General features: G+C 57.6%; 58 protein-coding genes and 1 pseudogene (2 of these 59 running past the window's edge). 31 read left to right on the forward strand and 28 right to left on the reverse strand.

Annotation, left to right across the window (positions count from 1 at the left end; all coding sequences use genetic code 11):
* On the reverse strand, positions 1-264 hold the beginning of the coding sequence (locus tag H4N61_RS14665) for an ABC transporter transmembrane domain-containing protein (protein ID WP_182394357.1). 1551 nt of this gene lie to the left of the window's left edge; the window shows 264 of its 1815 coding nt (coding positions 1-264); it begins with the start codon at positions 262-264; the stop codon falls past the left edge of the window.
* Positions 265-481: 217 nt separating this feature from the next.
* Between H4N61_RS14665 and rpmE the strand changes: the two genes are divergently transcribed.
* Complete coding sequence (gene rpmE / locus H4N61_RS14670; RefSeq protein ID WP_169195332.1) at positions 482-703, forward strand: 50S ribosomal protein L31; 222 nt, start codon at positions 482-484, stop codon at positions 701-703.
* 66 nt (positions 704-769) lie between these two features.
* Complete coding sequence (locus tag H4N61_RS14675) at positions 770-1093, forward strand: hypothetical protein (protein WP_199368595.1); 324 nt, start codon at positions 770-772, stop codon at positions 1091-1093.
* Positions 1094-1096: 3 nt separating this feature from the next.
* Here H4N61_RS14675 and H4N61_RS14680 read toward each other — a convergent pair whose 3' ends face one another.
* Positions 1097-1612: a DUF1465 family protein gene (locus H4N61_RS14680; RefSeq protein WP_248306526.1), complete on the reverse strand. Its 516-nt coding sequence runs from the start codon at positions 1610-1612 to the stop codon at positions 1097-1099.
* Positions 1613-1940: 328 nt separating this feature from the next.
* On the reverse strand, positions 1941-2126 hold the full coding sequence (locus H4N61_RS14685; protein WP_169195330.1) for a DUF1192 domain-containing protein: 186 nt from the start codon (positions 2124-2126) through the stop codon (positions 1941-1943).
* A gap of 295 nt (positions 2127-2421) precedes the next feature.
* Between H4N61_RS14685 and H4N61_RS14690 the strand changes: the two genes are divergently transcribed.
* From H4N61_RS14690 to H4N61_RS14720, 7 genes and pseudogenes are all read left to right on the forward strand, one after another.
* Positions 2422-3171, forward strand: a complete 750-nt coding sequence (locus H4N61_RS14690) for a cell cycle transcriptional regulator TrcR (RefSeq protein WP_169195329.1) — start codon at positions 2422-2424, stop codon at positions 3169-3171.
* 74 nt (positions 3172-3245) lie between these two features.
* Positions 3246-4007, forward strand: a complete 762-nt coding sequence (locus H4N61_RS14695; RefSeq protein WP_182394359.1) for a sulfite exporter TauE/SafE family protein — start codon at positions 3246-3248, stop codon at positions 4005-4007.
* Between the two features lie 102 nt (positions 4008-4109).
* Positions 4110-5912 carry a M3 family oligoendopeptidase gene (locus H4N61_RS14700; protein WP_182394360.1) on the forward strand — a complete coding sequence of 601 codons (1803 nt, stop codon included), beginning with the start codon at positions 4110-4112 and terminating at the stop codon, positions 5910-5912.
* A 46-nt stretch (positions 5913-5958) separates the two neighbouring features.
* Complete coding sequence (locus tag H4N61_RS14705; RefSeq protein WP_169195326.1) at positions 5959-6117, forward strand: aa3-type cytochrome c oxidase subunit IV; 159 nt, start codon at positions 5959-5961, stop codon at positions 6115-6117.
* A 66-nt stretch (positions 6118-6183) separates the two neighbouring features.
* Positions 6184-7386: pseudogene (locus tag H4N61_RS14710) on the forward strand (Re/Si-specific NAD(P)(+) transhydrogenase subunit alpha); the annotation flags it as partial.
* A 278-nt stretch (positions 7387-7664) separates the two neighbouring features.
* Positions 7665-7973, forward strand: a complete 309-nt coding sequence (locus H4N61_RS14715; RefSeq protein ID WP_182394362.1) for a proton-translocating transhydrogenase family protein — start codon at positions 7665-7667, stop codon at positions 7971-7973.
* Between the two features lie 8 nt (positions 7974-7981).
* Positions 7982-9385 (forward strand): NAD(P)(+) transhydrogenase (Re/Si-specific) subunit beta, encoded by a 1404-nt coding sequence (locus H4N61_RS14720; RefSeq protein WP_182396041.1) that lies wholly within the window; start codon positions 7982-7984, stop codon positions 9383-9385.
* 39 nt (positions 9386-9424) lie between these two features.
* Here the strand turns inward: H4N61_RS14720 and H4N61_RS14725 are convergent, their stop codons facing one another.
* A complete protein-coding gene (locus tag H4N61_RS14725) occupies positions 9425-9643 on the reverse strand; it encodes a SlyX family protein (protein WP_248305978.1) in 219 nt (72 codons plus the stop codon).
* Positions 9644-9777: 134 nt separating this feature from the next.
* Between H4N61_RS14725 and H4N61_RS14730 the strand changes: the two genes are divergently transcribed.
* The 4 genes from H4N61_RS14730 (at position 9778) to H4N61_RS14745 (ending at position 13092) form a co-directional block, all read left to right on the forward strand.
* Entirely contained in the window at positions 9778-10320 is a 543-nt protein-coding gene (locus H4N61_RS14730; RefSeq protein WP_169195323.1) for a hypothetical protein, read from the forward strand.
* A 77-nt stretch (positions 10321-10397) separates the two neighbouring features.
* Positions 10398-11036 (forward strand): DsbA family oxidoreductase, encoded by a 639-nt coding sequence (locus tag H4N61_RS14735; RefSeq protein WP_169195322.1) that lies wholly within the window; start codon positions 10398-10400, stop codon positions 11034-11036.
* Between the two features lie 41 nt (positions 11037-11077).
* Positions 11078-11887 carry an alpha/beta hydrolase gene (locus tag H4N61_RS14740; RefSeq protein WP_169195321.1) on the forward strand — a complete coding sequence of 270 codons (810 nt, stop codon included), beginning with the start codon at positions 11078-11080 and terminating at the stop codon, positions 11885-11887.
* Entirely contained in the window at positions 11884-13092 is a 1209-nt protein-coding gene (locus H4N61_RS14745) for a multidrug effflux MFS transporter (protein ID WP_169195320.1), read from the forward strand. Before H4N61_RS14740 ends, H4N61_RS14745 begins: the two co-directional genes overlap by 4 nt.
* 65 nt (positions 13093-13157) lie before the next feature.
* Here the strand turns inward: H4N61_RS14745 and rpsU are convergent, their stop codons facing one another.
* On the reverse strand, positions 13158-13388 hold the full coding sequence (gene rpsU, locus H4N61_RS14750; RefSeq protein WP_169195319.1) for a 30S ribosomal protein S21: 231 nt from the start codon (positions 13386-13388) through the stop codon (positions 13158-13160).
* 204 nt (positions 13389-13592) lie between these two features.
* Between rpsU and H4N61_RS14755 the strand changes: the two genes are divergently transcribed.
* Entirely contained in the window at positions 13593-14285 is a 693-nt protein-coding gene (locus H4N61_RS14755; protein WP_169195318.1) for an alpha/beta fold hydrolase, read from the forward strand.
* Here H4N61_RS14755 and H4N61_RS14760 read toward each other — a convergent pair.
* From H4N61_RS14760 to H4N61_RS14770, 3 genes are all read right to left on the reverse strand, one after another.
* Positions 14282-15373 carry a 5-(carboxyamino)imidazole ribonucleotide synthase gene (locus H4N61_RS14760; RefSeq protein ID WP_182394363.1) on the reverse strand — a complete coding sequence of 364 codons (1092 nt, stop codon included), beginning with the start codon at positions 15371-15373 and terminating at the stop codon, positions 14282-14284. The two genes, H4N61_RS14755 and H4N61_RS14760, sit on opposite strands and share 4 nt — an antisense overlap.
* Positions 15374-15379: 6 nt before the next feature.
* Positions 15380-15871: a 5-(carboxyamino)imidazole ribonucleotide mutase gene (gene purE, locus H4N61_RS14765; protein WP_182394364.1), complete on the reverse strand. Its 492-nt coding sequence runs from the start codon at positions 15869-15871 to the stop codon at positions 15380-15382.
* A 73-nt stretch (positions 15872-15944) separates the two neighbouring features.
* Positions 15945-16160, reverse strand: a complete 216-nt coding sequence (locus tag H4N61_RS14770; RefSeq protein ID WP_182394365.1) for a DUF465 domain-containing protein — start codon at positions 16158-16160, stop codon at positions 15945-15947.
* A gap of 154 nt (positions 16161-16314) precedes the next feature.
* Between H4N61_RS14770 and H4N61_RS14775 the strand changes: the two genes are divergently transcribed.
* From H4N61_RS14775 to dxs, 6 genes are all read left to right on the forward strand, one after another.
* Positions 16315-16491 (forward strand): YdcH family protein, encoded by a 177-nt coding sequence (locus tag H4N61_RS14775; RefSeq protein ID WP_182394366.1) that lies wholly within the window; start codon positions 16315-16317, stop codon positions 16489-16491.
* A 178-nt stretch (positions 16492-16669) separates the two neighbouring features.
* On the forward strand, positions 16670-18154 hold the full coding sequence (locus H4N61_RS14780; protein WP_169195314.1) for a sigma-54 dependent transcriptional regulator: 1485 nt from the start codon (positions 16670-16672) through the stop codon (positions 18152-18154).
* 109 nt (positions 18155-18263) lie between these two features.
* Positions 18264-18956: an outer membrane protein gene (locus H4N61_RS14785; protein ID WP_169195313.1), complete on the forward strand. Its 693-nt coding sequence runs from the start codon at positions 18264-18266 to the stop codon at positions 18954-18956.
* 153 nt (positions 18957-19109) lie between these two features.
* Positions 19110-20807, forward strand: coding sequence for a L,D-transpeptidase family protein (locus tag H4N61_RS14790; protein WP_169195312.1), 1698 nt, complete (start codon positions 19110-19112; stop codon positions 20805-20807).
* 182 nt (positions 20808-20989) lie between these two features.
* Positions 20990-22675: a DUF882 domain-containing protein gene (locus tag H4N61_RS14795; RefSeq protein ID WP_248306527.1), complete on the forward strand. Its 1686-nt coding sequence runs from the start codon at positions 20990-20992 to the stop codon at positions 22673-22675.
* A 162-nt stretch (positions 22676-22837) separates the two neighbouring features.
* Entirely contained in the window at positions 22838-24766 is a 1929-nt protein-coding gene (gene dxs, locus H4N61_RS14800) for a 1-deoxy-D-xylulose-5-phosphate synthase (RefSeq protein ID WP_182394367.1), read from the forward strand.
* 2 nt (positions 24767-24768) lie between these two features.
* On the opposite strand, the gene H4N61_RS14805 is transcribed toward dxs, so the two are convergent.
* Entirely contained in the window at positions 24769-25233 is a 465-nt protein-coding gene (locus H4N61_RS14805; RefSeq protein ID WP_169195310.1) for an Lrp/AsnC family transcriptional regulator, read from the reverse strand.
* 150 nt (positions 25234-25383) lie between these two features.
* Between H4N61_RS14805 and H4N61_RS14810 the strand changes: the two genes are divergently transcribed.
* The gene (locus H4N61_RS14810; protein ID WP_182394368.1) at positions 25384-26094 is read left to right on the forward strand and encodes an aspartate/glutamate racemase family protein; all 711 of its coding nucleotides are present in this window, start codon (positions 25384-25386) and stop codon (positions 26092-26094) included.
* Between the two features lie 3 nt (positions 26095-26097).
* Positions 26098-26868 carry a class II glutamine amidotransferase gene (locus H4N61_RS14815; protein WP_182394369.1) on the forward strand — a complete coding sequence of 257 codons (771 nt, stop codon included), beginning with the start codon at positions 26098-26100 and terminating at the stop codon, positions 26866-26868.
* A gap of 14 nt (positions 26869-26882) precedes the next feature.
* On the opposite strand, the gene H4N61_RS14820 is transcribed toward H4N61_RS14815, so the two are convergent.
* Entirely contained in the window at positions 26883-28478 is a 1596-nt protein-coding gene (locus H4N61_RS14820) for a globin-coupled sensor protein (protein ID WP_182394370.1), read from the reverse strand.
* Positions 28479-28748: 270 nt separating this feature from the next.
* Here H4N61_RS14820 and H4N61_RS14825 point away from each other — a divergent pair, with 270 nt between their 5' ends.
* On the forward strand, positions 28749-28976 hold the full coding sequence (locus H4N61_RS14825) for a flagellar basal body rod C-terminal domain-containing protein (protein ID WP_182394371.1): 228 nt from the start codon (positions 28749-28751) through the stop codon (positions 28974-28976).
* Positions 28977-29033: 57 nt separating this feature from the next.
* Here H4N61_RS14825 and H4N61_RS14830 read toward each other — a convergent pair whose 3' ends face one another.
* The gene (locus H4N61_RS14830) at positions 29034-29297 is read right to left on the reverse strand and encodes a DUF2312 domain-containing protein (protein WP_169195306.1); all 264 of its coding nucleotides are present in this window, start codon (positions 29295-29297) and stop codon (positions 29034-29036) included.
* A 239-nt stretch (positions 29298-29536) separates the two neighbouring features.
* On the opposite strand from H4N61_RS14830, the gene H4N61_RS14835 reads away from it, so the two are divergent.
* Positions 29537-30082: a DUF1036 domain-containing protein gene (locus tag H4N61_RS14835; RefSeq protein WP_182394372.1), complete on the forward strand. Its 546-nt coding sequence runs from the start codon at positions 29537-29539 to the stop codon at positions 30080-30082.
* Positions 30079-31518, forward strand: coding sequence for a pyruvate kinase (pyk, locus tag H4N61_RS14840; RefSeq protein WP_182394373.1), 1440 nt, complete (start codon positions 30079-30081; stop codon positions 31516-31518). Before H4N61_RS14835 ends, pyk begins: the two co-directional genes overlap by 4 nt.
* Positions 31519-31595: 77 nt before the next feature.
* On the opposite strand, the gene H4N61_RS14845 is transcribed toward pyk, so the two are convergent.
* The 11 genes from H4N61_RS14845 to H4N61_RS14895 form a co-directional block, all read right to left on the reverse strand.
* Positions 31596-32288: an outer membrane beta-barrel protein gene (locus H4N61_RS14845; RefSeq protein ID WP_182394374.1), complete on the reverse strand. Its 693-nt coding sequence runs from the start codon at positions 32286-32288 to the stop codon at positions 31596-31598.
* A gap of 106 nt (positions 32289-32394) precedes the next feature.
* A complete protein-coding gene (locus H4N61_RS14850; protein ID WP_182394375.1) occupies positions 32395-32778 on the reverse strand; it encodes a hypothetical protein in 384 nt (127 codons plus the stop codon).
* A 151-nt stretch (positions 32779-32929) separates the two neighbouring features.
* A complete protein-coding gene (gene ykgO / locus H4N61_RS14855; RefSeq protein WP_046105532.1) occupies positions 32930-33055 on the reverse strand; it encodes a type B 50S ribosomal protein L36 in 126 nt (41 codons plus the stop codon).
* A gap of 296 nt (positions 33056-33351) precedes the next feature.
* Positions 33352-34218 carry an ATP-binding cassette domain-containing protein gene (locus H4N61_RS14860; RefSeq protein ID WP_182394376.1) on the reverse strand — a complete coding sequence of 289 codons (867 nt, stop codon included), beginning with the start codon at positions 34216-34218 and terminating at the stop codon, positions 33352-33354.
* The gene (locus H4N61_RS14865; protein WP_182394377.1) at positions 34215-35057 is read right to left on the reverse strand and encodes an ATP-binding cassette domain-containing protein; all 843 of its coding nucleotides are present in this window, start codon (positions 35055-35057) and stop codon (positions 34215-34217) included. Before H4N61_RS14865 ends, H4N61_RS14860 begins: the two co-directional genes overlap by 4 nt.
* A gap of 10 nt (positions 35058-35067) precedes the next feature.
* Positions 35068-35985 (reverse strand): ABC transporter permease subunit, encoded by a 918-nt coding sequence (locus H4N61_RS14870; RefSeq protein WP_182394378.1) that lies wholly within the window; start codon positions 35983-35985, stop codon positions 35068-35070.
* On the reverse strand, positions 35985-36908 hold the full coding sequence (locus tag H4N61_RS14875) for an ABC transporter permease subunit (protein ID WP_182394379.1): 924 nt from the start codon (positions 36906-36908) through the stop codon (positions 35985-35987). Before H4N61_RS14875 ends, H4N61_RS14870 begins: the two co-directional genes overlap by 1 nt.
* Before the next feature lie 100 nt (positions 36909-37008).
* On the reverse strand, positions 37009-38625 hold the full coding sequence (locus tag H4N61_RS14880) for a peptide ABC transporter substrate-binding protein (RefSeq protein WP_248306528.1): 1617 nt from the start codon (positions 38623-38625) through the stop codon (positions 37009-37011).
* Positions 38626-39066: 441 nt separating this feature from the next.
* A complete protein-coding gene (locus tag H4N61_RS14885; protein WP_182394380.1) occupies positions 39067-40350 on the reverse strand; it encodes an acetyl-CoA C-acetyltransferase in 1284 nt (427 codons plus the stop codon).
* Positions 40351-40361: 11 nt separating this feature from the next.
* On the reverse strand, positions 40362-42320 hold the full coding sequence (locus H4N61_RS14890; RefSeq protein WP_182394381.1) for a 3-hydroxyacyl-CoA dehydrogenase NAD-binding domain-containing protein: 1959 nt from the start codon (positions 42318-42320) through the stop codon (positions 40362-40364).
* 15 nt (positions 42321-42335) lie between these two features.
* Positions 42336-44801 carry an acyl-CoA dehydrogenase gene (locus H4N61_RS14895; protein ID WP_182394382.1) on the reverse strand — a complete coding sequence of 822 codons (2466 nt, stop codon included), beginning with the start codon at positions 44799-44801 and terminating at the stop codon, positions 42336-42338.
* Positions 44802-45176: 375 nt separating this feature from the next.
* Between H4N61_RS14895 and H4N61_RS14900 the strand changes: the two genes are divergently transcribed.
* Both H4N61_RS14900 and H4N61_RS14905 read left to right on the forward strand, forming a co-directional pair.
* Positions 45177-46886 (forward strand): long-chain fatty acid--CoA ligase, encoded by a 1710-nt coding sequence (locus H4N61_RS14900; protein WP_182394383.1) that lies wholly within the window; start codon positions 45177-45179, stop codon positions 46884-46886.
* A complete protein-coding gene (locus tag H4N61_RS14905) occupies positions 46883-47272 on the forward strand; it encodes a MerR family transcriptional regulator (RefSeq protein WP_182394384.1) in 390 nt (129 codons plus the stop codon). The genes H4N61_RS14900 and H4N61_RS14905 overlap by 4 nt, the downstream gene beginning before the upstream one ends.
* Here H4N61_RS14905 and H4N61_RS14910 read toward each other — a convergent pair.
* From H4N61_RS14910 to H4N61_RS14920, 3 genes are read right to left on the reverse strand one after another with little or no spacing between them, the layout of a single operon-like run.
* On the reverse strand, positions 47269-47532 hold the full coding sequence (locus H4N61_RS14910; protein WP_169195291.1) for a UvrB/UvrC motif-containing protein: 264 nt from the start codon (positions 47530-47532) through the stop codon (positions 47269-47271). The genes H4N61_RS14905 and H4N61_RS14910 overlap by 4 nt on opposite strands.
* 31 nt (positions 47533-47563) lie before the next feature.
* Positions 47564-49126 carry a cisplatin damage response ATP-dependent DNA ligase gene (locus tag H4N61_RS14915; protein ID WP_182394385.1) on the reverse strand — a complete coding sequence of 521 codons (1563 nt, stop codon included), beginning with the start codon at positions 49124-49126 and terminating at the stop codon, positions 47564-47566.
* On the reverse strand, positions 49123-50124 hold the full coding sequence (locus tag H4N61_RS14920) for a ligase-associated DNA damage response exonuclease (protein WP_182394386.1): 1002 nt from the start codon (positions 50122-50124) through the stop codon (positions 49123-49125). Before H4N61_RS14920 ends, H4N61_RS14915 begins: the two co-directional genes overlap by 4 nt.
* Before the next feature lie 91 nt (positions 50125-50215).
* Here H4N61_RS14920 and H4N61_RS14925 point away from each other — a divergent pair, with 91 nt between their 5' ends.
* Positions 50216-51229 carry an alpha/beta hydrolase-fold protein gene (locus H4N61_RS14925; protein WP_182394387.1) on the forward strand — a complete coding sequence of 338 codons (1014 nt, stop codon included), beginning with the start codon at positions 50216-50218 and terminating at the stop codon, positions 51227-51229.
* Positions 51230-51580: 351 nt separating this feature from the next.
* Here the strand turns inward: H4N61_RS14925 and H4N61_RS14935 are convergent, their stop codons facing one another.
* Positions 51581-51997 carry an IS1 family transposase gene (locus H4N61_RS14935; protein WP_182394339.1) on the reverse strand — a complete coding sequence of 139 codons (417 nt, stop codon included), beginning with the start codon at positions 51995-51997 and terminating at the stop codon, positions 51581-51583.
* A gap of 109 nt (positions 51998-52106) precedes the next feature.
* Complete coding sequence (locus tag H4N61_RS14940) at positions 52107-55013, reverse strand: insulinase family protein (protein ID WP_182394388.1); 2907 nt, start codon at positions 55011-55013, stop codon at positions 52107-52109.
* 175 nt (positions 55014-55188) lie between these two features.
* Here H4N61_RS14940 and H4N61_RS14945 point away from each other — a divergent pair, with 175 nt between their 5' ends.
* The 3 genes from H4N61_RS14945 to H4N61_RS14955 are packed head-to-tail and all read left to right on the forward strand — an operon-like array spanning position 55189 to position 56227.
* Positions 55189-55461: a BrnT family toxin gene (locus H4N61_RS14945; protein WP_182394389.1), complete on the forward strand. Its 273-nt coding sequence runs from the start codon at positions 55189-55191 to the stop codon at positions 55459-55461.
* A complete protein-coding gene (locus tag H4N61_RS14950; protein WP_182394390.1) occupies positions 55427-55702 on the forward strand; it encodes a BrnA antitoxin family protein in 276 nt (91 codons plus the stop codon). Before H4N61_RS14945 ends, H4N61_RS14950 begins: the two co-directional genes overlap by 35 nt.
* Before the next feature lie 12 nt (positions 55703-55714).
* Positions 55715-56227 (forward strand): hypothetical protein, encoded by a 513-nt coding sequence (locus H4N61_RS14955; protein ID WP_182394391.1) that lies wholly within the window; start codon positions 55715-55717, stop codon positions 56225-56227.
* An 11-nt stretch (positions 56228-56238) separates the two neighbouring features.
* On the opposite strand, the gene H4N61_RS14960 is transcribed toward H4N61_RS14955, so the two are convergent.
* A protein-coding gene (locus tag H4N61_RS14960; RefSeq protein WP_182394392.1) for an aldo/keto reductase crosses the window boundary here: on the reverse strand, positions 56239-56888 show its 3' portion. The gene runs 325 nt beyond the window's last position; 650 of the gene's 975 nt are visible here — the last part of the coding sequence; its start codon lies off the right edge, out of view; the stop codon is at positions 56239-56241.

Below are 56888 nucleotides of genomic sequence, written 5' to 3' on the forward strand. Positions count from 1 at the left end.
TAGGATCAGCCAGCCATAGCGCCCCACCATATCGAGGTTTTGAGCGATAAAGCCTTCATCAATGGCGCCACCCAACAGAGCGGGAATCGCCAGAGACGTCACTGCAGACGTAAGCAGAAACAGAACCGTCAGCAGAAGACGCAGCGGATAGCGCAGCAAAAAGGGCAAAAGCCGCTTGAGTGGCTGCAGACGCTTAGGTGCCGAGGTAACCTGGTCAGTAAGCTTCTGCGGATCGGTCTCAGCCGAGACGGCCTGATCTGTCATGGAAAGAATACGCCGTCTATATTGCGGAAGTATATCGTCCATATAGGCGCTGGCCGTTTCGCTCGCAACAACCACTTCTCAGCCCAATTGCCGCGCTTTTGACGCTGAGAACCGCCCTCCATGCCCTTGCAGAAGCTAAGTTCATGTTGTAGGAAGCGGCCCAAGAACCAATTCCTGCTCTCCGGGCGCTTCTGCGCCCGTTTGATTTGAGGCCAACATGAAGACCGATATCCACCCGGATTACCACACCATCAACGTCGTCATGACCGACGGCACGACCTACCAGACCCGCTCGACTTGGGGCAAGGATGGCGACACGATGCAGCTCGACATCGACCCGCTGTCCCATCCAGCTTGGACTGGTACTCAGGGCCAGCTGATGGACCGTGGTGGTCGCGTTTCCCGCTTTAAGGAACGCTTCAAGGGCCTGGGCATCTAAGCTCATTCCTACAGGAATTTTGAAAGCCCGGCCTCGTGTCGGGCTTTTGTTTATCTGGAGCTTGAAATTATGGGCTTTGCCATATTTTTCGGCGCGGCCGTTTTTGAGATTGCTGGCTGTTATCTCGTTTGGCAGGCGCTACGCACAGGCCAGCTCTGGCTCTGGGCCCCAGCTCTTGTCGCACTCGCGCTCTTTGCTTGGATATTGACGCTCACCGGCACAGCCAGCGCCGGTCGGGCCTTTGCGATCTATGGCGGAATCTACATCCTCGCCTCCCTCATCTTCATGGGAAGCGTCGAAGGCGTTCGCCTTGATCATTGGGACCTGCTGGGAGCCGGTCTCGCCCTTGCAGGCGCCGCCGTCATCTACTTTGCCCCAAGAGGCGCGTGACGGTTAGCGCTTAAAGGCGGACTGCAGGCGCGTCATCTGGTCGACAATCCCATTGCTGTGGATTTCGAGAGCGTCCGGCACTGCGCCCCGCTCCAGCAGGTCCAGCTGCATAACGCGATCAAACAGCCGATCACCCTTATCGATAAAGTCACGCAAGGCGCCTGGAAGGTCGTCATAGCCGGGGCCACCGCGCTCTGAAGGGGTCGCCGAAAACTTCACCTTCTCTTTTTCAGAGCGTGCGTTTTCTCGGCTAATTTCACCTTCGTTGACTGCGCGCTGGAGCAAGAGCCACGAGGCCAACTGCATCAAGCGCGTGGTCAGGCGCATCGATTCTGTGGCGTACATAAAGCTCGCTTCCCGTGACAGGATACGGCTTTCAATGCGCCCATCTGTGTCGAGATAGGCAGCAACCTGTTCGATCAGTGTCATCCCTTCACGATAGAGCACGTCAAATCCAGCGGACGCGACGATACGCGGGCCAATGGAAACGGCAGATCGATCATTAAGGGATTCGGACACGAGGACTCCTAAGCGCTGAGCACTTATTTAATGTCTCACGCGCGCATGTGTCATCACAAGCTGAACGATATGCTTAAAATCCGGTCGATAGCGTTAGGATTTTGGACGCCCGGCAGAAAAAAAGAGCCGTATGAAAACGGCTCTCGAAGTTAACAGGGAGGCGTCAAACAGAGAGAAAATTCGCTCTGCAGAATCCAGAAGAACTCTGAATAACCAGACCTTAACGAGCAAAGATTAATTGCCACTTAACAGGTTGAAATTGCTTAACCTTGCTCGTTGGTAAAGGGTTAAACTTGGCGTCATTGGCCGCCTAAACACCTGCTAAAAATCAAAATTTGAAGGCCGCTTCGGCAGCCGCGCGACTGTCCCCTTTGGCCAGGATTGCCGCTTTTAGCCGCCCGATCTCACCTTCGAGCAAACGAATGCGCTCCTCCAGTTCGCTCACAGAGAGGCTATCGAGCACCATTCCAAGCTCGTGTGTCTTGGCCTTCTTGGCAAATTCCTCATCCATCATGTCGACACCCTTTCGCCTTGCCTACCGAGCCTAACTCAGCCCATCGCGAGAGAAAACCGTTAACCCGCTTGCTCCCGCACGCACTGCGGTCGCTAACTCTATGCACAAGCGCCACTTTCACTCCCAAACGCCCGCACAACAGCTTCGACCAGAACCAGATCATTCCCGACAGAGTAGTTAAGGATTGCGGATTAGCGTCCTGCGCATTATATTGCGCTCCAGTTCCCCCTCAGATTTGTCCGTGAGGCGGAGCGGCCCGGAGGAATACCGGCCGCGCCAACAGGAGAAGTTTATCATGTCCCAGCCCCTTTTGATGCCGAAGGCAACTGCCGTCTGGCTCGTGGACAATACTGCTCTGTCGTTCGAACAGATCGCCGCTTTCTGCACGCTGCACCCGCTTGAAGTGCAAGGCATTGCCGATGGCGACGTCGCCGGCGGCATTATGGGCGTCAACCCAGTTCAGAATGGCCAGCTCGAGCGTTCGGAAATTGAAAAGGCTGAGGCCGATTCGAACTACCGTATGAAGGTAAGCGATCCAAAGGTTCGCGTTGCTGCACCAAAGCGTAAGGGTCCACGTTACACCCCGATCTCGCGTCGTAACGAACGCCCGAACGCCATCAAGTGGCTCGTGCGTAACCACCCTGAGCTCAAGGACGCGCAGATCATGCGTCTGGTTGGCACCACCAAGACCACAATTGAATCCGTTCGTGACAACAATCACTGGAACGCAGCGAACCTCACAGCGATGGACCCGGTTACTCTGGGTCTCTGCAGCCAGATCGATCTCGATATGGAAGTGAAGCGCGCCTCCAAGGATGCTCCAACCGAGCGTGAATACAGTGAAGGCACCACCCTTCTCACCGCTGAAGAAGCTCTTGCCCGTGCGCAGAGCCGCGCTCAAATCGGTACTATCGATCTGGGTCTGAGCTTTGGCGCTGAAGACATGGGCGGCGCACCCGCTCCAGTGGTCGAAGACGAAATCGACGCTGATTCTGTTTTCGCTAAGCTCAAGAGCCTCAAGTCGACAGCAGACGACGAAGAATAAGCTTTCAATCCCCGCTCCGGCGGGGATTTTTTTATCCTGCCTTTTCTCCTTCCCGCGCCCTATCGGTTCCCGAGATGATTGACCCCGTGTTCTTCGCTGTGGCGTCGCTCGCCATGCTCATCGTTGGCCTGTCAAAGGCTGGGCTTCTCGGTGGATTGGGCGTCATTGGGGTTCCCCTGCTTACCCTCTACATGCCTGCGCGAGACGCGGCGGGCATGATGTTGCCCATCCTCTTGTGCATGGATGCCGTTGCTGTCTGGATGTACCGAAAGGAGTTCAGCCGCGACCTCCTCAAAATCATGATACCAGGCGCCATGATCGGGACCCTGCTTGGCTGGGTGCTCTGGGCCTTCGTCAGTGATGCTGTGGTCATCCTCATCGTTGGTGTCGTAACGCTGCTCTTCGTCCTCGACGCTCTTTTGCCTCTGCGTAAAAAGCTTGAGGGCCTTCCGCCCTCGACCGGCTGGGGGCGTTTTTGGGGCGTGATCGCTGGCTTTACCAGCTTCATCTCCCACACGGGTGGCCCCCCTTTCCAAATCTACGCGTTGCCACAAAAGCTCACACCGGCGATTTACGCGGGCACCAGCGCGGTGTTCTTTGCCATCGTCAACACCTCCAAGCTGATCCCTTATTTCTTCCTCGGTCAGCTCAATGTGAGCAATCTGCAATTGGCGGCGCTCTTTGCCCCCATTGGCATGCTCGGCGTTCTCATCGGCGTCATTCTGGTGCGCAAGATTTCCGCAAAACTCTTCTACACCATCGCCTATTGGCTGGTGTTCCTGCTGTCCTTCAAACTCATCTGGGATGGTGTGACCGGCATTCTCGCAGGCAGTTAATCTGCATCAAAGCGGCTCTTGCTTGGCCTAATCGACTTCACACTTTGCGAGCCGCTGGCTAAGGTCCGCCGCAAAGAAAACGATCAGGAGTCGAATTCGACCATGAGCGCCGCCCCACAATCGAGCCACAACCAGTTTGGTACCCTTCCCGTCTGGGATCTCAATGATCTGTACCCCGGCAAGGACAGCCCAGAGTTCAAGACAGCGCTCGATCAATTGCGCACGCTTTCCGACGCATTCGAAGCCAAATACAAAGGTAAGCTGGTTGAGCTGACCAAGGCCGGCAAGCTCATTGAGGCCATCAAAGACAGCGAGACCCTGTCGGACATCGGCGGTCGCGTTGGCTCCTTCGCGTTTCTGCAATATGCGCAGAATACCGTTGATCAGGATCGCGCCAAGTTCATGGGCGACATCAACGAAGTTCTCACTCAGCTCTCCATCAAAACCCTCTTCTTCGAGCTCGAGCTGAACCGCATCGAAGACGCTGATCTCGACGCCGCCCTCGCGCAAAGCGAAGAGCTGGCACGCTACAAGGTCTGGTTCGCTGAACTGCGCAAAGCCAAGCCACACCAGCTCGATGACAAGCTCGAAGAGCTGTTCAACGAAAAGTCCGTCACCGGCTTTTCCGCATGGAATCGTCTCTATGACGAAACCCTCTCCAGCCTCGAATTCACCGTCGCTGGCGAAACGCTCGGCCTTGAAGCAACGCTAAACCTGCTGTCCGACAAAGACCCAGCCAAGCGCGAAGCAGGCTTTAAGGCACTGGCCGAGACCTTCAAAAAGAACACCCGTCTTTTCACCCACATCACCAATGTGCTGGCGAAAGATAAAGAAATCTCCGATCGCTGGCGCGGCTATGGCGACATTGCTGACAGCCGTCACATGTCCAATTCGGTCGAGCGCGAAGTCGTCGACGCGTTGCAAACCGCTGTTCAGGCCGCCTATCCGCGCCTGTCCCACCGCTACTACAAGCTCAAGGCCAAGTGGTTCGGTCAGGAAAAGCTCAACGCCTGGGATCGTAACGCGCCTCTACCAACCAGCGATGAACGCCTTTGGGACTGGGATAGCGCTGTCGACACCGTTCTAGACGCCTATGGCCGCTTCTCGCCAGAACTAGCCGAGTGGGCCAAGCCGTTCTTTAATTCGGGCTGGATTGATGCCCCTGCGGGCAATGGCAAGCGTTCGGGCGCCTTTGCGCACCCAACCGTGCCAAGCGCACATCCCTATTTGATGCTCAACTACCTCGGTCGCACCCGCGATATCATGACCTTGGCGCATGAGCTCGGTCATGGCGTTCACCAGCGCATGGCCGCCGCTCAGGGTCCGATCCTCGCAAACACCCCGCTCACGCTGGCGGAAACCGCCTCGGTCTTTGGCGAAATGCTCACCTTCCGTGCGCTTCTGGCCAAAACCACCGATCCGAAACAGCGTTTTGCGCTTTTGTCTTCCAAGGTCGAAGACATGCTCAACACCGTCGTGCGGCAAATCGCCTTCTACACCTTCGAGCGCAAGGTTCACACCGCCCGCCGTCAGGGCGAGCTGCGCACCGAAGAAATCAACGCTATGTGGCTTGAAGTCCAAGCGGAATCCCTAGGCGACGCCATCATTTCCAACGATGGCTACGAGGTGTTCTGGACCTATATCCCACATTTCATCCACTCCCCCTTCTATGTCTATGCCTATGCCTTCGGCGACTGTCTTGTGAACTCGCTTTACGCGCAGTATGAGAAGTCCAACGAAGGCTTTGCGGAGCGCTACTTTGAGCTCCTTAAGGCCGGGGGAAGTAAGCACCACTCCGAGCTGCTCGCGCCGTTTGGTCTGGATGCCAAAGATCCCCAGTTCTGGTCGCTCGGTCTCTCCATGATCGAAGGCCTGATCGACGAATTGGAGGCGACCTCGCCTTGAGGTCCTTTCATCTATAAGTTTGACGCTCCTAGTTTCAGAGGACACCATGGCCAGCAAGACCGCCGACCATCACCCAGCTCCTGCAAATGGAATGGACTACCCAGAACACAACCGCACCTACAGCGGTTTCATCACCGGCGTTAAGTGGAGCTGCTATGGCGGCGCTGCGCTGATGATCATTCTCTACTTCCTGATTATCCACTAATCAGACCAAAACTACGCAGGCGCATGAAAACGGCCTGCTTCGCGCAGGCGGGGCAGGAGGACCTTCATGAAGATTGCCGTATTGCGTGAACGTATCGGGGGGGAAAGCCGCGTTGCGGCAACCCCCGAGACCGTCAGCAAATTTATTGCCCTCGGGGCAGAAGTTGTTGTCGAACAAGGCGCGGGGGCCTTATCCCGCATCAGCGATGAACACTACGCCCAAGCGGGCGCGACCATCGCCAAAAGCACAAAGGACACCGTTAAGTCCGCCGATATTGTGCTCTGCGTCCGTCGCCCAGCGGCCGACGCCTTAGCTGGTACCAATCCCGGCGCACTGCTTATTGGTGCACTCGACCCCTACGGAAATGAAAAAGACGTTTCAGCGCTCGCCCGGTCCGGTGTGAGCGCTTTTGTTATGGAGTTCATGCCGCGCATTACCCGCGCTCAGGTCATGGATATCCTGTCCTCTCAGGCTAACCTTGCAGGCTATCAATCCGTTATCGAAGCGGCAGCCGTGTTTGAGCGTGCCTTCCCGATGATGATGACCGCCGCAGGCACCGTCCGCCCCGCCAAGGTCTTCGTCATGGGCGCAGGTGTTGCCGGTCTTCAAGCCATCGCCACCGCGCGTCGCTTAGGCGCTGTTGTGTCGGGCACTGACGTGCGCCCCGCCGCCAAAGAACAAGTCGAATCGCTCGGCGCAAAATTCATCGCTGTTGAGGATGACGAGTTCAAACAGGCTGAAACCGCTGGCGGTTATGCCAAGCAAATGAGCGCGGACTATCAAGCCAAACAGGCCGAGCTCACCGCCCAGCACATCGCCAAGCAAGACATTGTCATCACCACAGCGCTCATCCCAGGACGTCCGGCCCCACTGCTTATCACCAAAGCCATGGTCGAGAGCATGGCCCCCGGCTCTGTGATCGTTGACCTCGCCGCAGAACGCGGCGGCAATGTTGAGCTGACGCAGGCCGACAAGATTATCGAGCACAAGGGCGTCACCCTCGTTGGCTACACCAATATGCAGGGCCGTATCCCCACCACATCGAGCCAACTCTATGCGCGCAATCTGCTCGCCTTTATTGAGACGCTCGTCGACAAAAAGGAACAGCGGATCGCCATCAATTGGGATGACGAGCTGGTCAAGGCGACGTTGCTGGCCCGCGACGGCGCGATTGTTCATCCCAATTTCGCCGCCCCCGCCGAGCAGCCCCAGGGGTCCAAACCCAAAGCTGCAAAGGCAGCCCCGGCACCAGCCAAGCCTGCTGCTAAGCCCAAGGCAGCGAAAGTAGCAGCGCCCGCCACAACTCCTGAGCCGGTCAAGCCCAAGCGCGCCGCCAAAGCGGATGTGCCAGCCATGGCCGATACGCCCAAGAAAGCGAAGACTGGTGTGGAACAATCCATTCCGGCAGGGGCAGAACCAGCGCCCTCGCCGCGCAAAACCGCTGCCACCAAAAAAGCTGAGGCTGTCATTGCAGCCGCGGCAGCAGCCGCAAAGCCAGCGCCAAAACGCACCAGAAAGACCGCCACTGCGTCCAAGGGGGACAAGTAATGGACGTCTCTGCCATCGACCCGTTTACCTTCCGTCTGGCCATTTTCGTGCTGGCGATTTTTGTCGGCTACTTCGTCGTCTGGAGGGTGACGCCAGCCCTGCACACCCCGCTCATGAGCGTCACCAATGCCATCTCCTCAGTGATCGTGGTTGGCGCGCTCCTCGCCGTCGGGGTGCATTCCGTCAATGACGCCAGTTGGGCCAGCAAGGCCTTCGGTTTTATCGCGCTGATCTTTGCCAGCGTGAACATTTTCGGCGGCTTTCTGGTCACCCAGCGCATGCTGGCGATGTATAAGAAGAAGGGCTGATAGCGATGATCAACGCAAATATCGCTGCCATTCTCTACCTCGTCGCAGGCGTGCTCTTCATTCTCGCGCTGCGCGGGCTCTCTAGCCCTCGCTCGGCCCGTCAGGGCAATCTCTTCGGCATGGTAGGCATGGGCATTGCCATCGTCACCACTCTCGCCGTTGCCGCCCCCAGTGATTGGGTCAGCTGGCTCCTCATCATCGGCGGCCTCGCCATTGGTGGGGGCATAGGGGCTTACGTCGCCAAAGCGGTGAAGATGACCGACATGCCTCAGCTTGTCGCCGCCTTCCACTCGCTGGTCGGCCTTGCTGCGGTCTTTGTGGCCGCCGGCGCGCTTTACGCGCCGGAAGCCTTCAACATCGGCACAGCCGAACACATCCACATGCAGGCGCTCATCGAAATGTCGATTGGCACTGCCATTGGCGCTTTCACCTTCACCGGTTCGGTCATCGCCTTTGCCAAGCTCAACGGCAATATGAGCGGCAAGCCGATCATCCTGCCCTATCGCCACGCCATTCACATCGCCTTTGGCATCGCCATCGTCGCGCTGGTCTGGGTCTTCTCCACCAATGGCGATCCGTGGCTCTTCTGGGGCATCACCATTTTGGCGCTCATCCTCGGTGGCTTGATGATCATCCCCATCGGCGGCGCGGACATGCCGGTGGTGGTATCCATGCTCAACTCCTATTCGGGTTGGGCCGCAGCAGGCATCGGCTTTACCCTCGGCAACACCGCCCTCATCATCACGGGCGCGCTTGTCGGCTCCTCGGGCGCGATCCTCTCCTACATTATGTGCAAGGCGATGAACCGCAGCTTCATCTCCGTCATCCTAGGCGGTTTTGGTGGGGACACTGCGGCATCGGGTACGGGCGCGGAAGATGATCGTCCCGTAAAACAAGGTGCGGCCGACGATGCCGCCTTCCTTATGAAAAACGCGGGCAAGGTTATCATCGTCCCCGGCTACGGCATGGCCGTCGCGCAGGCCCAACACGCGCTGCGTGAAATGGCCGACCAACTCAAGGCTGCAGGGGTTGAGGTCAAATACGCCATTCATCCTGTGGCAGGTCGTATGCCGGGCCACATGAACGTGCTGCTCGCCGAAGCCAATGTGCCTTACGACGAAGTGTTCGAGCTTGAAGACATCAACTCAGAGTTCGCGCAATCCGACGTTGCCTTCGTCATTGGCGCCAACGACGTCACCAATCCAGCGGCCAAGACCGACAAAACATCGCCGATCTATGGCATGCCGGTTTTGAATGTTGAGGACGCAGGCACAGTGCTGTTCATCAAGCGCGGCATGGCAGCGGGCTATGCTGGCGTTCAGAACGAATTGTTCTTCCGTGACAACACCATGATGTTGTTTGGCGACGCCAAAAAAGTCACCGAGGACATCGTCAAAGCGCTCGGTCACTAGCAAAAATCAAAGGCCCGCTTCGGCGGGCCTTTTCTTTGATCAATAATGCGGCGGCGGACGTTCAGTGGATGGGTCTGCGATAAAGCTGCCCGAACGCACTTGCTCCTCCAGCATGCCGAGTTTTTTGCGCATCAAATCGATCACGCGCCACTGCTCGGTAATTGTTGCGTTCAGCTCTTCGATCGTCTGGTCCTGATAGGCGATCCGCATTTCGAGCGCGTCGATCCGCTCATTGGTATCCATGCTGTTCACCTTCATACCTCATGTCTCCGCCCGACATAGGCTGAGCCACAGCCGTTCACAAGAGATCACGTTAAAGAGCGCAAGTTTACCTATACGGAACCTAGCAACGCCAATCGCTGTTGATACCCGAACCTTCTGGAGCGGTTGCGATGGCTATCTCCCAAGCCTTTGACAAAGTACAGAGCCTGCACCTGACCCCCGCGCAGTGGTTGCGCACCTTTGTATCCGTCCTCTTCCCGCTCGGGGTCTTTGGCTTGGTCAATTTTTTGGCCGACCCACTGGGCATGCAGCCGCTCTTCTTTTCACCCTTCGGAATGCCGGGCTGGATCGGAGCCATTTTCCATCTCAGCCAGCTCGCCTGCCTTGGCGCAGCCTATGCGGCGATCACACGCGCGGGCAGCTCGCACTCTGCCGGGTTCTGGGTCATGCTCACCACCGCAGGCTTCATCGCCCTCCCCTTTGCCACGTCCGCGCTCGATCCGTTTCAACTCACACTGGCTGGCACGAGCCTGTTCCTGCTCACCGTCGGCACGCTTTTGCGCGTAGCTCCGCACTCGCAGGGCGCGGTCTGGTTCATGACGCCGGCCCTCGTGATGGTCGGGCTGGCGACGGTCATGGGCCTGCTGCTCGCAGCCTCATACCTTCCACCCTTCGCGCCGATCTATGTGCAGACCCACTCTGCCGCGGTCTGACAGTTACTCAGAAGTTCCCTCTTGCAAGAGCTCATATGAAGGCTCATTTGAAACGCTCAAACGCAAGAGGAGCCACCATGGCTAAACAACTCAAAATAGACGTCTTCACTGATGTGGTCTGCCCATGGTGCTTGGTCGGCTCTCTGCGTCTCGACTCAGCCCTTGCAGCGCTTCCAGACGACGTTGAAGTTATCGTCGAAAATCACCCGTTTTACCTCGATCCTACCGTGCCGCCCGAAGGTGTGGACGTGGGCAAAATGCTCGCCGAAAAATACGGCAAGGATCCCAAGGAAATGTGGGAGCGGGTCGAGAGTGAAGCGAAAAAAGCCGGCGTCGATCTCGATTTGAGCAAGCAACCGCGCATGTTCAACACGGCCAAGGCGCACACCATCACGCGTCTGTCCAAGCCCAATGGCAATCAGCACGAGCTGGCCAATGCCATAGCTGACGCTTATTTCCTCGAACACCGTCAGATCAATGACGACAATGTCCTAGCCGATATTGCTGTCGAATTTGGCTGGGATCGCGGCGATGTCCTCGACGCCATCAATGACGAGAACGAGCTCGCCATCACCGCTCAACTGGCCACCAGCGCTGCTGAGCAGGGCATTCGCGGCGTGCCATTCTTTGTCTTTGGTGAAAAATACGCGCTCTCCGGCGCACAACCTGCAGAAGTCTTCGCTCAGGCGCTCGAAAAAACCATTTCGGAACTCTGATCGTATTATAGACCAGAGCAGCTCAGCCAAGGACGTCTCCGATGAAGATCATTCGCGTTGCGGCAATTGCTCTGGTCTCCCTTGCGGCGTTGGCCTACCTCAGCGCCACGGCCTATATGTATTTCAACCAGCGCAATTTTCAGTACGACCCTGTCGGCACTCTGATCCCGCTTTCGGACACAGCGCTAACCGAGGCACAAACCATTTCCATTGGCGATGCCGACACTCTCGTCAACGGCTGGTATCAGCCACCCGCAGAGGGCAAGCCCCTCATCCTGTTCTACAAGGGCAATACCGGCAGCTTCTCGGAAGAATACGAGCGCTACGAAACTTGGGTTGAGGCTGGCTACGGGTTTTTAGCCTTTGACTATCGCGGCTTCCCGGCCTCGCCAGGCGAGATCAACCAGACCAATATTTTGGCGGACTCCCTGGCCGTCTACGATTGGGCTGCCGCCAAGGGCGACCCGATCATGGTATGGGGGCGCTCCATCGGCACAGGCCCTGCCAATTATGTTTCGAGCTTACGCCAACCCCAAGCCTTGCTCTTAGAGACGCCATTCCTTTCGGCGGTCACCGTCGCCGCTGAATGGTATCCCATCCTGCCTGTCGCCCTAGTCATGCAAGATAAGTATCCCAGCAATGAGTGGATCAGAACTGTTTCCGCTCCGGTGCTTGTGGCACATGGAACCGCAGACAAAACTATCGACGTGAGCAACGGCGAACGCCTTTATGCCCTCGCACCCAATCCGGATGAACTCTGGATCGTCCCCGGCGCTGACCACAGCGACCTCTGGGCCGCAGGGATTTGGGGGCAAGCCGAACCGTTTTTTGAAAGAGCACTTACCAAGTGAGTGAAACCAAACTGGCGGGCATGTCTGCCCGCCGTACCGCCATTATCGGCGGTCTCATGGTGGCGACCGGCCCCTTAAGTCTAGGCCTATATCAACCGGCTCTGCCCACCATTGTCCAAGAGCTGGCCATCAGCGAAAACGCTGGCAAACTCACTCTAACCGTGTACTTCGCCTCTTTCGCCCTCGCGCAGCTCCTCTGTGGCCCCCTCTCCGACCGGTTCGGTCGCCGCAGTATCGGCATGGTGTTCTTCGGCATCTATGTGCTGGGCAGCCTTCTGTGCACCTTCGCGCCCAATATCGAGATGCTGTTCGTGGGACGGTTCGTCCAGGGGTTCGGCGTCTCAGCCGGCGTAGCGCTATCGCGTGCCATGGTGCGCGATCAATTCGTCGGTGCCGAAGCCATCCGCATTCTGACGATGGTCAATCTCATTCTCACCGTCACGCCCGCCGTCGCGCCCACTTTGGGCAGCGTCATTCTCGCTTTTGGTCCGTGGCACATTATGTTCGTGATCATGGCGGGCTTCGGCTTGGCGATATTGGCACTGCTGGGCTTTTCGAGCCGTGAGACTTTGCCCCCCGAGCGTCGCATCCCGTTCAGCCCGTCGATTATTTTCAAAAACTACAAGACCCTGCTGACCTCCAAGGATTTCATGGTCCCTGCGCTCTTGCTCGGGCTCACCTTTGGCGGTTTCCACGGCTTCACAGCACTTTTGCCCTTCGTCCTCATCAACGATCTGGGTCTCACGCCCTTCCAATTCGCTATGGCCATGCTGGTGCAAACCGGGTGTTTCACCATTGGCAATCTGGTCGCCGGAGCCCTCGCCAGCCGCACCACGGCTGATCGGATTGTCACGTTCTCCCTCGTGGCATTTGGTCTGTCGGGCCTGAGCTTTATCATTCTCCCCACCCTGATCCCGACCAGCCTGCTGTCGATTATGGTTCCGGTCGGCATCTGGATGGTTGGCCTATCGCTGATCGGCCCCAGCGTCACAACCGCCGCTATGGCCGGTTTCGGCGCTATCGCGGGCGCAGCCGCCGCCATGAGCGGATTTCTCCAAATGGGCGGAGGCTTCGTCGGCTCGCTCATTGGCAGCACGCTGTTTCCCGACGCCCGTACAGCCATGATGGTCGAACTCCCCATCATCGCCGTGCTCATCATCGCGCTGGCGCTTTACGACAAAAAGCGCCTGAAGGTGGCCGCGTAAGCGCAAACGAAAAGGCCGCCTCCCCTTGGAGACGGCCTTTCAAAATTCTCTTGAACGGTAAGGCTTTACCTTGGCGTTGGCGTCGGTGCAGCCACCAGACCTTCGCGCTGTAGACGCTTACGAGCCAGCTTGCGGGCGCGACGAACAGCTTCGGCCTTACGGCGAACCTTCTTTTCCGAAGGCTTCTCGAAGTAGTTGCGCAGCTTCATTTCACGGAAGACGCCTTCGCGCTGCAGCTTTTTCTTGAGCGCGCGCAGCGCCTGATCAACATTGTTATCGCGAACGACTACTTGCAAAGGTAACCAGCCCCTTCAATGCTTGGCTAATGTGTTGAACATGTGCGCGCCGCTCGAAACAACCCACCGCCCGCACGGCCTGAATGGCGGGCTCTATACAACAACACTCCAAATATGTCCATAGTTTCCGAGCGTTGCGACCCTCAACTTGCTACAAACGATCCAGCATTGTTACAGCACCACCTCCAAACGAAAGTGCACCCCATGTATCGCCCACTCGTCTTCTTGCCTGGCCTTATCTGCGATCAGCGTTTGTGGCGGGACGTCATCGATGGGCTAAGCGACACGATTGCGCCAATGGTCGCCGACCTTCGTCTGGATGACACCATCAAGGCGATGGCCGCTCGCACACTCTCTGCGGCGCCAGATAAATTCGCCTTGGCGGGCCTCTCCATGGGCGGCTATGTGGCGCTTGAAATTATGCGTCAGGCCCCTGAACGCGTCACCCACCTCGCCCTACTGGACACCTCGGCGCGCGCCGATACGCCAGAGCGCCAAGACACGCGCCGCAAGGGCATAGCCATGGTTGGTCAGGGCAAATTCATCGGCGTGTCGCGTGGTCTCTTGGGCAATCTCATCGCGCCCCATCATTTGGGCACGCCCTTGGCAGGCGAGGTTCAAGCCATGTCCGAACGCGTCGGGCAAGATGTCTATATCCGTCAGCAGAACGCCATTCTGAGCCGGATCGACTCCCTGCCGTCCCTGCCCGCTATCGCCGTCCCGACCTTGGTGGGCGTTGGTGCGCTCGACAAAATGACGCCACTGGACTTGGCCGAGGAAATGGCTTCAGCCATTCCCCACGCCGAATTGTCGGTCTTCCCTGATGCAGCGCACCTGCCGCCTATGGAGAACCCCGCCCCAGTGATTGCGGCGTTTAAGACGCTTCTCGCCCGCTAAACTGAGCTGCGCACGATGCGGTTGATGTGGCCCATCTTGCGACGGGGCCGCGCTTCCGCCTTGCCATAGAGGTGGGGTTGCGTATCGCCATCAAGCCCATTGGGCACCATGTCGACTTCATCGCCGACAAGGTTCTGCATGACAACGTCTGCCATGCGTTGCGGATTGCCCAAAGGCCAGCCTGCAACGGCCCGCACATGCTGCTCAAACTGGTCGGTCAGGCACACAGCCTCGGTCCAATGGCCCGAATTATGCACCCGCGGCGCGATCTCATTGACGATCAGGCTGGTTTTGCCGTCCGTCTCGACCACGAAAAACTCGACCCCCAGCACGCCCACATATTCAAGCGCGATAACAATCGCCTTGGCGATCATGCCCGCCTGCCGCTCGACGATCATCGGCAACTCGGCCGGGACCGTGGACGTGTAGAGAATGTGGTCGCGATGGACGTTTTCCGCCGGGTCAAAACTTTTCACCGCCCCGTCCAGCCCACGAGCAACGACGACCGAGATTTCCTTGCTGAACGGCACAAAGCCTTCAAGCACCAGCGGGTGTGGCGAGAGCGCATTAAACGCCGCTTCAAGCTCCGAAGCGTCCCGCAACACACGCTGCCCTTTGCCGTCATAGCCCAGACGCGTGGTCTTAAGCACGGCCGGCAGTCCCACCTCAGCCACCGCCGCCTTCAAATCATCCAGCGAATGAATAGCGCGATAAGGCGCGACCGGAATATTCTTGGACGCCAAAAAGCCCTTTTCGGCCAGCCGATCCTGCGAGATCGCCAGCGCTTTAGCGCCGGGACGCAACGGCTTCAGCCCCGCAAGAATTTCCGCTGTTTGCGCGGGCACATTCTCAAACTCATAGGTGATGACATCGACTTGGCTGGCAAAAGCCTTGAGCGCAGCCACATCGTCATAAGCCGCCACCGTCTTAAACGGCGTCACATCAAATGCCGGGCTCTGTGGGTCCGGGCAATAAATATGGCTTTTCAAACCCAGCTTTGCAGCGGCCAAAGCCAACATGCGCCCAAGCTGCCCCCCGCCCAAAATACCAATAGTGGAGCCAGCGGGCAGCGCGGAATCTTGGGTCACGGACGACTACTCAGTATCAGAGGGAAATTGGGGCACAGACGCCGTTTGGCGGGCGCGATGCGCCTCGAGGCGATCGGAAAGTTCATCATCGTTCAGCGCCAAGACAGCTGCCGCCAACAGCGCCGCATTGATAGCGCCCGGCTCGCCAATCGCGAGAGTTCCAACAGGAACTCCGCCCGGCATCTGCACGATGGAATAAAGGCTATCGACGCCCGAAAGCGCCTTGGAGCGCACGGGCACGCCGAACACCGGCAGTATCGTCATCGCGGCAATCATGCCCGGCAGATGCGCCGCGCCACCCGCACCGGCGATAATCACCTTAACGCCTTCAGCTTTGGCGTTGGTGGCAAAATCGACCATGCGCTCAGGCGTACGATGCGCCGAAACGATGCGCGCTTCATATTCGACTTCGAGACTTTCGAGGGTTTCTGCGGCCAGCCGCATAGTTGGCCAATCAGATTGGCTGCCCATAACAATGGCGACGGGTGGCTTGAGCATGGCGTGTCCCTCAGAGCGCTCCACAAAGCGCGGCATTAGCCCAGATTTGGCCATAACTCAAGCAGCCAAGGCCTCAAGCGATGATGTCAGGCAAGAGTATATTTTCCAGCTGAGCGATGCGGTCTTTGAGCGCCAGTTTGCGCTTTTTGAGCCGCTGGATCAGCATTTGATCGGCCATTTGAGACTGCGTTAAAGTCAGGATCGCAGCGTCCAAATCGGCATGTTCCTGGCGTTTTGTTGCCAGTTCAAGACCAAACTGGGCCTCAATTTCCTTAGTCAGGGGCAGCATTCACGCACCAACTTTGTGGGCATATCAGTTACCTCTGGTTAGCCCATGATCATGGAAAATGCATCACATTTTCGAGGACTGCCGCATGGGTGTCGACAAAGCATGAAAGATTTGTGACGATACCCAAGTCCAACACGCTGAAAGGAGTTCTTTAATGACGACTGAAGGCCACATCGCAGCGCTCGAGCGGCGCCATCAGGAACTGGATAAGCAGATCCATTCTGAAATGCAAAATCGCCTCAAAGACGATTTGATGGTTGCTTCGCTCAAACGCAAAAAACTCGAAGTGAAGGACGAACTTTACCGTCTCCAGGGCGCCACGCGGCAATAAATTCTACGAAAGGCAGAGTTTCTCTGGAGGGTCACGGCACAGCCGGGACCCTTTTTCATTTTAGTAAACAAAAGCAAAATCAATAGGATTAACGCCCTCTTAAGGGCAGACCTTCATCGTATTCCCAAAGTGGCACACAGCGATTCGTGTGTCCTGCGACGGGAAGGCCAATAGGTTCATGACGCGTGTTCTGGTGGTTGATGACGATCCGGTCCAGTTGCGGCTCACCGCCGAGATTGCAAACCGTGCCGGGTTCAAACCGCTGACCGCCACTGGTGGCGAACAGGCGCTCTCCATCCTGCGCGAAGATCGCAAAATCGGCGCGATGATTCTCGATCTGGTCATGCCAGATCTCGATGGCATGGGCGTTATGGAAGTGATGCGCCGCGAGGGCATGACGACCCCCGTTATTGTCCAGACCGCAAGCGCCTCACTTGAAACCGTTATCTCGGCCATGCGTCAGGGTGCGGCGGATTATTTCGTCAAACCCGTAAGCCCCGAGCGTCTGGTCATCTCGCTGCGCAACGCCATGAAACTGGATGCGCTCGAATCGGCGATCCGCGCCGAGCACGCCCGCAAATCTGGCACCTTCAGCCACAAGGATATGATCGCAGCGGCCCCTGCTATGGCGCGCGTCATTACCCTCTGTGGCAAAGCCGCCAAGAGCGCGATCCCGGTCCTCATTGAAGGCGAAACTGGTACAGGCAAAGAACTTGTCGCCCGCATCATCCAAGGCACGTCCGAACGTGCCGGAAAACCTTTCGTCACCGTCAATTGCGGTGCCATTCCCCCGAACTTGGTCGAGTCGGTCCTGTTTGGTCACAAGAAGGGCGCGTTCACAGGCGCGCATGCTGACCAGAGCGGCAAGTTCGCTGAAGCCAATGGCGGCACGATCTTCCTTGATGAAGTGGGCGAGCTGCCACTCGAAACGCAGGTCAAGCTCTTGCGTGTCCTACAAGAAGGCGAAATAGAGCCTATCGGCGCAACGCGCCCTGAGCGCGTCAATGTTCGCTTCATATCGGCGACCAACCGGCGCCTGTTGAATCTCGCCAAATCGGGCGAATTCCGCGAAGATCTCTATTACCGTCTTAACGTCTTCCCCATTTATACCCCGCCGCTGCGCGAGCGAATGGAAGACCTCAACGCGCTGGTAAGCCACTTCATTGCCCGTTTCTCAGCTGAAGCTGGCAAGCGTATTTTGGGGCTCACCGCTGAAGCGCAAGCTCTTCTTATGGGCTATGATTGGCCGGGCAATGTCCGTCAGCTCGAAAACGCGGTTTATCGCGCCATTGTGCTCACCGACGGCGCCTTCCTCGAGCCTGCCGATTTCCCCCAGATCTTGGCCCAGTCTGCCGGGCGCGAAGAAGCATTCCGCAGCGTTGCGCTGGCCCCTGTTCCGCGCAATCCAACCCACATCGACGACGCCCCATCTCGCGTGCGCGTGGATATCCTGAGCACCCCCGCTCCCGACAGGTTCCTGAACGACAGCGGGGCCTTGCTGTCCCTGGCAGCCATCGAGCGTGACGCCATCCAGTTTGCCATCGAGCACCACGGCGGTCGCATGTCTCGTGTCGCCAGAGCCTTGGGCATTGGCCGCTCGACCCTTTATCGCAAGCTCCATGAATATGGCTTGGCCGAAGGTTTGGTTACCGACGCTGCTTAATAAAGCCAGCACGAACGTGATGAACAAACTTCGACGTTAACCACGTTGCTTACCGAGGCGTTAAGAGATTAGCGCGATTTTGCGGGAAGTTTTTAACGTCGAGGCCATCATGAGACTTTCGGGCATCGCTCTTCTCGCACTTCTGGCAGGCACAGCTGCCGCCAACGCTGCTGACCTCAATTGGAACAGCAACACCACTTCCCCAATGTTCGCTGCGACGTCCGTTGCCCAATGGACTGGCTTTTACGCAGGCGTGAACGGGGGCTATGCCTTCGGTCAGACCGAAATTGACGGAGCGGGCGGTGGTGCTGCTGTTACCGGTGGCAAGCACAACAGCGGCGGTTTCAATCTTGGCGCTCAGGCTGGCTACAACATGGACATGGGCGGCTTCGTCCTCGGCGGCGAAGCTGACATCCAGTTCGGTGGTCCGGTCCACAAGGAAACCCTGACGGGCGGTACCAAGTTCGAACAGCGCACAGAATTCTTCTCGACCGTTCGCGCGCGTGCCGGTATCCCGGTTGGTCAGGTTATGCCATTTGCAACCCTCGGCGTTGCCTTTGGCCGCGGCGCTGCTGAAACTAAGAGCGGTGCGTCAACCACAACGGTCAACGCAAACCACTTTGGTTGGACCGCAGGTGTTGGTCTGGAAGCTCAGGCAACCCAGAACCTCTCCTTCAAGGCTGAGTACCTCTATGTCGATCTGGGCACCCAGTCTTATGGCATCGATGCAGGTTTTGGCGGGGCCCGTGACGTCACCCAGCGTTTCTCGGTTGTCCGCGCTGGCGTAAACTACCGCTTCTAATACGATCAGAAGTCGGCCCGTTGCAGGATCGCACCAGGCCGACTTCACACGTTCGGGAGTGATTGCTCCCGTTAACCTTTACGGAGTATCGACAAGTTTGCGGCTAGGTTTTGGGGCAGAGTCGGCCGTGCCGCGTGCGTCTTGGAGCCAGGTATGAATAAGGTCGTCGTAAGTTTTGTCGCTCTGCTGGCAGCAGCAAGCATCGTCCAGCCTACACTGGCGCAACCCGCCGCTAATCTGACGACCTCCCGTATCGTCATTGCCCCCGCACAAAGTCCACTCGCCCGCACGATCAAGGAAGGTCTCTCGACCGCCTATGCAAGTGCCCGCGCAGGCACTCCAGCCTATGAAGAGGCCCAGCGCCTCTATTTCCTTTATGGCGAACGCAGCTTTGAGCCGATCTGGCTGAGCCAGGATACCTCGGGCCAGCTGACTTTCTCCCCGGCCGCTGAAAAAATCGTCGCCCTGTTTCGCAATGCTGAAGCCGAAGGTCTGCGCCCGCAGGACTACCTGACCGCCGAGATCGACCTCACCCGCGTTGGTGGCGATGCCGTCGCGATGGCAACGCTTGAAACAGCCTTCACCAGCGCCACCACGCGCTATGCCCACCACCTTCACAACGGCCGCATCAATCCGCAGTCGATCAGCACCAATCTCGACATCAAAACCAAGTCGATTGATGAAGCGGCGCTGCTCGAACGCTTGGCCCGCAGTGCCGACCCCGCTGCCGTTCTGAACGAGTTGAGCCCAACCCATCCCGAGTTTCTCTCGCTCAAGGCGGCGCTCGCGAGCTTTAATACAATTGCGACGGATCGCCCGACGCCAATCGCTGGCGGCCCGACCCTGCGCCCCGGCAATACAGACCCGCGCGTTCACGCCATTCGTGAGCGTTTGCAGGTGGCGAGCCTTGGCTCCGACATCTATGACGACATCACTTTCCAGGCGGTCAAATCCTTCCAGGCCTCGCAAGGCCTAGAGGTCGACGGGGTCATTGGACCTGCGACCATTTCCGCTCTCAACGGTGGCGCTGAAATCCGCCGTGAAGACATCATTGCCAATATGGAACGCTGGCGCTGGATGCCGTCCGACCTCGGCGACTTCAACGTCTTCGTCAACATCCCAGAGTTCCGCCTGTCTGTTCAGCGCAACTTCCAGGAAGAATACACCACACGCGTCGTCGTCGGCACATTCAAAAACCAAACGCCGGTTTTCTCCGACAGCATCCGCCATCTCGTGGTCAATCCATATTGGAATGTCCCGACTTCCATCATTAAGGGCGAGATCGCTCCGGCTGTTTTGAACAACCACGGCTACACCGACGCCAAGAACATGGACCTCATCTACAACGGCGATGTTGTGAGCCCGTGGCAGGTCAACTGGTCCGCCGTGTCCGCGAGTAATTTCCCCTTCCGCGTTCGTCAGCGTCCTGGCCCAGGCAATTCGCTCGGCCAGATCAAGTTCTTGTTCCCCAACAAGCACGACGTTTATCTCCACGATACGCCATCGAAGAACCTCTTCTCGCGCGCCTCGCGTGCGTTCAGCCATGGCTGCGTCCGCGTTGAAGATCCGTTTGCTTTCGCCGATGCGCTAATGGCGAACGAGCCCAACATTTCACGCACCTCGCTTGAGGCCATGTTTGGCCCCTCCGAACGCTGGGTTAATCCAACAAAGCAGATTCCAGTGCACTTGGCCTATTTCACCGTCCGCGTTGACGGCACTGGTGCCATGCAAAACTTTTCGGACGTTTATGGTCACCATGCAGCTTTGATTGCTGCCATGGGCTTAGGCGCCACTCCGGTCACACCAAATGTCGTGGCAGACACCAGTATTCCGGGCGAAGTGGCACCGTAAACGGAAAATAAACCCTAACAGCGCGTTCACACTTTTGCCTTGGTTGTGCCTGCTTTTGGGGTCTATAACACTCATGTGAACGGGCGATTTTCTCGTTCACATCTGGTTAGCGTTAAGACATTCGTTTGCTTTTTAACGTTAACCTTCCGTCCTGATCTGTAAAGAACCGGGCAGTGTTTCGCGTGACGGTACTGGGTTTGAAAAATTGGAAGCGCCTTGCGCGCCTTTCGTTGGTAGCTGTTCTCAGCCTGCCTGTCTTGCTGTCGGCATTGCCGGCGCAGGCGGCTAACGAGCGCGCCATTTATCTGCATTACACCCACACAAAAGAGACTCAGCGCATCGTCTTCAAGCGCAACGGTCGCTATGTGCAGGATGGTCTCAATCAGCTCAACGTTATGCTGCGCGATTGGCGCCGCAACGAGCCAGCGAAAATGGACCCGCGCCTGTTCGATTTGGTGTGGGAAGTCTATCAGGACGTCGGCGGCACCCAGCCGATCCACGTTGTCTCCGCTTATCGTTCTCCGCAAACCAACGCCATGCTGGCCAAGAATTCGTCTGGCGTTGCCGACAATTCCCAGCACATGCGCGGCACCGCTATGGATTTCTACATCCCCGGCGTACCCCTCGCGCGCCTTCGCGCCGCAGCGATGCGCAAGCAGGTGGGCGGCGTCGGTTATTACCCATCCTCGGGTAGCCCTTTCGTTCACCTTGATACCGGTTCGGTGCGCGCTTGGCCGCGCATGACCCGCGCGCAGCTGAATGAGCTCTTCCCCGACGGTCGCACCATGCACCTTCCAAACGATGGCAAACCGCTGTCGCAACAAGGCTATCAGGTCGCCTTGGCGGAATGGAAAAAGTGCCACGCTTATCCATGCAATGGCTCCTCCTCCAGCGGCACCCAATTTGCCGAAGCGCCAGCCGCCTCCGGTGGCGGTCGCAATCTCATGGACATGCTGTTCGGCGGCAATCAGCAGCAGGCAGCAGCGCCACAAGTGCAAGTCGCCTCCGCGCCTGCCCCTCGCGCAACACCACAGGCTCAGCCTGCAGCGCCTCTCGCCGTCGCATCCATTGCCCCGGTTATGCCGATGATGCGCCCTGCTGACCTCGGGGGCCCAACGGTCGCCGTGGCCGCAGCACAGCCAGAAGTGCAGCCAGCAGTGCAGGTCGCAGCCGCGACCCCAACATTGCCATTCTCGACCGTCGGCAGCGCACCGCTGACCGAAGACGAGCTGCGCGGCCCCATCACTGTGGCCGTTGCCTTGCCGACAGCGCTCCCGTCAGACCTTCGCGCGGGCAATGCTGAGAACGCGGTAATGGCACTGGCAGCTCTCGCGCCACCAGCAATGCCGACCCCACGTGTGCATATGAGCGAGGAAGCGCCAGCGCTGCTCTCGGCCTATGCTCCGGCTATGCCGCAAACCGAAGGCGCGTCCGCGGCTCAACCTCTGGTCGCCTCCGCGCCAGCGGCTCTGCCAACAGCGCTTCCCCCTCTGGGCCGCCCTGTTGTTGCCTCGACCGGCGCTGTGCAGACAGCAGCGCTCTCGCCAGAAGTCCCGGCTTACGGCGGTCTCTTTGACACCCCGTTCACGGCCTCCGCTGTGCCAGACACAGTTTTGGCAAAGGCGCTCGAAGCACATGTTGCAGGCTTGGTTCCGACCAATTCTCGTGATTTCGTCGCGCCCGATCTGGAGCACGCGGTCGACATTCTGACCGTTCCAAAAGCGCTCACCTCAGACCACTTTGCCGTGATCTATGATTACGATGAGGCTGGTCTCGACCCTGCTCCGCAGATGGGCAGCCGCAGCTTGGGCCTTCAGAAATCAGACGAAGGTCTGCCAAGCAACCGCTTCTCTTTGGCACGAAACTAATCTTGCCTCCCACCGTTCAACACGGTGGGAGTTGCTATCTGCGGTGCGTGCCGGCTGCGCTTATCCTGCGCTAAGCTTTCCAGACAAGTCATGCCGCATTGCCATTGCTTCTGACGCCGCCTAGAACAGGCGGCGATTTTCTTCCTTTCGACGGGGACCAGCTTGGCCGAAAAGCCCGATACACCGCTGCTCGACAAAGTGACGACACCAGCGGAACTGCGTGCGCTGCCGCGCGAGCAATTGCGCCAGCTGGCCGATGAGCTGCGTCTGGAAATGATCGACGCCGTTTCGGTGACCGGTGGGCACCTGGGCGCTGGCCTTGGCGTGGTCGAGCTGACCGTCGCCCTGCACGCCGTGTTCCAAACCCCGCATGATCGCATCATCTGGGACGTTGGGCACCAGGCTTACCCGCACAAAATCCTCACTGGCCGCCGCGACCGCATCCGCACGCTGCGCCAAAAGGATGGTCTGTCCGGCTTCACCCGCCGCGCCGAAAGCGAATACGACCCCTTTGGCGCGGGCCACTCCTCAACCTCCATTTCCGCCGGTCTCGGCATGGCGGTTGCCTCAGAGCTGCAGTCCACCCCGCGCAACGTCATCGCTGTCATTGGTGACGGCTCGATGTCCGCAGGCATGGCCTATGAAGCCATGAACAATGCAGGCGCCATGGATGCGCGCCTCATCGTCATTCTCAACGACAATGACATGTCGATCGCCCCGCCAACCGGGGCTTTGCGCAGCCACTTGGCGCGCCTCGTCTCTGGCCCCGCTTACCGTAACACGCGGGAAGCCGCCAAAGCTGTCGTCTCAAAACTCCCAGAGTTTTTCCACGAGCCCGTACGCAAGACTGAAGAGTTCGCTCGGTCTTTCTTCACCGGCGGCACGCTGTTTGAAGAGCTGGGCTTTTATTACATCGGCCCAATCGACGGCCATAACCTTGATGACCTCATTGTCATTCTGGAAAATGCCCGCGATTTCCCCAAGGGTCCAATTCTGATCCATGCGGTGACGAAAAAGGGCAAGGGCTACGCTCCGGCTGAGAACGCCGCCGACAAATATCACGGCGTCAATAAGTTCAACGTCGTCACGGGCGCTCAGGCCAAGGCCGCGTCCAACGCGCCGTCCTACACCTCTGTCTTTGCCTCCTCACTCATCCAGGAAGCGGAAGCCGATAGTCGCGTTGTCGCTGTCACCGCCGCTATGCCCTCGGGCACCGGGCTCGACAAATTCGCCGAGCTCTTCCCAAGCCGCATTTTTGACGTCGGCATTGCCGAGCAGCACGCCGTGACCTTTGCCGCGGGCATGGCAAGCGAAGGGCTAAAACCCTTCTGCGCCATCTATTCGACCTTCCTGCAACGCGCCTACGACCAAGTCGTGCACGACGTCGCCATTCAGCATCTGCCCGTTCGCTTCGCTATCGACCGCGCTGGCTATGTTGGCGCCGATGGTCCGACCCACGCTGGCAATTACGATAACGCCTATCTTGGCGCGATCCCCGGCATCGTCCAAATGGCCGCTGCTGACGAGGCTGAGCTCCGCCATATGGTTGCGACCGCCGCGGCCTATGACAATGGCCCGATCAGCTTCCGCTATCCGCGTGGCGACGGCATGGGCGTCGACATGCCCGCGCGTGGCGAAATTCTGCAGATCGGCAAGGGCCGCATCGTGCGTCAGGGTGCAACGATTGCGCTGCTGTCCTACGGCACGCGTCTCGGTGAAGTACTGGCGGCCGCAGATAAATTGGCGGCCCTCGGCCTCAACCCCACTGTGGCCGACGCGCGCTTCCTCAAGCCGCTCGATGAGGAACTCATCGCCAAGCTGGCGCAGACCCACGATGTCCTCATCACCACAGAAGAAGGCGGTCAGGGCGGCTTCGGCGCTCACGTGGCGACCTTCCTCGCCTCCAACGGCCTCTTGGACGGCAAGCTCCGCTTCCGCCCGCTGATGATCCCGGATGAATTCCTCGAGCATTCGACACAGGCTGACATGTATGCCCAGTCCGGTCTCGACCGTGCAGGCATCGTCAAAACCGCTCTGACCACGCTCGGTTACGACCAAGCGGCCATGACAGCAGCACTCGCTCAGGTCTAATCCTAGCGCGCATAATGGGTCGGCACGCCGCTGGCGTGCTTGACCGTCTCCATCGAGATGTAGGCAGACATGTCATACATCTCGATGCGCCCGACCAGCTGCTTATAGATCACGTCGTAATGCTCGACATTGGGCAGCACCAATTTCATGATGTAATCGAAATTCCCCGTCAGCCGGTGCACCTCGACGATCTCAGGGATCGTATCCACCGCCGCGTGAAATTTCTCGAGCCAGTCCGCAGCATGGCTCCCCGTACGCACAATCACAAAAATCGTCGACGGTAGCCCGATCTTGCCCCGATCCAGCTCCGCCCGATTGTGCCGGATAATGCCGTCTTCTTTCAACTTGGCGATACGGCGTGAACAGGCGCTGGGCGAGAGAGACACCGCCTCGGCGATCTCATTGAGCGGCGTATCCGCATTGGCTTGCAGCAGGCTTAGAATCTGCCGGTCACGCTCATCAAGCATCGTAACACTCCATTAATTCGTCGCCAGTTTGCACAAAACACCTAAATTGCGCAATCAACTTGCGTCACCACCACCAAAGCGGCCCAAAAACTCAATTTTGAGGCGAGCACTTGCAGGCACACTAGTCTTTAAGAATTTCGGAGTTGTGTGATGAAAACCATTGGCTTGATCGGCGGTATGAGCTGGGAATCCACCGCTGTGTACTACCGCCGTATCAACGAGGAGATCCGCCGTATGCGTGGCGGGTTGGCCTCAGCAGAGATCGCGATGCGCTCGCTCGATTTCACCACAGTCGTTGCCCTCCAAAAGGCCGACCGTTGGGAAGATGCTGGCAATCTCTTGGGCCACGCCGCCGCAAGCCTCAACCGCGCTGGCGCAGCTTGTGTGCTCATCTGCACCAATACCATGCACCTGGTCTCCAAGCCCGTCGCTGACATGGCTGGCGTTCCGCTGATCTGCATCATCGAAGAAACCGCCAAGGCGCTGAAGGCCGACGGCCGCAAGCGCCCACTCCTCTTGGCAACGCGCTACACCATGGAACACGGCTTTTATGCCGAACGCATGGCCAATCTCGGCATCGAGATTGTCACCCCGGACGCAGAAGACCGTCAGATCATCCACGACGTCATCTTCGACGAGCTGTGCCAGGGCAAAATCCTCGACACCAGCCGCGAGAAATACCTCGGCATTATTGAAAAGATGAAGTCCCGCGGCATCGACAGCGTCATTCTGGGCTGCACTGAAATCTCGATGCTGGTCGATCCAGACAAGCTCGGTATTGCCGGCTACGACTCCACCATCATTCACGCCGATGCGGCCGTCCGCTTCGCGCTCGCCAACGACCTCGAGATCGCGGCCTAAATTATGTGTCGGTTCCTCGCCTATACCGGAGAGCCGATTTATCTCGACACCCTGCTCATCGAGCCGGAAGCGTCACTCGTCAGTCAGTCGCTTTCGGCGCGTGAAGCCAAAACCGTCGTTAATGGCGACGGATGTGGCATTGGATGGTATGGCGCCCGGCCCGAGCCGGGTGTTTACCGCGGCACCCTCCCTGCTTGGTCCGATGCCAACCTAGCCTCGCTCTGCCGGTCGGTGGAGGCGAGGCTTTTTCTTGCCCATGTGCGTTCGGCCACATCGGGGGAAGTCTCCTTCTCCAATTGCCATCCCTTCTCGGCGGGCAAACATCTCTTCATGCACAATGGCCAGATCGGCGGCTATCCAGCCATTCGCCGCTCGGTCGAAGCCCTCATTCCCGATCCGATCTATGGTCGCCGTCGCGGCAATTCTGACAGCGAGGCGATTTTCCTCTCCGCGCTCGGACAAGGGCTGGATACAGACCCTGCCCGTGCCATCGCCAGAACGCTCGAAGCCTGTCACCGCCTTCAGATCAATGAGGGGATCACCGAAGCGCTGCGTTTCACCGCCATTTTGAGCGACGGCGAAAATCTCCATGCCTTCCGCTGCGCCAGTGACGATAGGCCCCCCAGCCTTTACTGGCGCCACATGTCCGGCGGCATAGCCGTGGCGTCCGAGCCTTTCGTCAGCAATGAGAATGAGTGGCACGCCGTCCCTGCCAATTGTCATATGACCATCGGCAAGGACATCGCTTTCGAAGACTTTATGATTGCCTGGTAATGTGACTGTGCGGGTTAGAAACCGCCCACCATCGCCCGCGCAGGGTGTTTCACGCTTTCAACCTTAAACACGTCGACAATGGCATCGAGGCCTTTGGCTCGCGCTTCAGTCTGCTCCAAAGCGACATTGGTCTGCTCGACCAGCGCCGCATTGTGCTGGGTCATCTGATCAATCTGTTGCACCGCGCGGTTCACTTCACCCAGCGTGCCCAAAAGCTCCCGCGTCGCCACAGCAATTGCGGTCGTGTCCTGCGATGACTTGCGCACGCCATCGGCGATGGTGCCAAGCTGCTCTGCAGCAGAGCCGACGACGCCAGTCCCATGATCGACAATGCTCGCGCACTGCTCCACAAGGCCCCCCACTTTTTTGGATGCTTCCGCTGCCGATTGCGCCAATCGCCGAACTTCCTGAGCAACCACAGCAAAGCCATTGCCTGCGTCCCCCGCACGCGCCGCCTCTACCGAAGCATTGAGCGCCAGCAAATTGGTCTGGAAGGCGATTGTGTCGATGAGATCAATAATGGAGCCGATCTGCCGGGACGCTGTGCCAATGTCCACCATGGCGTCGGTCGCTTGGCTCATCACAGCTTCTGCTTTGGCGACATCATTGAGCACGCCAATCGTCCTGCTCTCGGCCCGATCCGCCTGCTGCGCGCATTGGTCCAACCGCTCGAAGGCCCCGCCGATCGTTGTGGCAATCTCGTCAACGGCTGCACTTTGCTGGGTGGTTCGTGCCGACAGGTCGCTCGTGCCGCTCACCAGTTCAGCAGTGGTTGATTTCAGCTGGCTCGAATTTTCGCGTAGCTCATCGACAATACTGGTCAGGTTCACAGCCACATGGTCGATGTTGTCCCGCAACTGCGCGAAAGCACCCTCCGCTGCATAATTCGGCCTTTGGCTCAAATCGGCCCGCGCGAGCGCTTCCAAGGCCGCGCCATTTGAGGCCAATTGGGTGCCAATCACCGCCATAAGCCCGTTCACGCGCTCAGCCAGGCGGTTCAGATCATCATTGGCGTAGTTCGCCTCGATCCGTTTATCGAACACCCCATTGGTAGCGCTCGCCACCACATCGCCGAGTGCACCATTAAGCCGCGCCGTCTCGGCGCTGATCTGATCGAAATAGGTGCTGACGGAAATTTCCATGTCGAGGACAATGGCTTTCGCAAAAGCCCCAATGGCGCCCCTCGTGGCGCCCTTTTGTGCCAGCCTAGTGCCACGCTTATGCCAAAAGTTTGGCTCGTCTTCTTCGAGCAATCCAATCAGCAAATGCTCCAGAATGAGGGCGTATCCGCCCATGTACCACCTTGGCTCCAAACCAATCTTGGCATGGATATCCCCGATGACCTTACCTCTGGCAAAATAAGCTTCGTCAAACTGCCCGCGCGCCAGGCTTTGCCAATGCGTAGTTTGGCGCGCCTGTGCGCGCTCTACACTCGCTTTGGAGGAGAAAAGTTTAGCCACCTCGGGTTCATTATCGAGCCTTGCGTAGAACACAGCGAGCGCACTGGCGATCAATGCCTCCACCTTGTCCGAGATCGGCGCCATTGTGCGGGCCTCATCGCGGGCTAAACCAATAAATTGCAGACGAGCGTCCTGCGCGCTTATTTCCATATAGTACCTCCCCGACGACAACATGCGTGTGGCCCCTCCCACACAGCGCAAGACAAAGATCTTTATATTTCAATGAATTAAGCTATGCGCACGTATTCGCCACAAACCAAGTCGTGCCAGTACGCTATACGATCAAAGTAAACAGCGGATTATGCGAAACTACTGTCATTACCCATTATTCTGACAGATCATCACCTTTGAAATGAAAGTTTGGCGGATTGTTCATGACCTAGGGCAGACACTCGGGACATTGTCCCGGCGAGGAACGTGATGACCATTTCCGCCCTCTCAACTGCCACCCGCGGCATGGCGCGTGCGACCAGCCAACTTCAGCACAGTGCCAATCAGATTGCGCGCAGTGGCATTCCCGACGCCGAGGTCGACATCGGCAATGAACTCATTAGCGCCATGACCGCAGAAATCGACTTCAAGGCCAATGTCAAAGTCGCTAACGCCGCGCAAAACATGACAAAATCGCTGATCGACATCTTGGCCTAGGCGCATAAAAAAACTCCCGCACCAGGGCGGGAGTTTTGTTTAACGGCAGGACAACTCTTAGTCGTCGGATGGAGCGTCCACCATGCCCAGCGCGCTCATATAGAGCTCGAGAATCGCTTCCTGCTCCATGCGCTCATTGTGATCCTGCTTACGGATCGTCACGATCTTGCGCAGGATTTTGGTGTCAAAGCCATTGCCCTTGGCTTCGGCATAAATTTCCTTGATATCAGCGGCAATTGCCGCCTTTTCTTCTTCCATACGCTCGATGCGTTCGATGAACGCACGCAGCTGGTCCTGTGCGACGCTGTCTTCGACGGCCATGATAACCTCTTGTAGATCGCTGCCGAAACTGGCGGCTTGGCGCCTGTTTTGACTCGGAGAAATGAATAAATAGTCTTGTTCCCCATCAACCCCAAGGGCGGTTTGGGTTCAACCCCTTTGTGCGCGGATTCACACAGCGCGCCACCGCTTGTGATAACAACTCCATGTTTCCGTCATATCCAAGCGTTATCAGTTGACCTCACCTTCCGCTTAGGGTCAAAACGGTAGTACATTTTTCAATGAATTCGGGATCGCACGTGCGCCGCATCCGCCTCGGATCTGCAATTTTGCTTGCGAGTTTTGGTGGCTTTTTTGCCCTGGCTGTGCCCGCCAAGGCAGACCTCCGCATTTGTAACGAAACTGGAAACCTCATATCAGTCTCGCTCGGCTATCGTGCAGAGCGTGGCTGGATGAGTGAAGGTTGGTGGCAGGCCCCTCCTGGCGACTGCCGTGTTCTCTACCAAGGCAACCTACAACAACGCTTTTTCTATCTCTACGCTGTTGATGATGTCGGCGGCGGATCTTGGGATGGCGAAGTCTTCATGTGTACCAGAGACGAGACCTTCACGATATTCGGGGTTGAGGATTGCCTCGCCCGCGGGTATGAGCGCACCGGGTTCTTTGAAATTGACACGCAGAACCGTACCGACTGGACGCTACAATTGACCGAAAGCGATGGTCTACCAAGCGTTGTCGGCCCGGACTTGGGCGAAGATCTTGAAGAGCCAGCTTTTCTGGTAGACCCCGACGCACCTCTAACTTCAGAAGACACGGACACGCAATGAGACGGATCAGACGCGCGAAGATCCTCGCAACCCTCGGGCCAGCAAGTCACGAGGAGACTATGATCGAGGAGCTGGCCAAGGCCGGTGCCGACGTCTTCCGGATCAATATGAGCCATGCGAGCCACGAGGTTCTGCATCAGACCGTCAAGCGGATCCGCAATGTCGAAGCGCGTCTCAAGCACCCAATCGGCATTCTCGCCGATTTGCAGGGCCCCAAGCTGCGCGTCTGGAAGTTCGCACAGGGCTCTATCAATCTCGTCGCAGGCCAAAAGTTCACGCTCGATAGTCAAAATGACGATCAGGGCAACGAACAGCGCGTTTACCTGCCGCATCCAGAAATCATCGAAAGCGTCTCGGTCGGCGACCGTCTCCTGCTAGACGATGGCAAGCTGCAGCTCAAGGCTACTAAAGTCGGAGGCGGCGCCATTGAGACTGAAGTCGTCTATGGCGGCAAGCTCTCGGACAAGAAGGGCGTGTCCCTTCCGGACACCCTGCTCCCCACCGGCGCACTGACCGAAAAAGATCACGCTGACCTTCTCGAAGCCCTGAAGGCTGAAGTCGATTGGATCGCGCTCTCCTTCGTTCAGCGCCCAGAAGATATTATCGACGTCCGCAAGATCGTTCAGGGTCGTGCTGGCGTTATGGCCAAGATCGAAAAGCCACAGGCCATCGAGCGCCTTGAGGACATCGTCAAGCTGTCTGACGCCATCATGGTTGCCCGTGGCGACCTCGGCGTTGAACTGCCGCTGGAAACCGTTCCGGGCCTGCAGAAGCGCATGATCCGCATGTGCCGTCGCTACGGCAAGCCAGTGGTCGTCGCTACCCAGATGCTGGAATCGATGATCACCGCACCGGTCCCGACCCGCGCAGAAGTTTCGGACGTCTCTATCGCAGTCTTCGAAGGCGCTGACGCTGTCATGCTTTCGGCAGAATCCGCATCGGGCCAGTACCCGGTCGAAGCTGTGGCAACCATGAACAAGGTGGCCATCGCCGTTGAAAGCGATGCAAACTACCGTGGCATTATCCGCGCCGCACAGACCGAGCCAGAAGCCACTGCAGCCGATGCGATTTCCGCCGCAACCCGTCAGGTTGCTGAAACGCTCGATCTGGCCGCGATTCTCACCTACACCGCATCCGGCTCGACCGCGATCCGCGCAGCCCGTGAGCGCCCCTCCAAGCCAATCATTGCACTGTCGCCAAACCTTCGCACCAATCGCCGCCTGTCGGTGGTCTGGGGCATCCATTGCGTTCAAACTGAAGACGCAGTGAACCTTGAAGACATGGTCGATCGCGCTTGCGTCATCGCTTACCAGGAAGGCTTTGCCCGCCCAGGCGACCGCATTGCCATCACCGCTGGTGTGCCACTGGGCACTCCTGGCGCCACCAATATGCTGCGCATCGCCTTCGTCCGTCAGGATGGCGCTGGCTCCAGCTAAACGCTGCAAGCCTAGTATGAATATGAAAAGCCCGCCTTTCGGCGGGCTTTTCTTTGGGCCTCAGGAAGGAGCCCGTATTAGAAGTGGTAGTTGATCCCAAGCTTACCGACATGCGCCTTGGCGTGAATGTCATAGGGGTCGTTACCCAGCGCGCCGACCGGCGCGGTCTTCTTGCCGTAATCGACATAATTATATTCGGCCTTGAGCGAAATCGCCTCGGTCACCTTGACCTCGGCGCCAACGCCTGCCGTCCAGCCAACAAATCCGGCAGAATAAATACCATCGGTACCGGTGAGTGCTGGCGTTGTCTTACCCACGCCCTCAGCGACGGCAAGACCAGCTGTACCAAACAGCAACACCGAGTCTAGGGCGATACCGGCGCGAGCCCGCAGCGTCCCGGACCAGCGAATATCTGCCGAGCAATCGGAAGTCGTCAGGATTACGCATGCGGTTGTGCCGGTAGCACCGGACCAGCCCAGATCAGCTTCAGCACCAAAAACCAGCTGCTCATATTGATAGTTAGCACCAACAGTGACGCCGAGCCCTGCGCCGCGCATTGTAACGTCTGTCACCACACCGCTACTCGTATTTGTCGTACTGGTTATGCCGCCCGTGTAGGAGCCGTACACACCAGCATAAAACCCTGTCCAGTCATGTGCCGGACCAGCATACGCAATCGCAGAATTGCCAAAATCTGGCAGATACAAATCGGCAGCAACAACCGGCGTTACTGAAAAAACTAAAACAATCGACCCTAAAAGCTTAAGCATAACCCCTCCGGAATTTCCGAAGAGCATGAACATTTATAGTTAATATGCAGTTACGCGCAAATATTCACCCCAAACCCATGCGAGCGCAGTTTGAGAACGCTAAAACTCACGCTCTAAAGGCGAAAACATTGTTCACTTGATCGGTGGAATAGTAGTCCGCTTCAATCGCATCCTTAAGGCGCGTCAGATCGCGGGTAATACAGGCGATAGTGTCGTGAAAAGAATCAACCGACATGTCGGAGCGCTGAACGAAGGTGAACCGCACCTCCGTCTTTTCGCCATAGCGCATAGCGCGCATTGGCATAAACAACGGTATCTCTCCGGGCCGGAACACCGCATGGTCATAAATGCCGTTTCCGAGGCCGGGAACGGAGCGGATATGCCTCACCCCGCCGAAGGTCACTTCGGCCAGCCAGTCCCCACCCTCTTGCTTTCTATACGTCCCGGGAACCACGGCGGCCCATTTGCCGAAGTTCTTTGGGTCAGACATGAACGTATCAACCTGGCGATACGGCCTGTCCACAGTCACCGTAAGCGTGTGCGATAGCGGCATCAGGTCCCCCAACCTTCACCAGCCCAATAAAAAACAAGGCCCGCATGTTTATGCGGGCCTTGTCAAGCAATTCTTGCTGGGAAGCGTATTAGCCCTGACGGGCCTTGAAGCGCTTGTCCACCTTGTTAATGATGTAAACCCGGCCGCGACGGCGGACGAGTTTATTCGCGCGATGGCGCGTCATCAACGCCTTGAGCGAGTTGCGGATCTTCATCTTGGTATCCTCGGTCAAACAAAAGAGGCGCCTAGGCGCCCGGAAACTTGCCCCTTCATAGGGAATACGTCGGAGCCTGTCAACGCGGCAGACGCGCAGAAATCCTAAACTCTAGACTCTTGTCTATTCTGGCCCTGTCCTGTGGAAATCCCGAGCAATTACAGGCCATGAGGCGTGGATTTCGCGCCATTTCGGGCAATCGGGACCCTGTGCGCGGCGTCAACAAGACATCAATTACAAAGGAGCGGGGGCGAGTCTGAGACTCACCCCCGCTCCATTTAAGCCTGCCGGACGCTTTACGCTGCCGACTGCGCAGCCTTGCGGAGGCGACGCCGTTCTTCACGCCGCTCCATCTCAACAACCGGATCTGGAACCGGCACGGCCGCGATCAGCTTCTTGGTGTAGGCATGCTGTGGATCTTCCACCACCTGCGCCACGTCGCCAATTTCCACCACTTCCCCGAGATAGAGCACCATCACGCGCTGCGCGATGTGCCGAACCACGGCGATGTCGTGGGAGATGAAGAGCATGGAGATGCCAAGCTCTTTCTGGAGGTCCATGAGAAGGTTGATCACCTGCGCCCGGATCGACACGTCGAGCGCTGATACGGCCTCGTCACACACCACCAGCTTGGGGTTGGTGATCAAGGCGCGCGCAATACCGATACGCTGACATTGGCCGCCCGAGAACTCGTGCGGGTATTTGTTGATCATCGAGCCCTGCAGCCCAACCTTCTCCATCATATGGATCACGCGTGCTGTGCGTTCGGCCTTGGTCACACGCGGCTCATGGGTCTGCAACGGCTCGGCGATGATCGCCCCTGCCGTCATACGCGGGTTCAGCGACGCCAGTGGGTCCTGAAACACCATCTGAATGTCCTTGCGCAGAGCCAGAAGCTCGTTGCTGGTCATGGTCTGGATGTCTTTACCCAAATAGTGCGATGTGCCCCCGGTTGCCTGCACCAGCCGCGACACGGCTCGCGCGAGCGTCGACTTTCCAGAACCCGACTCGCCGACAATACCCAGTGTCTCGCCCGCATAGAGGTCGAACGAGACATTCTTGACCGCATGCAGGACGCGTTTCTTGCCGAAGAGCGTGCTTGGCGGAAGACTAAAGTCCACGCTGATATCGCGGACTTTCAGAATTGGTTCGCGGTCACTCATGCTTGGCGCGCCCCTGTCATGAAGTCATAGGAGACGGTGGAAAGACGTTCGACTCGCTTGTCCAAGCGCGGCAATGCCGCCAACAGCCCCTTGGTATAGGGATGCTCGGGACTGGCGAAAATATCGGCGGTCTTGCGATATTCCATCACCTTACCCCCAAACATCACCAGCGTGTCCTCACACGTGCCCGCGACAATCCCAAGATCGTGGGTAATCAGGATGATCGACGTCCCGAAATCCTCTTGTAGATCCACGAGAAGATCGATGATTTCAGCCTGAACTGTCACGTCGAGGGCTGTTGTGGGCTCGTCTGCGATGAGCAATTCCGGGCTACACAGCAACGACATTGCGATCATCACGCGCTGACGCATGCCGCCCGAGAACTCATGCGGATACAGGTGAATGCGATTCTTCGCATCGGTAATCCGCACCGCCTCAAGCAGGCGCACGCTTTCCGCAAGCGCTGCATTATAGCTCATGCCCTTGTGGAGCTGGAGAACCTCAGTCATCTGCCGCGAGATGCGCAGATAAGGGTTCAGCGACGTCATCGGGTCTTGGAAGATGATACCAATACGCTTGGCGCGATATTCGTTGAGCTGCTTGCGGGGGAGATTGAGAATCTCCTTGCCATCAAACTTCACCGAACCAGACGCATCACCATTTTTGGGCAATAGGCCCATAATGGCGAAAGCGCCCTGCGTTTTGCCAGATCCCGACTCGCCAACGATGGCCAGTGTTTTGCCCTTCTCGAGCGTATAGGACAGGTCCCGCACGCCCTCGATGATGCCATCGGGGGTCTCGAACTCGACCTTGAGGTTTTTGACTTCTAGTAGTGCCATGGTCAGCCTCCTATCGGTCCTTGGGGTCGAGCGCGTCGCGCAGACCGTCGCCGATATAGGTGAGACAGAACAGCAGCGTGATCAGCACAGCGGCTGGCGCAAGCATCAACCACGGCATCACTTCGGCAACTGGCGCACCAGCCGAGATCAGCGTACCGAGTGAGGTTTGCGGTTCCTGCACACCCAGACCGAGATAGGAGAGGAAGCTCTCCGCGATGATGATTTCTGGAATGGTCAGCGTCGCATAGATCACAACCGGACCGGTCAGGTTCGGTACGATGTGACGCATGATGATGGTGAAAGGCTTGACCCCACCAGCGCGCGCGGCCTCGACAAACTCTTTCTCCTTAATGGAGAGCGTTTGCCCACGCACAATACGCGCCATGGTCAGCCATTCGATTGCACCAATACCAATAAACAGCAGCACCGGGTTACGACCGAACATCACCACCAAAATGATCACGAAGAGGATGTAAGGCAGCGCATACATAATATCGACAAAGCGCATCATGATGGCGTCAACGCGGCCACCATAATAGCCGGCGACGGCTCCGTAGACGACACCGATGGTTACCGAAACCAGCGTCGCAACAAAGGCCACGACCAAGCTCATCTGCGTGCCTTGAAGCACACGAGCGAGCATGTCGCGCCCGTTCTGGTCTGTGCCGAGATAGTGGCCAGCGTCAAAATCAGGCGGCTTGCGAATATTGCTCCAGTCGACCTGAGAATAGCTCCATGGCACGAGATACGGCCCGATGAAGGCGACGAGGATAATTGTTACGAGAATGAAGATGGAGATCACCGCCATCTTATTCTTTTTCAAGCGATTGAACGCGTCCTGCCCCAGCGAGCGACCCTTTGGCGCTTCGGTGGCCAGCTTTTCAGCATAGGCGGTGAGAACGTGGTCTTTACCGGTAAAACCAGCCATCAGCGGTACCTCACCCTTGGGTCAAGCCAAGCGTAGACGAGGTCCACGAGCAGATTGAGCGCGAGAATAATGAACATGTAGAGGATGGTGGTCCCCAGAACGACGCCATAGTCGCGGTTGAGCGCGGCGGTGACGAAATATTTGCCGATACCCGGCAGGCCGAACACCTGCTCCACGGCGAGAGAGCCGGTGAGGAGATAGGAAAGGCCAGGTCCAAGATAGGACACGACGGGCAGCAGTGCCGGCTTGATCGCATGGCGCATCAGCACCAGACGCTCGCCAAGCCCTTTCGCACGTGCCGTGCGGACATAATTGGTGCCGAGCGTTTCAATCATTGAGCCGCGCATCAGGCGCGAGATACGCCCAGCGTGCGGCCAAGCCAAAACGGTGACAGGCAGAACCAAGTGGACCCAGGAGCCGCTGACCCAACCGCCCGCAGGCACCCATTTCAGATAAACGCCGAACCAGAGCTGCAGCAGTGCCGCCATCAGGAAGTTCGGGATCAGCACGCCGATCATCACGCCCAGCACCAACACATAGTCGGGCCACTTGTTCTGATAAGCGGCAGCAACCATGCCCGCGATCATCCCGACAATCGTCGCGATCACAAAGGCCGACAACGCCATGGTGAGGGTGAATGGAAAGCCGATCGCGATGAGTTCGCTAACGTTGAACCCGTCAATCACCATCGATGGGCCAAGGTCACCCTGCAGCAAGCGCCACACATATAGGAAATACTGAACGATCAGCGGCTGATCGAGATTGTAGTGCGCTCTGAGATTGGCGAGCACTGTTGGCGGGAGCGCGCGCTCACCGTCGAACGGACCACCGGGAGCTAGGCGGAGAATGAAGAAGCAGGCGGTCACAGCGATCAAAGCGATAGGGATCGCCGACAAGACACGCCGAAAGGCATATGCCAGCATTTATAGCGAACTCCTTGGCCGAAGAGGCGAAGCACCTCTCCCGGACAAAAGCGCCGTGGGGGCCTTTTGGCCCCCACGGTCTCAAAAAACTTAACTTCGGTTACTCGGACTTAGACAGCCAGCGGGTACGGAAGATGTTCTTCGGATTTGCTTCAAAGCCCGAAATCTTTGGCGAGACGACGTCCTTAGACACGTACCAGTAGATCGGGATTGCAGCGAACTCATCCATGGCGATCTTTTCTGCTGCAGCGAGCAGTTCGCCACGCTTGACCAGATCAAGTTCGGTCGAAGCCTGGACCATCAGCGCATTGAACTCGTCGTTCGAATAGCGACCGTAGTTATTGCCCCAGTTGATCGTACCGGCCTGATCAACGCCGTCCTTGAGAAGGTCGAGCGTGTTGGATGGATCGTTGTAGTCGAGCAGCCAGCCAGCGCGGCCAACCTGGAAATCGCCTGCGCGCAGAGCGTCGTAGTGCACTGCGGTTTCAGCGTTGAACAGCTCGATCTTCACACCCAACGGTTCCCACATGGCAGCAAGTGCCACAGCGATACGCTGGTGGTTGTCGTTGGTGTTGTAACGCAGCTGCAGGGTCAGAGGCTTGTCTGGGCCGTAACCGGCTTCAGTCATCAGTGCCTTGGCCTTTTCGACGCGCTCTTCATATGGCGTGTCAGCCCAAGCTGGATGGTAAGCATTTTCAACATAGTTGGAAGTGCCCGGTGGGACCCAACCATAAGCTGGCAGCTCGCCCGTACCCAGAATATCTGGCCCGATCACGTCGCGAACGACGGTGGTCGAAAGCGCTTCACGGATGCGAACGTCGGAAAGAACTTCGCCTTCTTCCTGGTTCAGCACGTAGTAATAGATGCCCAGGAATGGCGTGACGTGTGCCTGGCCAGGCATGTTGTCCTGCAGCCACTGATACTGGTCAGATGGGAAGTCGGTCAGAATGTCGAATTCGCCAGCGCGGTAGCGGTTGAGCGCTGCAGCCTGATCTTCCAGAACGTGGTAGAAGACTTCGTCGATCTTCACGTTGGAAGCGTCGTAATAGTCAGCGTTCTTTTCAGAGCGAACATACGAACCTGGCAGCCATTCCTTGATCAGGTATGGGCCGTTGCCGATGATGTTTTCGACCTTAGTCCAATCGTCGCCAACCTTCTCAACCAAGTGCTTTGGCACTGGGTAAGCGGTGTAGTGCGTCAGCGCTTCAAGGAAGAATGGGGTCGAAGCTTCCAGCGTGATTTCGAGCGTCTTGTCGTCGATTGCCTTGACGCCAAGTTCGTTCAACTCAGCGATTGTGCCCGAGTTGATCTTTTCAGCGTTCTTGATCGGGAACTGCAGATACGCGTAGTCGGCAGCAGTCTTTGGATCAAACAAGCGCTGGAATGCGAACACGAAGTCGCCAGCGGTCACTGGGGTGCCGTCCGACCAAGCAATACCGTCACGCAGGTGGAAGGTATAGACTGTGCCGTCTTCCGAAATATCCCAGGACTCGGCCTGGCCCGGAATAGCTTCAGCGCTTGGGCTTTCGGTGAGCAGACCTTCGATGTAGTCGCCGATAACGCGGTTTTCCCAGTCGCCCGACGCCTTATGCGGGTCCAGAGTTCCCGGATCACCACCGTTGTGCAACTGCAGTGTCACAGCAGAAGCTGCCGTGCTCATCAACAACGCCATAACGCCGGCGGTCGCGACTGCCTTAAAAGCTGTCGTGAACTTCATATGGTCCCATCTCCTATAATTATCCCTTGGGGGAAGTTGTTCATTGCCCAACTTCAACTCAGCTTGGCAGTTCCTTTGCCAAGATCATTGGACGGTATCGTGCAAATCCGTCTACTGACAAGTGAAACTTGCCAGAACTCAAAACAACTATGAAATATCTGTTCATACGAACAGTTAGGCTTGAACTATGTGGTGCCACAACAGCCTGATTTCGCGCGGCAAACTGGTTTGTGAATACAAAGCGGGCGCACCCTCATAAATCAAGGCGCGCCCGCTATTGTCCAGCATGTCTAAGCGGACATCACATTTGAAAAAGATAGATCACTACAGCCACAGCAAGGAGCACGGCGAAAGGTAACCAACTCGGCCAAGTCTGTTTAGGCTTGGGCGCTTTTGGTTCTGGCTTCTTCTCAGGGCGACGGAATTTTACGACGTTATCACTCATGCCGCTCCCTCTACCAGAGCAGTCACGCCCATGCCACCGGCAGTGCACACCGAGATCAAGGCTTTCTTACCAGCCTGCCCCGAAACCAGCTTTGCCGTTAGTCCCAGAATGCGCGCCCCCGTCGCTGCAAATGGGTGCCCATAGGCAAGACTAGAGCCCTTCACATTGATCTTTGCGCGATCAATCGGGCCAAGCACGTCGTTACGGCCAAGGACTGTCCGGCAATATTCGGGATCATTCCAAGCTTTAAGCGTACACAAGACCTGCGCTGCGAACGCCTCATGCAGCTCGAAGTAATCGATATCGGCAAAGCTCAGGCCCGCCCGATCGAGCATGTCGCTCGCCGCAATCGTCGGTGCCATCAACAGCCCTTCGCCATGGGCGAAGTCATTGCCCGCCACCCGCCCTGTGGTGAGATAAGCAAGAATCGGCAGACCCCGCGCTTTAGCCCAGTCTTCACTCGCCAAAAGCACGCTGGCCGCGCCATCGGTGAGCGGGGTCGAATTGCCCGCGGTCAACGTGCCGTAGCCAGAGGTTTTGTCAAAGGCCGGTTTGAGCGTCGCCATTTTTTCAAGATTGGCGTCGGCCCGCACGTTATTGTCCCGCACAAGGCCCGCATGCTGCACCACGAGATCGTCGTGGAAGCCCTCTTCATAGGCAGCGCTGGCGTTGCGATGGCTGGCGACAGCCAGCGCATCCTGATCGGCCCGCGCAATGTTCCATTCACGCGCCATGAGCTCGCAATGTTGACCCATCGATAGGCCCGTGCGCGGTTCGTTGACCGAGGGCGCAACCGGCGTCAGCTCGCCAAACGAAAACCCTTTGAACGCCTTGAACTTGTCGCCCGGAGTTTTCCCAGCATTCACATTGAGAAGGCGATGCTGAAACTTCGGCCCGAAAACAATTGGGCTGTCTGACACGCAGTCTGAGCCCGCCGCGATACCGCTGTCGATTTGCCCCGAAGCAATCTTGCCGGCCAGAACCAAGGCCGCCTGCAAGCTGGTACCGCAGGCAATCTGCATGGTCGTTCCCGGCGTGCGCGGCGACAGCCCGGCGTCGAGCAAGGCCTCTCGCGCGATATTGAAATCGCGCGAATGATTGATCACTGCACCGGCGATAACCTCATCAATCTTTTCGCCCTTAAGCCCGTATTTGTCGGAAATCCCGCGCAGCGTCCCCGCCAACATCGAGAGGTTGCTTTCCTCGACATATGCCGTACCGCCGCGTGCAAACGGGATGCGGGCCGAACCGACAATGGCAACGCGTTTCACTTCAGTCATTGTCTTCCCCCTCACGCCCGGCCGTCTGCACGGGCCTTCATCGGCCCACCCAGAAATGGCGCAAAACCCGTGCCGAAAATCACACCGATATCGGCCAGCTCAGGCGAGGCCACCACGCCTTCACGGACCACAACTTCGGTCATATCAACCAGTGGCTTGACCAGCTCGCGGCCCAGCCCGACGAGATCAGGATGCTCTGGCGCTGCATCCTTCACGGCCTTGCCGTCCTTCCACGAATAGAAGCCCTCTCCGGACTTCCGCCCAAGCTTGCCTTGCGCAATCAGCGTGGCAAAAATGCTGTTTTCCGGCACCGCATGCCCGAGCTCAGTCGCAACCGACTTGCCCACATCCAGCCCAACCGTATCCATCAACTCGATCGGCCCCATCGGCATGCCAAACGCAACTGCTGCCGCGTCGAGCAATTCCTTGCTTTCGCCCGCTTCAACGCGCTCCACAGCGCCCAGCATGTAAGGCATGAGCACACGGTTCACGAGGAAGCCCGGTGCAGACTTCACCACCACTGGCGATTTGCCGATAGCGAGCGCAAAAGCTGCGCCCTTACCAATGGCTTCATCGTCGTTAAAGGTCGAGCGGATCACCTCAACCAATGGCAGTTGCGCCACTGGATTAAAGAAGTGCAAGCCGATCAAGCGGCTGGGGTCCTTGAGCGCTTCGGCGATGCGTTCAAGCTCAATCGACGAGGTGTTCGTCGCGAGGATCGCACCCGGTTTCAACTTGCCTTCGACGCCAGAGAAAATGCTCTGCTTGACCTCAAGCTTTTCCACCACCGCCTCGATGATCACATCGGCGCGCGGCACTCCTGTGCCATGCGGATCAGGCGTGAGGCGCAGCATCGCCGCATCGACCTCGTGTTTTTTCTTATAGCGTTTTTTAAAGAGCTTCTTGGCCCGATCCAGCGCCGGCTGAATGCGCTCTAAATCGAGATCCTGAAGCGTCACACTCATCCCGCGATAAGCGCACCACGCGGCAATATCGCCGCCCATGACGCCTGCCCCGATGACGTGAACACGCGCAAATTTCGCGCCCTTCAATCCCTGCTTTTTGAGCTTTTCAGAGAGAAAGAACACACGACGCAAATTGCTCGCGGTCGGGCCACCCATCAGTGGGGTGATAGCTTCGATTTCGCCGCGTGCCATCACGCGCCAATCATTGCCATGCTCCTCGAACAAATCGATGAGCGCATAGGGAGCCGGATAATTCGCCTTTGGCGCCTTTTTGGCCGCCTGCTCGCGCATCTTATTGGCGATAAATCCACGAACACCGGGCAGAGCCATGGCCTTCTTATACGGCGCGGCTTGCTCGGATTTGCGCTTTTGCAGCACAGCCTTGCGGCCTTCCCAGGCCAGCATATCGCGATGCCGCACCAGCTTATCGACAAGGTTGAGCCCACGCGCCCCCCCGGCGCGTAGCATCTTGCCCGTCAGCATGATCTGCATAGCATCAACCGGCCCGGCCTGACGGATAGAGCGTCCCGTCCCGCCAAACCCGGGGAAAATCCCAAGGTTGACCTCAGGGAAGCCAATACGAGTTTTCTCGTCATTGACGGCAATACGGTAGTGGCAGGCCAGTGCTAGCTCCAGCCCCCCGCCCAAGCAGAACCCATGAATACCGGCCACAACCGGAATCTTTAAGCTCTCCAAGCGCTGGAAGATGGTGTGGGTGCGACGCAGCGCGTCTGGCAGAACCGAGAAGTCACTCAGACTATCAAACTCGGCGACATCAGCGCCCGCGATAAAGCCGCTGTCTTTGCCGGAGAGCAGAACAACGCCCATCAACTCGCCGGTCGTCTGCATCTCCTCAAAATGGGCAACCAGTGTTTCCAATTCCATCAGCGCCGCACGGCTCAGCGTGTTGACCGGCGCGTCTGGAGTATTGATCGTCAGCCAACCAATCTTTTCGAGATCGATAGTGAAATTCCAGAACTTGGTCTCTGCGATTGCAGTTGCCATTCTTTCCTCCGATCCCTATTCCGCCGCCGATCGTGGCGCGGTCTTATCCAACACGGTCATCGCAAAATCATCAACCTGCACGGCACGCTCGGTGGCCTCGTCGGCCGCCCGCATGATGCCCGCCTCATTGTCGTTGAGCACACCAGCGGCCACCGCATCAGCAATCGCATCACGATCAAGACGACGCTCGATAACACCCTTACGCGATGCCTTGATGAAGCGCGTTTCGATCTCTTCGGCGTCGACGACCTTCTTGAACGCATCCTCCAACACCCCGGTCACATCGTCAGGATCATTGGAGATATAAACACCCGTCGTCAGGCGATCGCGGAACCCACCCGGCACCAACACAGCCTTAGCCAGGCGATAGTTGGCCCTGTCGGATGCGCGTTTGGCATGGCGACCGAAGGGGAAGCAGAGAATGCGCATCGCCCAAGCAAAGACGGGGTTCGGGAAATTGTCGAACACCTCGCCGAAGGTTTTTTCGATATTGGCAATGCGGTCGGCGATGATGCTGTCGACCAGTGCCTTATCTTCCTCAATGCGCGCTTCCTCGTCAAAACGCTTGAGCGTTGCCGACATCAGATAAAGCTCGCCCAATAGGTCAGCCATGCGGCCCGAAATCTTCTGCTTCTGCTTGAGCGAACCTCCGAGCACCACCGTGGTCCAATCCGCCACCAGCGCAAAGGCCTGCGAATAGCGGTGCAGCTTGCGATAATGCCCCGCCATCGGCCCTTCATTGGGAGACGAGGCGAAAGCGCCATTGCTCACCCCGTGCAGGAAACTCGCCACAATATTGCGCAGCATAAATTTGGTGTGCCCACCAAACGCGAGATCGAACGCGTCGAGGCCCGCCTTGCGGTCCTTGTTCTGAACCGCCTGAATTTCTTTGAGCAAATAAGGGTGCGCCCGCAGCACGCCCTGCGCAAAGGTCATCAGCGTACGGGTGAGAATATTGGCCCCTTCCACGGTGATCGCCACCGGGATCGCCATATACCCGCCAAACAGATAATTCTTCGGACCATCCTGAATGGCGCGCCCGCCTTGAATATCGAAAGCCTCGTCCATGCTGTCGCGCATGGCTTCCGTGGTTGTATATTTGAGCAGCCCCGCGATAACCGCCGGACGCTGCCCTTCATCAACCATCGACGCCGTCAACCGCCGCGCCGCTTCATACATATAGGCGCGCTTAACCATCTCCCCGAGCGGCTCCGCCACGCCTTCCATGATCCCAACGGGGATGCCGAACTGGCGACGGATACGCGCATAGGCAGAAGTCGTGCGCAGCGTTTGTTTGATCGATGTCGTGCCAATCGCAGGCAGTGAAATCGCGCGGCCCGTGGAGAGACACTCCATCAGCATGCGCCAACCCTGACCGGCATAATCCACGCCACCGATCAGATAATCGAGTGGCACGAACATGTCCTTGCCCCGCACCGGACCATTCATAAAGGCTTGGCGCGATGGGAAGTGACGACGACCAATATCAAGGCCCGGATGGTCGCGCGGAACCAGCGCCAACGTGATGCCAACGTCAGCACCACGGCCGAGCAGATTGTCCGGATCTTTGAGAAGAAACGCCAAACCAACCAGCGTCGCCACCGGGGCCAGCGTAATATAGCGCTTGTCGAACGACAGCTTGACCCCCAGCACCTCCTCGCCATTCCACATGCCCTTGGTCACAACACCAATATCGCGCATACCGCCGGCGTCAGAGCCGGAGTGAATGCCCGTCAGCGCAAAGCACGGCACATCCTGACCGATCGCCAGACGATGGAGATATTTTTCCTTTTGTGCCGGTGTGCCGTATTTCTCCAGCAGCTCGCCTGGTCCGAGCGAGTTGGGCACCATAACGGTGATCCCCGCCGCCACCGAACGGCTGGCAATCTTGGACACAATCATCGACTGTGCCTGCGCCGAAAACCCAAGGCCACCGTGGTCCTTGGCAATCAGCATGCCCAGAAATCCCTTGTCGCGCAGGAACTGCCACAACTCAGGCGACAGGTCCGCGCGGTTATGGCGAATATCCCAATCGTCGAGCATCTGGCATGCCTGCTCGGTCGGGCCATCCAAAAAAGCTTGCTCTTCAGCCGAGAGGGTCAGCGGGCGGATTTGGGTCAGTTTGTCCCAGTTCGGACGCCCGGAAAAGAGCTCGGCATCCCAACCGACAGTACCCGCGTCCAGCGCTTCCTGCTCAGTGCGGCTCACCTTGGGAAGAATGGATTTCACAGCGCCATAAACGGGCGTCGTCAGCACCGCGAGGCGCAGTGGCTTTATCGCCAGCAGCAACAGCAGCGCGCCGAAAACAAGCAGGAGCCAGCTCCCGAAGCCCAGAGCATAATTGGCCCCGTCCGCTGTAAAATGGAAACCGGAGGCAAGGCCGATGACCACCACTGCCGCTCCCCATTGCCACAGCGCACTTTCGCGCACGGCCAAAGCGGCAAAAACGATCAAACTGATCACGATCAGCAACAGGGTCATACCCCTATCCTCCACAAGCGCACCACACCCGAAGGCTTGGATCGCCACTGTCTCCTCGTCCGCGAATACTTGCCGCGGCTACTCCTCAGCGCGCACCCAAGGCCTATTCAGAACTCAAGCGCGACGCCCACTTAATTTACCCAAGTTTACGTATACGTCAACTTACACACCAATAGGTTCATCGCCAGTGGTAACGCAAACCTTGATTTGGTGCCCTGAGCAGTCACAAGCGCTCAATTGACGCTAACGTAAACCCGTGGAATAGTTTCCAATACGTGTTGGAAAAATCGACCAAAGAGCCGAACACAAAGTTCATTCAACACGCGAGGGGGACAAGCTGCTCCGCGCAGCGCAGTACTATTGGAGGATTTTCTCTTGGACACTTCTTTGGATACCTCTAAGCAGTCGCGCCCATGGCTCCACAGCTATCCTGAAACGATTGCTTGGGACGCAGAGATCGACACGACCCCAGTCCATGAGCAAATCCTCGCCACTTGCGCGCGCGAACCCAATCGTCTGGCTCTCGACTTCCTAGGCGGAAAAACCAGCTTTGCCTCGCTTGCTGAGCAAATCCGCGCCTTTGCCGGTGCGCTGCAAAAAGAATTCGGGGTCACCAAGGGCACGCGTGTGGCGCTCATGCTCCCCAACACCCCGTTCTACCCCATCGCCTACTACGGTACGCTATTGGCTGGTGGTACGGTGGTGAATTGCAACCCACTCTACACCATCCCTGAGCTGACGCACATCACCCGCAATGCGGGTGCCGACATCATGGTGACGCTCAACCTCGCCAATATCTGCGAAAAGGGCCAAGCCCTTGTCGAAGCGGGTCACATCAAAAAGCTGATTGTCGCGCACTTCCCCAATGCGCTCCCGCTGGTCAAGAAAATCTTGTTCAGTGTTGTTAAGGCCAAAGAGCTGACCAAAATTCCGCGCAGCAACGAGGGCGCGGCGCTGTACTCCTTCGAGGCCCTTCTGGCGAAACGCCACACGCCGACACCGGTACAGATCAATGGCAGTGATATCGCGGTGCAGCAATACACCGGCGGCACCACTGGCATCCCCGAGGGCGCCCTCCTTACGCACGCCAATATTTCCGCCAACGCCGACCAGGCGCGCCTGTGGTTTTCTCCAGTGTTCAAGACTGGCAACAAGGCCGTGGCGGTACTGCCCTTCTTCCATATCTTTGCCATGACGACTTGCCTCAACATGCCGCTCATTTGCGGCATGTCGGTGTTTATGATGCCGCGTTTTGAGCCCAAGGGCTTCTTGGCCCTGCTTAAACGCGCCAAGCCCGATTTGATGCCCGCCGTGCCGACCCTCATCGCAGCCTTGGTCAACAATTCTAGCTTCACTCGCGAAAACCTCGCTAGCCTCGAGCTCATTGTCTCCGGCGGCGCACCATTGCCAAATGAGTTGCGCGGTCTGTTTGCGCAAAAATCCAGCGGCCGCCTCGTTGAAGGCTATGGCCTCACGGAAGCCTCGCCGGTCGTCTGCTGCGGCCCCTTCTCGGGCGTCAACAAGCCCATGTCCATTGGCCTGCCGCTCCCGGCCACTGACGTTCGCTTCGTCAATATCGACACCAAACAAGTTGTCGGTCTCGGCGAAGATGGCGAGTTGCAGCTCAAGGGCCCGCAGGTCATGGCCGGTTATTTCAACAATGATGAAGCCAATGCCGATGTGTTCATGGATGGCTGGCTGCGCACCGGCGACGTCGGTCACATGGACGAAGACGGCTATGTCTTCCTTGTGGACCGCATCAAAGATCTCATCATTTGCTCAGGCTTTAACGTCTACCCGCGCACCATCGAAGAGGCACTCGCGACGCACGAGGCCGTCGAAGAGGTGAACGTCATTGGTGTTCCTGACGAATACCGCGGCGAAGCCCCAGTCGCCTTCATCAAATTGCGCGAAGGCATGTCCACAGACGGCCCTGCCCTAAAGACTTTCTTGGCTGAGAAAATCAACAAACTCGAAATGCCAAAAGAGTTTATCTTTAAGGATAGTTTGCCTAAGACCTTGATCGGAAAGCTCTCCAAGAAAGAGCTCCGTGAAGAATACACACAGCGGAAAGCGCAAAAGTGACCGAAGAGGCCAGCGAGACAAAAGATCTCTTCGCCATTGCCGACCTTGCCAAAGAGTTCGGCATTTCAACGCGTGCAATCCGTTTTTATGAAACCAAGGGCCTACTCAATCCGGAGCGCGTTGGTGCAACCCGCGTCTTTCGGCGTCGCGACCGCGCCCGATTGATCCTGATTTTGCGCGGCAAACGCCTCGGCTTTTCGCTGCGCGATATTTCCGATTACCTCAGCCTTTATGAAGCCAACCGCAGTCAACAGGTGAACCTGCTCGCCGAGAAAGTCGATGAGCGCATCGCCCTGTTGGAGCGTCAACGCGATGACCTCGAGACGACGATCCGCGAGCTGCGCGATATCAAGAACCTGGCGCAAGATCGGCTGGTCAAAACCTAACGCTTCTTCTTGTTCGCCCCGATTAAAAAATCCGGCTTCTTGGGTTTCACCCAATTCTTGGGTGGCTCTCGAACAGGCTGATCCGTGCCAAGCCCGATCTGGCCCGGTGGTGCGCGCCCAACAATGCCATCAGCCTCCCCCTTGAGGCGCGCAATTTCATCGCGCAGGGCTGCGGCTTTCTCAAAATCGAAATCGGCCGCCGCTGCGTCCATTTCCTTTTCGAGCGCTTGTAAGCGCTGCAAATTCGTTCGCGATGACATTTTTACTCCCTCGGTTCGGTCTTCATCCCGCTCACAAGAATGCATCCATATCTTCAAGCTTATTCGCCTCTTGCGCAGGCTTGTCCCATCGAATGCGGCTGATGCGCGGAAAGCGTAGGGCGACGCCAGATTTGTGCCGTGTCGAGCGTTGCGCACTGTCAAACGCCACCTCAAACACAAGCTCTTTTTTGACCTCCCGCACGGGCCCAAACGCCGCCGTTGTATTGGCGCGGATCCACTTATCAAGCTGTTTCAACTCTTCATCGGTAAAACCAAAATAGGCTTTTCCGATTGGCACAATCTCATTGCCCTTCCACACGCCAAATGTGTAGTCGGAGTAATAGGAGCTCCGCTTGCCATGCCCGCGCTGGGCATACATCAGCACGGCATCGACCACATTAGGGTCGCGCTTCCACTTGAACCAATACCCCTTTGGCCGCCCCGGCACATAGGGCGAGCTTTTGAGTTTGATCATCACTCCTTCGTGCCCATGCTCATCTGCGCCCATGCGGCGGAGCTTGGCCAATTCCTCCCAATCGGCAAAGTCCAGAACCGGCGATAGATCAAGCCGCGTCTGCGGATTGCGCGCGAACCAAGCCTCAAGTCGTGCTCGTCGCTTCCGCCAGGGGAGGGCCCGAATGTCCTCATCGCCATCAAACAGCATGTCGTAGACACGCACAAAGCCCGGCAGCTCCGCCATCTGCTTGCTCGTAGCCACCTTCCGGTTCAGCCGCTGCTGCAGATCGTTAAAGCTTCCCGGCTCAAAACTCTTGCCGACCAGCAACTCCCCATCGAGCACCGCCCGCCCCCGAGCCGCCTCCACCACATCTGGAAAGCTTCCCGCGATATCGTCCCCTGTGCGCGAAAACAGCGAACTACTGTCGCCATTCAGCACCAACTGAACTCTGATGCCGTCCCATTTCCACTCAACCGAGTGGTCCTTGGGGTCGAGTTTTTCAAAATCGCTGAGCTCTATCGGCGTCGACAGCATCAACGGATGAAACCGCGCTGTGTGATCAATGTCCGGTCGCTCGGCCTTGCCCTCTAGCCACGCAAAGAGATTGACATACGGCGGTTTGAGCCCATGCCAGACCTCCTCAATCTCTTGCAGCGGCACCCCGCTCATCTCCGCCAGCGCCGTTTTAGCCAGCCGTGCCGAAACGCCAATCCGCAGCGCCCCCGTCGCCAGCTTCACCAAGGCCCAGCGTTCATGGATCGCAGCATTGGTGAGCAGCCCCCCAATCACCTTGGGCAGTTCGGCTTTACTCGTCTGATTGAGAATATCGACCACCGCGCTCACGCTCGGCAGCACACCGGTGCCGTGGTGTGGCCAGATCAGCGCAATGGTCTCGCCCAGATCGCCAACATAATCATAGGAAAGCGCAAAAAGGGTCTCATCGACCTCCGCCAACACCGTCTGCCGCAGCAATTGCGGCTTTACATTGCGGATGTCCAATTCGCCGGTCAGAACTGCCAACGCCAGCCCCCGGTCTGGGTCAGGCACCTCAGTAAAATACTGTGCCAGTGCCGCAATCTTTCGCGTGCGCGATGGCGTCAGCGCCAAGAGATCGAGCAGGTCCGCGAAACGCTTCATTCCCCGCCCTCCCCGCCGTCATCATCAAGGCCAGGCAGCGCCAGCGGCTCAGCATCAAGCCCCTGCTTCTTGCACCAATAAACCAGCGCATCCTCGCGCCCATGCGTCACCCAAATGGTTGAAGCACCACTATCGTGGATGGACTGGTTCAACTCGCCCCAATCGCAATGGTCAGAGATAATAAGCGGTAGTTCAACCAGGGCCTGTCTCGCCCGCTGTTTGACACTCATCCAGCCGGATGCCTGACACACCACCGGGTCGGGGCAGCGGCGGCTCCACTTATCCCGAATAGCCGAAGGGGGCGCGATGACGATCTGCCCGGCCATTTCTGCCTTGCTCGTCCCGGTCGCCGGAATGAGGTTTCCCAGCGGCACGCCCAACTGCTCATAAAGCTCGCACAGCCTAATCATTGCGCCATGCAAATAGATGGGCTTGTCCCAGCCCGCATCGCGCAACAGCGCGATCACCCGCTGTGCTTTGCCCAATGCATATGACCCCACCAAATGGCAGCGCTCTGGCTGATCCTGCACCGACTTTAAGAGCCGCGCGATCTCCGTCTGCGGCTTGGGATGCTGAAACACGGGTAGGCCAAACGTCGCCTCGGTGACCATCAAATCACAGGCCACCGGCTCAAACGCTTCCGCCGTCCGATCCGGCAAACGTTTATAGTCCCCAGTGACCACCGCCCTTTGGCCTTGGGCTTCAATAAGAACCTGCGCGGAGCCCAAAATGTGCCCCGCCGGATAAAGGCTCACCACCGCGTCGTTGATTGTGAGTTTTTCGCCAAAATCGAGCCCTTGGAAAGTGTCCGCGCAATCCACGCCATACCGCACCTTCATAATCTCGATGGTTTTTGGCGTCGCCAACACCGCCCCATGCCCCGATCGCGCATGGTCGGCATGGCCGTGGGTGATCACCGCACGCGGACGTGGCACGCTCGGATCAATCCAAGCGTCGATGGAAGGGACGTAAAGATCTCGGTTTAAGATATGACTCATAGTCCCCTAACGCTCGCCCGCGTGACAGGTTCAACCTCTTGCCTTGTCTTGGCGTTGGCCTAAAACCATACCGCAACACAAGGAGCCCGACATGCGTCGCAGCAAGCACCCACAAGGTACAGTCCATCGTCTGATCGTTGAGAGCAAGGCGCTCATTGGCAACCGTTTGGGTGATGACACCGCGCGCATTGTCGACGTCTACGTCCCGCACGGCCATGACGGCAAAGATCTACCGCTTCTGGTCGACCTTGTTGGCTACACGGCCGGAGGTCCTGCCCACACAGCCTGGAAAGCCTTCTCCGAAAACGTCCCCGAGCGCCTTGACCGCCTGATCGGCGAAGGTACGCTCGCTCCCGTCGTTGTTGCCTTCCCCGACTGCTACTCACGCCTCGGTGGCAACCAATATGTAAATTCGCCCGTCGTCGGCAATTACGAGGATTTCCTCATCGCTGAGATGCTCCCAGCGGTTGAGCAAAAATTCGGCTGCGGCGGCACCGGACGCCGTGGGGTTTTCGGAAAATCCTCAGGCGGCTTCGGCGCCCATATTCACGCCATGCGTCATCCTGATGTGTGGTCCGCTGCCGCCAGCCATTCTGGCGACGCCGGCTTTGACCTTCTCTATCTCGGCGAATTCCCCAACACGCTGCGGGCGCTCGCCAAGACCGAGAATTCCATTAAGCAGTGGCTCACCGCTTTTGAAAGCAAGGTGAAAATCGACGGCAAGGACACACTGACGCTCATGATCCTTGCGCAAGCTGCAAGCTTTGACCCCGATCCAAGCGAGGAGACCTTCCTCGGTCTGCGTCTGCCCGTCACTTATGACACCTGCGATATCATCGAAGAACGCTGGGCCAATTGGCTCCAGTGGGACCCTGCAGAAATGGTCAAAACCCACGCGCAGGAAATCTCGAAGCTCAAAGCCTTCTATTTCGATTGCGGCACCGAGGATCAGTACAACATCCTCTATGGCTCCCGCCGCATCCAAAAGATCCTGAGCGAGCGTGGCATTGAGCACCGCTATGAGGAATTCCCCGACAACCACTCCGGCGTCGACTACCGCATGGACATTAGCCTGCCCTACCTCGTCGACGCCTTGAACAAATAGCCTGGGCCCTGCCCGCCATTGCGAACGCGAAGCCGTCTCCCTCCCCCTTGTGGGGGACTGTTCATTTGGGACTCCTTATGAGGTGTCTGTTGAAGAACAGATTGAGCGTAATCTCGAGCATCTGCACTGTTTTGGAGACGCGCTTTGTCCGCCGATTGAACCGCGCAAGATTGTCCCTGATTGAGGAATTGGAGGACTCAATCAGGTGGGTTTGCGCCTTTGTTTCCAGATGTGGCACGGTCACGCCATTGCGCTTGAAAGCGAGTGCGTAACAAGAGTTGGCATCGGTAAAGATGGCCCCGATCTCACCCACAGCCTGAAGGGCCAAGCGATAGGCCGTGATCGCACTTTCTACGCCTTTGTCACCGATGTGGTGGGCAACAACGCGGCGCTGTCTTCGGCTATAAACGGTCCAGATAACCGCTCGCTGCTGTTTTTTTGGACGTAGGTATAGATCTCGTCCATCTCAATAATATCGGGCCCGCTCGCTGGCGTACCGCGCTGAGCCGCAATCCGCTCTTGCAAGATGTCGTGCTCCTTGCGGATCCATTTAAGGACCGCGGCTGGGGAGGCCGAAAGGACGCGCCCAATGGCCCTAATGCCGGTGCCGTTGAGATACATCTGAACGGCCTGCGCTTTTGTCTCAGCGCTGAATTTAGGGGCGCGATCAGTAAAGTACCGACCACACTGCTTACAGCTAAATCGCTGGTAACCCGCCTTGAGGCCGCGCTTGACCGTGGCAGTGCTAGAACAATCTGGACAATCCATCTCAAACCCTCCGGCAAATCACCCCCAAGCAGTCAAACTAGAATCCCAAATGAGCAAGTTGTAAACAGTCCCCCCTTGTGGGGAGGGATTAAGGGTGGGGTAACGAGCCTCACACCACCTTCTGGACCTTCAGCAGACCATCGCGCTCAGCATTGGCCGCGGTGATCGCAGCCTCGCCACCGAGCACTACGATACGGCCCTTCTCGGCCACAGCTTCAACAGCCGCTGCCATCGCCTCAAAATCTGCCGCTGACGTCGCCAGAACTTCGTCTCGGCGCTGCTGACGCACCGCGTCCGTCGTGCCGTTCAGAATCCGCCACATCGCCGAATAGCCCTTCGCATCCGCAAACTCCGGACGATCCAGATCGCCGATCACCCCGATGATCGAGCGTGTCAGATCCTGCTCGCCAATGCCCGCGCGCAACGCCTTCGCCGCGCCGTCATAAGCCTCAAGCGTTTTGAGCAAGTTCGGATCGCGATAGGAAAGGAACGAGAAATTGCCCGACGACAGGTCAAACCGGCTCGACCCACCATAGGCCCCGCCCTGCACGCGCACCTTGTCCCAAAGGTAAGTGGTGTTGAGATGACGCAGAACGACCGACGCCGAGGCCGTCAACTGGATGCCCAGCGCCTTCAAATTCGCGCCCTTACCGACATAGTTCACCTGTGCCGGAATGATGAGCCCTTCATGGGCCGCAAAGCTCGACTGCCGCCATGTCGCGCGTTCAAATTTACCGCCCGGCAGTTTGCCGACGAATTGGCCCAACTCGCTCTTGGCGCGATCCAACAGGTCAGCGTCCGCAGTCAGGTTGATCACCATCGCCCCACGATTGAAGAGCTTTTCGCGAATGCTCACCAGCACCGCTTCAACACTGGCCCAATCGCTATCGATGCGCTCAATCAGCCCCTTGAGAAACTCGTGATAGCTGACCCCGCTCATCTGCTCGGCCACCCAGCTCGCCTCGGTCAGCGCCGCCTTGATACGGGTATCGACAATGCCATTGCCACCGGGCACCAGACGCGCCTCAAAGCCCGCCTTTTCTTCCAGCGCCATCTGGCGGAAACGTTCTTTGTTTGACAGGCGTGCGTCGAGCAGGACATCGCTCATAATGTCGAGCATGTCGCCAAACTTATCAGCCACGGCCTTGCCCGAAAGGAAGAACCAGGCTGCTGTCTGCCCATCTTCAGAGCGCGTCGCCAATGCGCGATGCTGGGCAACGCCCCCTGTTGTTCTGCCAATCCGCTGCGTCAGCGAGACGAAGTCTTCCTTGCTCGTCCCGGTCTGCAGCAATGCGCGACCAAAAAGCGGCATATAGGGCAGCTGCTCACTGTCGAGCACAGTCACATCAAACCCGACATCGAGATACAAAATCCCGATCGTCGCGAGGTCATGATAAAAGAACCGCGCCGCATCAATCGCGCTTTCATCCGTCGGGATGGTGCGGATATCGCGTTCCAGATCATCGCGGCTCAGCGTCGGGATCTTTGCCAAATCCTCGGGTTTGTCGACCGCCTCCTGCAGCGCCTTCAGCCGTTCGGTGCGCGCGACAACACTCTGGATCGCCTCATTGTCCAAACCGGCACGAACAGCGGCAAGCTTGTCGACTTCCGCCTGCGCTTCGCGTGCGCCCTGCTCTGGGTCAGCCTCAAGCGTCGAGGTCACCCGATGCGGGTTATCAAGGAAAAGACGCCGAATTTCATTTTTGAAATGCTCGCCCTTCGCCTTGGCCTTAACCGACGCAAGCGCCTCCTCAAATGAAAGCTGGGCCAGCGGGTCGCCACCGTGCAGCCAGGGGCCCATAGCGGTGAACATGTAACTCATGCCGCGTGGGGTAGAGCCCGTATTGTTTTCGCGCAGGTTGAACTCGAACATATTGATTGCAGCATCAATCTGCTCGTCCGAAAACCCTGTTTCGGCGAGGTCCCGCAGGGTATCAAGAATAAGCGCTTCGACCTTTTCGGCATTGGATGGGTCAATTCCCTTGAGGCCCACGCCCGCCATTGGTTGGCGCAAGTAGGTCGAAATACCACCGCCCAAAACACCTTCACCAAGGCCAGATTCATTGAGCTTCTTGCGCAGCGGCGCAGCCGAATTGCCAGCGAGCAAATAGCTTAGCATGCCGTGGCTCAGCGTTTCCTCACGCCCATCGGGCTCATCGAGCATCCAGTTAACGGACACCATCCCGTCACGACGTTTTTCGCTGTCGATCGTGCCCGCATAAGTGCCCGAAACCGCGCGCGGCGCATTCCACCGCGGCTGCAGCTTCACCTCCGCATCAACAGCGATACGGTCAAACTGGTCAAAATAGGCATCCAGAATGTCGAGGCGCTTTTCCGGCGCATCATCACCAGAGAACACCACACGTGCATTGGACGGGTGGTAATAGGTTTCGTGGAAGCGCTTAAACTGCGCATAGGTCAAATCAGGAATGACCTTAGGGTCGCCCCCCGAGCTTTTGCCATAAGTGGTGTCCGGATAGAGCGCGTTTTGGCTCTGGGTATGCATCACCGAGTCCGGCGACGAATAAACGCCCTTCATCTCATTGAAGACCACACCCTTATAAACCAGCGGTGCGTCAGCACTATCCAGCTCATAGTGCCAGCCTTCCTGCTCGAAAGTGTCTTCCGAAATGATCGGGAACAACACCGCGTCGAGATACACATCCACGAGGTTGTAAAAATCTTTGAGGTTCTGGCTCGCGACCGGATAAGCGGTCTTGTCCGGATAGGTCATGGCGTTGAGGAAGGTATGCATGGAGCCCTTGAGCAGCTCCACAAACGGCTTCTTCACCGGGTACTTTCGGCTCCCACACAGCACCGAATGCTCAAGAATATGAGCAATGCCATTCGCGTCTTCTGGCGGGGTTTTGAAGGTAATGCCGAAGACCTTGTTTTCGTCGTCATTTATGAGGCTAAGCACCTCTGCGCCGGTTTTTTTATGCCGATAGAGCCGCGCCTGAGAATTGATCTCGGCAATAGCTTCATCACGAACCAGTTCGAACGCAGGATGGGACATAAATCACGCCTTCAGCAAATTTCTGACACTTAACCTAGGTGTCGCAACACTGATCCGCTAGAGGCACAAAGCACTCACTTGAAAAGTGTACACTTTTGGTGTACATCGGATATCTAACAATAGACGCCAGAACCATCCGCCTGTTCTCATGCCCCTACCGATCTGGAGCTGAAATATGGAGTTCGAGTGGGACGAAAGGAAACGACTGGCCAATTTGGCAAAGCATGGCGTCGATTTCCGCCGCGTCTCAATGGTTTTCCTGCTGCTTCATATCGCAGAACGCGATGAGCGGGCGGATTACCAAGAACAGAGATGGCGGGCCGTCGGCCGCCTCGGCAGTGAGTACTTCGTCGTTGTCTATACGCTGCGCGGCGAGGTGATACGGATCATCTCCGCATGGAAAGGGGGCAGACGTGACCAAGCCCGATATCAGACGATATACGATTGAACAGATCAGAGAGTTCAACGAACGCGGCGAATACTATCATAATCCTGACGCTCCAGAGGGCCCCGAACTTGGCGATGAGTTCTGGAAAAACGCAGTCTTGCGCGAACCACTGACCTCCAAGTCAGTTCACCTCAAGCTTGACCCGGAAGTGTTTGAGTTCTTCAAACAGCAAGGCAAAGGCCACATAACGCGGATGCAGAATGTGCTCGCCGCTTATGTAAAAGCCCAAAAATCACGCTGAGAAAGTCGGACTATGCGTTTTTGTTTTGCTGTGCTTGCCGCGCTGATTGCTCTGCCTGCCTTGGCTCAAGACATGCCGGACCCAGCCTATCAAGACGATCGCTCGTCCCCTCAAGCTGTCGTGCAATCGCTTTATAACGCCATCAATCGCGAAGAATATCTGCGCGCCTGGTCCTACTATGGCGCCAACTCTCACGCTCAGTCGAACGACACTGCCGCGTCAGCAGATTACGAAGCCTTCAAGGCCGGTTATGAAGAGACAAAAGCCGTTACCCTCCTGACGGGCGAACGGACCGAAGAGGGGGCAGCGGGCTCGAGCTATTACTATCTGCCCGTCGCCATTGACGCCCAAAATCACGATTGCACGAGGGCGCAGTTCGCAGGCTGTTTCACACTCAAGCTCGCCCTGCCAACCAATCAGGACGCTCCTCCTTACGCTCCAATGCATATCGAAGAGGGTAAGCTGGAGGCGATCGAGAGCAAGGCGCTCGACGCCGTGCTCCCCACCGATTGTACGCCTGAATAACCGTGGCGGGGTCAGACCCCGCCTCTGATCTCCGGCTTCACTGTTTTCTCATACCATTCCCCCAATTGCTTGGAGAGGGCTGGGAATAGGCTGCGCTGCTCGCTTGCGGCAACATTGTCTGCGATCTGCTCTGGCTTGGACACACCCGCAATCACCGTCGACACCTGCGGATGATCCAAAATCCATCTCAGTGCAAATTGACTCATCGGCATGCCTTCGGGCGCGAGCCCCTTCAATTCCGCAACCAACTCGACGCCGCGATCAAAGGGAATGCCGGAGAAGGTTTCGCCCACCGAAAAAGCCTCGCCATCCCGATTGTAATTGCGATGGTCACTCGCCTCGAAAACCGAGGTTTTATCAAACTTGCCGGTGAGGAGGCCGCTCGCCAGCGGCAGTCGAACAATTATGCCAACATCCTTTTCAGCCGCCTTCGGCAACAATTGCGTCGCCGCGTCCTGACGCAACAGGTTGAAGATGATTTGGAGTGTAGCGCAGCCTGGCTGCTCTAGGCACAGAAGTGCTTCCTCAATCGTCTCAACACTGGCGCCCCAGTGGCGCACGAGCCCCTCATCGCGCAGCTCATCCATCCAGCGGAAGATCGCCCCATCGCGCAGAACACTGGTCGGCACACAATGGAGTTGCGCCAGATCAAGCGTCGAAA

Source organism: Devosia sp. MC521 (genome assembly GCF_014127105.1).
Lineage (GTDB): Bacteria > Pseudomonadota > Alphaproteobacteria > Rhizobiales > Devosiaceae > Devosia.

Bases quoted from the DNA above. Each gene is read 5' to 3' on its own strand.
- rpmE (WP_169195332.1), top strand. From the start codon at position 482: ATGAAGACCGATATCCACCCGGATTACCACACCATCAACGTCGTCATG.
- H4N61_RS14685 (WP_169195330.1), bottom strand. From the start codon at position 2,126: ATGATGGATGAGGAATTTGCCAAGAAGGCCAAGACACACGAGCTTGGA.
- H4N61_RS14690 (WP_169195329.1), top strand. From the start codon at position 2,422: ATGTCCCAGCCCCTTTTGATGCCGAAGGCAACTGCCGTCTGGCTCGTG.
- H4N61_RS14695 (WP_182394359.1), top strand. From the start codon at position 3,246: ATGATTGACCCCGTGTTCTTCGCTGTGGCGTCGCTCGCCATGCTCATC.
- H4N61_RS14700 (WP_182394360.1), top strand. From the start codon at position 4,110: ATGAGCGCCGCCCCACAATCGAGCCACAACCAGTTTGGTACCCTTCCC.
- H4N61_RS14705 (WP_169195326.1), top strand. From the start codon at position 5,959: ATGGCCAGCAAGACCGCCGACCATCACCCAGCTCCTGCAAATGGAATG.
- H4N61_RS14715 (WP_182394362.1), top strand. From the start codon at position 7,665: ATGGACGTCTCTGCCATCGACCCGTTTACCTTCCGTCTGGCCATTTTC.
- H4N61_RS14725 (WP_248305978.1), bottom strand. From the start codon at position 9,643: ATGAAGGTGAACAGCATGGATACCAATGAGCGGATCGACGCGCTCGAA.
- H4N61_RS14730 (WP_169195323.1), top strand. From the start codon at position 9,778: ATGGCTATCTCCCAAGCCTTTGACAAAGTACAGAGCCTGCACCTGACC.
- H4N61_RS14735 (WP_169195322.1), top strand. From the start codon at position 10,398: ATGGCTAAACAACTCAAAATAGACGTCTTCACTGATGTGGTCTGCCCA.
- H4N61_RS14740 (WP_169195321.1), top strand. From the start codon at position 11,078: ATGAAGATCATTCGCGTTGCGGCAATTGCTCTGGTCTCCCTTGCGGCG.
- H4N61_RS14755 (WP_169195318.1), top strand. From the start codon at position 13,593: ATGTATCGCCCACTCGTCTTCTTGCCTGGCCTTATCTGCGATCAGCGT.
- purE (WP_182394364.1), bottom strand. From the start codon at position 15,871: ATGCTCAAGCCACCCGTCGCCATTGTTATGGGCAGCCAATCTGATTGG.
- H4N61_RS14770 (WP_182394365.1), bottom strand. From the start codon at position 16,160: ATGCTGCCCCTGACTAAGGAAATTGAGGCCCAGTTTGGTCTTGAACTG.
- H4N61_RS14775 (WP_182394366.1), top strand. From the start codon at position 16,315: ATGACGACTGAAGGCCACATCGCAGCGCTCGAGCGGCGCCATCAGGAA.
- H4N61_RS14780 (WP_169195314.1), top strand. From the start codon at position 16,670: ATGACGCGTGTTCTGGTGGTTGATGACGATCCGGTCCAGTTGCGGCTC.
- H4N61_RS14785 (WP_169195313.1), top strand. From the start codon at position 18,264: ATGAGACTTTCGGGCATCGCTCTTCTCGCACTTCTGGCAGGCACAGCT.
- H4N61_RS14790 (WP_169195312.1), top strand. From the start codon at position 19,110: ATGAATAAGGTCGTCGTAAGTTTTGTCGCTCTGCTGGCAGCAGCAAGC.
- H4N61_RS14805 (WP_169195310.1), bottom strand. From the start codon at position 25,233: ATGCTTGATGAGCGTGACCGGCAGATTCTAAGCCTGCTGCAAGCCAAT.
- H4N61_RS14810 (WP_182394368.1), top strand. From the start codon at position 25,384: ATGAAAACCATTGGCTTGATCGGCGGTATGAGCTGGGAATCCACCGCT.
- H4N61_RS14815 (WP_182394369.1), top strand. From the start codon at position 26,098: ATGTGTCGGTTCCTCGCCTATACCGGAGAGCCGATTTATCTCGACACC.
- H4N61_RS14820 (WP_182394370.1), bottom strand. From the start codon at position 28,478: ATGGAAATAAGCGCGCAGGACGCTCGTCTGCAATTTATTGGTTTAGCC.
- H4N61_RS14825 (WP_182394371.1), top strand. From the start codon at position 28,749: ATGACCATTTCCGCCCTCTCAACTGCCACCCGCGGCATGGCGCGTGCG.
- H4N61_RS14830 (WP_169195306.1), bottom strand. From the start codon at position 29,297: ATGGCCGTCGAAGACAGCGTCGCACAGGACCAGCTGCGTGCGTTCATC.
- H4N61_RS14835 (WP_182394372.1), top strand. From the start codon at position 29,537: ATGAATTCGGGATCGCACGTGCGCCGCATCCGCCTCGGATCTGCAATT.
- pyk (WP_182394373.1), top strand. From the start codon at position 30,079: ATGAGACGGATCAGACGCGCGAAGATCCTCGCAACCCTCGGGCCAGCA.
- H4N61_RS14845 (WP_182394374.1), bottom strand. From the start codon at position 32,288: ATGCTTAAGCTTTTAGGGTCGATTGTTTTAGTTTTTTCAGTAACGCCG.
- H4N61_RS14850 (WP_182394375.1), bottom strand. From the start codon at position 32,778: ATGTCTGACCCAAAGAACTTCGGCAAATGGGCCGCCGTGGTTCCCGGG.
- ykgO (WP_046105532.1), bottom strand. From the start codon at position 33,055: ATGAAGATCCGCAACTCGCTCAAGGCGTTGATGACGCGCCATCGCGCG.
- H4N61_RS14860 (WP_182394376.1), bottom strand. From the start codon at position 34,218: ATGAGTGACCGCGAACCAATTCTGAAAGTCCGCGATATCAGCGTGGAC.
- H4N61_RS14865 (WP_182394377.1), bottom strand. From the start codon at position 35,057: ATGGCACTACTAGAAGTCAAAAACCTCAAGGTCGAGTTCGAGACCCCC.
- H4N61_RS14870 (WP_182394378.1), bottom strand. From the start codon at position 35,985: ATGGCTGGTTTTACCGGTAAAGACCACGTTCTCACCGCCTATGCTGAA.
- H4N61_RS14875 (WP_182394379.1), bottom strand. From the start codon at position 36,908: ATGCTGGCATATGCCTTTCGGCGTGTCTTGTCGGCGATCCCTATCGCT.
- H4N61_RS14880 (WP_248306528.1), bottom strand. From the start codon at position 38,625: ATGAAGTTCACGACAGCTTTTAAGGCAGTCGCGACCGCCGGCGTTATG.
- H4N61_RS14885 (WP_182394380.1), bottom strand. From the start codon at position 40,350: ATGACTGAAGTGAAACGCGTTGCCATTGTCGGTTCGGCCCGCATCCCG.
- H4N61_RS14890 (WP_182394381.1), bottom strand. From the start codon at position 42,320: ATGGCAACTGCAATCGCAGAGACCAAGTTCTGGAATTTCACTATCGAT.
- H4N61_RS14895 (WP_182394382.1), bottom strand. From the start codon at position 44,801: ATGACCCTGTTGCTGATCGTGATCAGTTTGATCGTTTTTGCCGCTTTG.
- H4N61_RS14910 (WP_169195291.1), bottom strand. From the start codon at position 47,532: ATGTCATCGCGAACGAATTTGCAGCGCTTACAAGCGCTCGAAAAGGAA.
- H4N61_RS14915 (WP_182394385.1), bottom strand. From the start codon at position 49,126: ATGAAGCGTTTCGCGGACCTGCTCGATCTCTTGGCGCTGACGCCATCG.
- H4N61_RS14920 (WP_182394386.1), bottom strand. From the start codon at position 50,124: ATGAGTCATATCTTAAACCGAGATCTTTACGTCCCTTCCATCGACGCT.
- H4N61_RS14925 (WP_182394387.1), top strand. From the start codon at position 50,216: ATGCGTCGCAGCAAGCACCCACAAGGTACAGTCCATCGTCTGATCGTT.
- H4N61_RS14935 (WP_182394339.1), bottom strand. From the start codon at position 51,997: ATGGATTGTCCAGATTGTTCTAGCACTGCCACGGTCAAGCGCGGCCTC.
- H4N61_RS14940 (WP_182394388.1), bottom strand. From the start codon at position 55,013: ATGTCCCATCCTGCGTTCGAACTGGTTCGTGATGAAGCTATTGCCGAG.
- H4N61_RS14945 (WP_182394389.1), top strand. From the start codon at position 55,189: ATGGAGTTCGAGTGGGACGAAAGGAAACGACTGGCCAATTTGGCAAAG.
- H4N61_RS14955 (WP_182394391.1), top strand. From the start codon at position 55,715: ATGCGTTTTTGTTTTGCTGTGCTTGCCGCGCTGATTGCTCTGCCTGCC.